This is a genomic window from Flavobacterium tistrianum, assembly GCF_003254545.1.
Taxonomy (GTDB): domain Bacteria; phylum Bacteroidota; class Bacteroidia; order Flavobacteriales; family Flavobacteriaceae; genus Flavobacterium; species Flavobacterium tistrianum.
Map to the genome: position 1 here is coordinate 230687 of NZ_QJRH01000073.1, position 57671 is coordinate 288357.

Annotated in this window: 49 protein-coding genes and 1 tRNA gene (2 of these 50 running past the window's edge); 43 read left to right on the forward strand and 7 right to left on the reverse strand. The window is 34.7% G+C overall.

Annotated elements, in window-relative coordinates; all coding sequences use genetic code 11:
- Positions 1–340 carry the final stretch of a phenylalanine--tRNA ligase subunit beta gene (gene pheT, locus DMB71_RS20070; RefSeq protein ID WP_111369277.1) on the forward strand. The gene continues 2081 nt to the left of window position 1, outside the view, so 340 of the gene's 2421 nt are visible here — the last part of the coding sequence; the start codon falls outside the window, past its left edge; the stop codon is at positions 338–340.
- Positions 341–550: 210 nt separating this feature from the next.
- On the opposite strand, the gene DMB71_RS20075 is transcribed toward pheT, so the two are convergent.
- Positions 551–1372 (reverse strand): N-acetylmuramidase domain-containing protein, encoded by an 822-nt coding sequence (locus DMB71_RS20075; RefSeq protein ID WP_111369279.1) that lies wholly within the window; start codon positions 1370–1372, stop codon positions 551–553.
- A 399-nt stretch (positions 1373–1771) separates the two neighbouring features.
- Here DMB71_RS20075 and DMB71_RS20080 point away from each other — a divergent pair, with 399 nt between their 5' ends.
- From DMB71_RS20080 to DMB71_RS20095, 4 genes are all read left to right on the forward strand, one after another.
- Positions 1772–2197 (forward strand): hypothetical protein, encoded by a 426-nt coding sequence (locus DMB71_RS20080; RefSeq protein ID WP_111369281.1) that lies wholly within the window; start codon positions 1772–1774, stop codon positions 2195–2197.
- 6 nt (positions 2198–2203) lie between these two features.
- Positions 2204–2851, forward strand: coding sequence for a hypothetical protein (locus tag DMB71_RS20085; RefSeq protein ID WP_111369283.1), 648 nt, complete (start codon positions 2204–2206; stop codon positions 2849–2851).
- 98 nt (positions 2852–2949) lie between these two features.
- The gene (locus DMB71_RS20090) at positions 2950–3606 is read left to right on the forward strand and encodes a sensor histidine kinase (protein WP_239453002.1); all 657 of its coding nucleotides are present in this window, start codon (positions 2950–2952) and stop codon (positions 3604–3606) included.
- Entirely contained in the window at positions 3596–4246 is a 651-nt protein-coding gene (locus DMB71_RS20095; RefSeq protein ID WP_111369287.1) for a response regulator transcription factor, read from the forward strand. The genes DMB71_RS20090 and DMB71_RS20095 overlap by 11 nt, the downstream gene beginning before the upstream one ends.
- On the opposite strand, the gene DMB71_RS20100 is transcribed toward DMB71_RS20095, so the two are convergent.
- On the reverse strand, positions 4243–4755 hold the full coding sequence (locus tag DMB71_RS20100; protein WP_111369745.1) for an adenine phosphoribosyltransferase: 513 nt from the start codon (positions 4753–4755) through the stop codon (positions 4243–4245). The two genes, DMB71_RS20095 and DMB71_RS20100, sit on opposite strands and share 4 nt — an antisense overlap.
- A gap of 114 nt (positions 4756–4869) precedes the next feature.
- On the opposite strand from DMB71_RS20100, the gene DMB71_RS20105 reads away from it, so the two are divergent.
- Positions 4870–4943: transfer RNA gene (locus DMB71_RS20105), tRNA-Arg, on the forward strand.
- A gap of 148 nt (positions 4944–5091) precedes the next feature.
- Here DMB71_RS20105 and DMB71_RS20110 read toward each other — a convergent pair.
- A complete protein-coding gene (locus tag DMB71_RS20110; protein ID WP_111369289.1) occupies positions 5092–5295 on the reverse strand; it encodes a PTS sugar transporter subunit IIBC in 204 nt (67 codons plus the stop codon).
- A gap of 111 nt (positions 5296–5406) precedes the next feature.
- Between DMB71_RS20110 and DMB71_RS20115 the strand changes: the two genes are divergently transcribed.
- The 8 genes from DMB71_RS20115 to DMB71_RS20150 all read left to right on the forward strand — a co-directional run bounded on the left by DMB71_RS20115 (position 5407) and on the right by DMB71_RS20150 (position 13663).
- Positions 5407–6273 (forward strand): helix-turn-helix domain-containing protein, encoded by an 867-nt coding sequence (locus tag DMB71_RS20115; protein ID WP_111369291.1) that lies wholly within the window; start codon positions 5407–5409, stop codon positions 6271–6273.
- 172 nt (positions 6274–6445) lie between these two features.
- Positions 6446–7369, forward strand: a complete 924-nt coding sequence (locus tag DMB71_RS20120; protein ID WP_111369293.1) for an alpha/beta hydrolase — start codon at positions 6446–6448, stop codon at positions 7367–7369.
- Between the two features lie 87 nt (positions 7370–7456).
- On the forward strand, positions 7457–8383 hold the full coding sequence (locus tag DMB71_RS20125) for an alpha/beta hydrolase (RefSeq protein WP_111369295.1): 927 nt from the start codon (positions 7457–7459) through the stop codon (positions 8381–8383).
- Positions 8384–8693: 310 nt separating this feature from the next.
- A complete protein-coding gene (locus tag DMB71_RS20130; RefSeq protein ID WP_111369297.1) occupies positions 8694–9572 on the forward strand; it encodes a helix-turn-helix domain-containing protein in 879 nt (292 codons plus the stop codon).
- A gap of 88 nt (positions 9573–9660) precedes the next feature.
- A complete protein-coding gene (locus DMB71_RS20135) occupies positions 9661–10713 on the forward strand; it encodes an alpha/beta hydrolase (RefSeq protein ID WP_111369299.1) in 1053 nt (350 codons plus the stop codon).
- A 36-nt stretch (positions 10714–10749) separates the two neighbouring features.
- Positions 10750–11328: a sugar O-acetyltransferase gene (locus tag DMB71_RS20140; RefSeq protein WP_111369301.1), complete on the forward strand. Its 579-nt coding sequence runs from the start codon at positions 10750–10752 to the stop codon at positions 11326–11328.
- A gap of 73 nt (positions 11329–11401) precedes the next feature.
- A complete protein-coding gene (locus DMB71_RS20145) occupies positions 11402–11800 on the forward strand; it encodes a (R)-mandelonitrile lyase (RefSeq protein ID WP_111369303.1) in 399 nt (132 codons plus the stop codon).
- Positions 11801–12871: 1071 nt separating this feature from the next.
- Positions 12872–13663: an alpha/beta hydrolase gene (locus tag DMB71_RS20150; RefSeq protein ID WP_239453003.1), complete on the forward strand. Its 792-nt coding sequence runs from the start codon at positions 12872–12874 to the stop codon at positions 13661–13663.
- Positions 13664–13757: 94 nt separating this feature from the next.
- On the opposite strand, the gene DMB71_RS20155 is transcribed toward DMB71_RS20150, so the two are convergent.
- From DMB71_RS20155 to DMB71_RS20170, 4 genes are all read right to left on the reverse strand, one after another.
- A complete protein-coding gene (locus DMB71_RS20155) occupies positions 13758–14258 on the reverse strand; it encodes a GNAT family N-acetyltransferase (protein WP_111369305.1) in 501 nt (166 codons plus the stop codon).
- Between the two features lie 110 nt (positions 14259–14368).
- Positions 14369–14950, reverse strand: a complete 582-nt coding sequence (locus DMB71_RS20160) for an ankyrin repeat domain-containing protein (protein WP_239453004.1) — start codon at positions 14948–14950, stop codon at positions 14369–14371.
- Positions 14951–15048: 98 nt separating this feature from the next.
- Complete coding sequence (locus DMB71_RS20165; RefSeq protein ID WP_111369309.1) at positions 15049–16380, reverse strand: amidohydrolase; 1332 nt, start codon at positions 16378–16380, stop codon at positions 15049–15051.
- A 113-nt stretch (positions 16381–16493) separates the two neighbouring features.
- Positions 16494–17354 carry a helix-turn-helix domain-containing protein gene (locus DMB71_RS20170; RefSeq protein ID WP_111369311.1) on the reverse strand — a complete coding sequence of 287 codons (861 nt, stop codon included), beginning with the start codon at positions 17352–17354 and terminating at the stop codon, positions 16494–16496.
- Between the two features lie 237 nt (positions 17355–17591).
- Here DMB71_RS20170 and DMB71_RS20175 point away from each other — a divergent pair, with 237 nt between their 5' ends.
- The 29 genes from DMB71_RS20175 to DMB71_RS20310 form a co-directional block, all read left to right on the forward strand.
- Entirely contained in the window at positions 17592–19211 is a 1620-nt protein-coding gene (locus DMB71_RS20175; protein WP_111369313.1) for a sensor histidine kinase, read from the forward strand.
- A 3-nt stretch (positions 19212–19214) separates the two neighbouring features.
- Entirely contained in the window at positions 19215–21164 is a 1950-nt protein-coding gene (locus DMB71_RS20180) for a sigma 54-interacting response regulator (protein ID WP_111369315.1), read from the forward strand.
- A gap of 276 nt (positions 21165–21440) precedes the next feature.
- A complete protein-coding gene (locus DMB71_RS20185; protein WP_111369317.1) occupies positions 21441–22229 on the forward strand; it encodes an alpha/beta hydrolase in 789 nt (262 codons plus the stop codon).
- A 47-nt stretch (positions 22230–22276) separates the two neighbouring features.
- A complete protein-coding gene (locus tag DMB71_RS20190; protein WP_111369319.1) occupies positions 22277–23296 on the forward strand; it encodes an alpha/beta fold hydrolase in 1020 nt (339 codons plus the stop codon).
- Positions 23297–23304: 8 nt separating this feature from the next.
- Positions 23305–25068, forward strand: coding sequence for an amidohydrolase (locus tag DMB71_RS20195; protein WP_111369321.1), 1764 nt, complete (start codon positions 23305–23307; stop codon positions 25066–25068).
- Between the two features lie 270 nt (positions 25069–25338).
- Positions 25339–26352, forward strand: coding sequence for an MBL fold metallo-hydrolase (locus tag DMB71_RS20200; protein ID WP_111369323.1), 1014 nt, complete (start codon positions 25339–25341; stop codon positions 26350–26352).
- A 140-nt stretch (positions 26353–26492) separates the two neighbouring features.
- The gene (locus DMB71_RS20205; protein ID WP_239453005.1) at positions 26493–27722 is read left to right on the forward strand and encodes an alginate export family protein; all 1230 of its coding nucleotides are present in this window, start codon (positions 26493–26495) and stop codon (positions 27720–27722) included.
- A 72-nt stretch (positions 27723–27794) separates the two neighbouring features.
- The gene (locus DMB71_RS20210; protein ID WP_111369327.1) at positions 27795–28745 is read left to right on the forward strand and encodes a polysaccharide deacetylase family protein; all 951 of its coding nucleotides are present in this window, start codon (positions 27795–27797) and stop codon (positions 28743–28745) included.
- Positions 28746–29071: 326 nt separating this feature from the next.
- Positions 29072–29674, forward strand: coding sequence for a DUF4255 domain-containing protein (locus DMB71_RS20215; protein ID WP_111369329.1), 603 nt, complete (start codon positions 29072–29074; stop codon positions 29672–29674).
- Positions 29671–30507 carry a hypothetical protein gene (locus DMB71_RS20220; RefSeq protein ID WP_111369331.1) on the forward strand — a complete coding sequence of 279 codons (837 nt, stop codon included), beginning with the start codon at positions 29671–29673 and terminating at the stop codon, positions 30505–30507. Before DMB71_RS20215 ends, DMB71_RS20220 begins: the two co-directional genes overlap by 4 nt.
- Before the next feature lie 21 nt (positions 30508–30528).
- Positions 30529–32703, forward strand: a complete 2175-nt coding sequence (locus tag DMB71_RS20225) for a phage tail sheath C-terminal domain-containing protein (RefSeq protein WP_111369333.1) — start codon at positions 30529–30531, stop codon at positions 32701–32703.
- 27 nt (positions 32704–32730) lie between these two features.
- The gene (locus DMB71_RS20230; RefSeq protein ID WP_008463601.1) at positions 32731–33159 is read left to right on the forward strand and encodes a phage tail protein; all 429 of its coding nucleotides are present in this window, start codon (positions 32731–32733) and stop codon (positions 33157–33159) included.
- Between the two features lie 2 nt (positions 33160–33161).
- Complete coding sequence (locus DMB71_RS20235; protein ID WP_066034800.1) at positions 33162–33608, forward strand: phage tail protein; 447 nt, start codon at positions 33162–33164, stop codon at positions 33606–33608.
- A gap of 7 nt (positions 33609–33615) precedes the next feature.
- Positions 33616–33780, forward strand: coding sequence for a DUF5908 family protein (locus DMB71_RS22105; protein ID WP_204251810.1), 165 nt, complete (start codon positions 33616–33618; stop codon positions 33778–33780).
- A 1-nt stretch (position 33781) separates the two neighbouring features.
- The gene (locus DMB71_RS20240; protein WP_066034801.1) at positions 33782–34471 is read left to right on the forward strand and encodes a CIS tube protein; all 690 of its coding nucleotides are present in this window, start codon (positions 33782–33784) and stop codon (positions 34469–34471) included.
- A complete protein-coding gene (gene vgrG / locus DMB71_RS20245; RefSeq protein WP_111369335.1) occupies positions 34472–36217 on the forward strand; it encodes a type VI secretion system tip protein VgrG in 1746 nt (581 codons plus the stop codon).
- Positions 36218–36280: 63 nt separating this feature from the next.
- Positions 36281–36571, forward strand: coding sequence for a PAAR domain-containing protein (locus tag DMB71_RS20250; protein ID WP_111369337.1), 291 nt, complete (start codon positions 36281–36283; stop codon positions 36569–36571).
- Positions 36572–36573: 2 nt separating this feature from the next.
- The gene (locus DMB71_RS20255) at positions 36574–36984 is read left to right on the forward strand and encodes a GPW/gp25 family protein (RefSeq protein WP_111369339.1); all 411 of its coding nucleotides are present in this window, start codon (positions 36574–36576) and stop codon (positions 36982–36984) included.
- Between the two features lie 13 nt (positions 36985–36997).
- Entirely contained in the window at positions 36998–40420 is a 3423-nt protein-coding gene (locus tag DMB71_RS20260; RefSeq protein ID WP_111369341.1) for a baseplate J/gp47 family protein, read from the forward strand.
- Positions 40408–43101, forward strand: coding sequence for a hypothetical protein (locus tag DMB71_RS20265; protein WP_111369343.1), 2694 nt, complete (start codon positions 40408–40410; stop codon positions 43099–43101). Before DMB71_RS20260 ends, DMB71_RS20265 begins: the two co-directional genes overlap by 13 nt.
- Positions 43102–43113: 12 nt before the next feature.
- Positions 43114–46539: a hypothetical protein gene (locus DMB71_RS20270; RefSeq protein WP_111369345.1), complete on the forward strand. Its 3426-nt coding sequence runs from the start codon at positions 43114–43116 to the stop codon at positions 46537–46539.
- Complete coding sequence (locus DMB71_RS20275; protein WP_111369347.1) at positions 46523–48376, forward strand: contractile injection system tape measure protein; 1854 nt, start codon at positions 46523–46525, stop codon at positions 48374–48376. The genes DMB71_RS20270 and DMB71_RS20275 overlap by 17 nt, the downstream gene beginning before the upstream one ends.
- Before the next feature lie 11 nt (positions 48377–48387).
- Entirely contained in the window at positions 48388–48966 is a 579-nt protein-coding gene (locus DMB71_RS20280) for a hypothetical protein (protein ID WP_111369349.1), read from the forward strand.
- Positions 48963–49790 carry a DUF6734 family protein gene (locus DMB71_RS20285; protein WP_111369351.1) on the forward strand — a complete coding sequence of 276 codons (828 nt, stop codon included), beginning with the start codon at positions 48963–48965 and terminating at the stop codon, positions 49788–49790. Before DMB71_RS20280 ends, DMB71_RS20285 begins: the two co-directional genes overlap by 4 nt.
- Before the next feature lie 11 nt (positions 49791–49801).
- Complete coding sequence (locus tag DMB71_RS20290) at positions 49802–50662, forward strand: DUF6734 family protein (RefSeq protein WP_111369353.1); 861 nt, start codon at positions 49802–49804, stop codon at positions 50660–50662.
- 39 nt (positions 50663–50701) lie between these two features.
- Complete coding sequence (locus DMB71_RS20295) at positions 50702–52261, forward strand: eCIS core domain-containing protein (RefSeq protein ID WP_111369355.1); 1560 nt, start codon at positions 50702–50704, stop codon at positions 52259–52261.
- A 2-nt stretch (positions 52262–52263) separates the two neighbouring features.
- The gene (locus DMB71_RS20300; protein WP_239453006.1) at positions 52264–56532 is read left to right on the forward strand and encodes an eCIS core domain-containing protein; all 4269 of its coding nucleotides are present in this window, start codon (positions 52264–52266) and stop codon (positions 56530–56532) included.
- 12 nt (positions 56533–56544) lie between these two features.
- A complete protein-coding gene (locus tag DMB71_RS20305; RefSeq protein WP_111369357.1) occupies positions 56545–57162 on the forward strand; it encodes a hypothetical protein in 618 nt (205 codons plus the stop codon).
- Positions 57163–57353: 191 nt separating this feature from the next.
- Positions 57354–57671 carry the start of a peptidoglycan-binding protein gene (locus DMB71_RS20310; RefSeq protein ID WP_111369359.1) on the forward strand. Its footprint extends 501 nt past the window's final position, so only the first 318 of its 819 coding nucleotides appear in the window; the start codon lies at positions 57354–57356; the stop codon falls past the right edge of the window.

The following is a 57671-nucleotide window of genomic DNA, read 5'->3' on the forward strand; positions in this document are numbered from 1 at the left end:
TAACTGGGATTTGGTTTTAAAAATCATTACAGGAAAAATTAAATATACTGAAATTCCTAAATATCCAGAAGTTCGTAGAGATTTGGCTTTATTAATTGACCAAAGCACAACTTACGAAAGCATCTTCAATTTGGCTAAACAAACAGAAAAAACGCTTTTAAAAGACGTTAATTTATTTGACGTTTACCAAGGAGACAAATTGCCAGAAGGAAAAAAATCGTATGCTTTGAGTTTCACTATTCAAGACAATACGAAAACATTAACTGACGCTCAAATCGACAAAATCATGTCTAAATTGCAGCAGACATTTGAAACTGAGCTTGGAGCGAGTTTAAGATAAAATCTCGTTATATTAATATACAAACCCGACTTGTTTTTAAAAGAACTAGTCGGGTTTTGTTTTTTGTTTCAAGTTTCAGGTTTCAAGTTTCAGGTTTCAGGTTTTCAAGTTGATATACTTTGAGTATAGTTTTACCGCAAAGAGCGCTAAGATTTACGCAAAGTTTCGCAAAGGCTAAATTTTTAATTTTTAATTCTCAATTTTTAATTCTCAAGCATATTTCTGATACGCTCTCATCAACTTTTCATCGTATTTATTGGTTTTATAAGCTGGTCCGTTGTATTTTAAAGCAAACGATGTCCAGTTTTTATTTCGCAGTAGTCCAATTAGATTATTTTTTTCTAGAAATAATCCGAAAGCTTTGAGGTGTTCACCTTCGTTCTGATTCATTTTATCTACAAATTCATCAATACTGCTATATCCGATAGAAACTGCATTAAAGCCCATAATTTGAAAAAGTCCCCACGAAGCTGAACAATTTGCCGCATCGGCTATTTTTTTGTCTGAGCCGAGCTTTTTTGCCTTTTCTAAGCGTGCATATTCAGCTGTTCCGCCAACGTAATATTTCTTCGTATAATTTTCAAACAAAATATCCTGTGTATTTGCATTTACAAAAGTCTTCGGATCGATATTTCTTTTCTTCAATTCATTCCAAAAAATATGTCCTTCAAACAAAATCTTCGGACGTCCATCAATCAAAAAGCCTTTTCCGTTGCTTTCGACTTCGTTTACCGCTTTTACAACCGCAAGTTCTAATTTGAAATGGTTAGAAAAGTCGATTAAATCCTGTTCAGATAATAATTTGTTATTTGTCGACACGCCATTTTTGCTTTTTTCTAAAAGTGTAGACCAAGTTTTAAGCCCCACTACTCCATCAACCACAAGATTATTTTTCAACTGAAAATCTTTGATTGCTTTATCTGTCTCTTTTCCGAAATAATCAGAAACAATTACATTGTATTTTAATTTAGCCAAAATTTCATTTAAGTAATAAACTTCGGGAGATTTTGTTCCTGCTTTAATAGTTCTCATTAGGTTTGTTTTTGGTGATAATTGATGCTTGAAGAATTAAATACATCGTTTTGTCAAATAATAGACTTCGTATGAAATAATAGTATTATTGTTCGGGGTATTTTGACAATAAAAATGAACAATATAAGGGTCGAGAATTCAGATATTGATTGCAAAACAATCTTAGTAAACTTAAAACGTATATCTGCTGTAATACAATCTCAAAACTGGCTACGTAAAATTATACTTTTATAAATTATTAAACAACAGCACTTTAACTCAATTTTTTAAATAATTTTACCTAAACAAAAAAGGGTATATTTCCCCTTGTCCGAATTTTCCGTTTCAGATAATTTTGCCCTGTAAACAAACTCAAAAATCTGTTAACTAAACATTTAAACCAATTAATAATAAAAAACTATGAAAAATCCACCTGCAAAGCCTAGCCAATTAATTACAAAAGAATTTGCTAGACAATTAAACGTAAATTACAACAACAAAAGAGCTTCTCTTGTTGCTGGTAAAGAAAAAAAAGAAGATGCCAATGCTATCTGGTATTCTTTAGAAGAATTGGAAAACTATATTCATTATATAAAAACTAATGGTGCAAAAAATGGCTACAATGTTGATGGAATACGTTTTTATTTTGGAGTATATCCAGATGATGAAAAACACGGAGAAAAAGCAGGATTGACGACTTTATTTCTGGTCCCTACGGGCAAAAAAGCAGAAAATAACAATCAAGTCCAAAGCTTTGCTTTAATGCAAGAAGCCTCTTCAGACCTACAAGACATTGAACCAATGAATTACGGAAACATCGGAAGACCGCCAAGCTTAATTTATTAAAAAAATATGTTCGAATTTTTAAGATCTTATATCATTTATATGGCTTTATTGTCAGGAATTATTGGTTTGTTTGCACTGCCAAAACTTCCTAGCAATAAAGCTAAATTTTTAGTACTTTTAATCTGGTTTTCTGTAGTAATTGAAATTATAGGCTATTATTTTACCCAATGGACGGGTTTGCTCAATTTTCATGTTTATAATTTCTACATGTTTGCCAGCCTCTCTGCCTATATTTTACTTCTAAGAGCCTTACTTACTAAAAAAGATCACAAAATTTCGGCTGTCCTTTTTTTAATTCTGTTTATCGTTTCCTTTTTCCTAAATCTTCTATATTTCAAAGAAGATATTAACCGTTCTTTTACCTATAGTTTTGCAATTGGTGTATTATTAGTTTTAATATTATCGTGCCTGTATTTGGTTGAAATTTTTAATTCGGAAAAAATACTGAATTTTAAGAAATCTGTATTTTTCTGGTATATACTCGGCATACTCGTTTTTCATGTTCCTTTTACACCTTTTATGCTGGCTATCAATTGGTTTTTAATAAAACAAGATGATTCCATTTTTAGTTTAGTCGTCTTTATTTTAAATTTTCTGGCGCATAGCTGTTTTATAATCGGATTTATATGGAGCGAAAAGAAATACAACTATTAGTTATTTCCCTGGGTATTGTTTTCTTTACCCTGATCGTTATTTTACTTGTTATTTTCTTCTATTTTTTAAAGAAGAAAAATAAATTTTTAGTAGAAAAAATGGAAGCTGATTTGTATTTCCAATCCGAATTGGTTAAAACAAGGATTGAAATAAAGGATCAGACTTTATGCGAAATCAGTAAAGAATTGCATGATAATATTGGACAGATTATTTCGGTTGCTATAATGCAGCTTAACATCTGTATAAGCAACAAAAATGTTGAAATAAGCGAACTTAAAGACCTGAAAGTTGTTCTGGCAAAATCTTTAGACGAATTGAGAATTCTTTCGAGAATTATAAACAAAGACAATCTGCTTCAAAATAACTTTCTCGAAGCTATCCAGCAGGATTTAGAAAGAATTAAAAAACTAAAAAAAATTAAATTCAATTTCAACCAAATCGGACCAGTTCCTGTAATAAATAAAGAACACGAACTTATTATTTACAGAATTTTCCAAGAAGCGCTCCACAACAGTTTAAAACATTCTAGAAGCGATCTATTTGACGTACATATTGAAACCACTGATTCTCTTTTTACATTGAAACTAAAAGATTTCGGAATTGGATATGACCTCGAAAAGTCAAATTCAGGAATTGGATTAAACAATATGAAATTAAGAGCCAAACTTATTGGCGCCGAATTAATTCTAAATTCAGACAACACAGGAACCAGTGTAACCATCGAATATCCTTTAACCCAAGACCATGAAGACTAACTCTAAAAGAAAACTAATAATTGTAGACGATCATTTGCTTTTTTCCCAATCTCTTGAACTGCTGATTAAAAGTTTTGGAGATTATGAGGTTACAGAACGTTTTGAAAACGGAAAAGTTTTTATAGACTTTCTTGAAGAAAATAATTCCAATGAAACTGATCTTGTTCTGCTGGATGTCAATATGCCTGTTCTTGATGGACTAAGCACTATGCAATGGCTCAAAGACAACAGACCCAATCTAAAAGTAATTGCTTTATCGGTCAATGACGACGAAGAAATTATCATTAAGATGATTACAAATGGAGCAAAAGGCTATCTGCTGAAAGATACTTCGCCTGAGATATTCAAAGAAGCAATTGAATGCGTCATCGAAAAGGGCTTTTATTTTACCGAACTTGTTTCTGGAATGCTGATTAATAAAGTCAACAGCGAAAACAAAAAAATCTGTCTAAAAGAAAAAGAGATTGTTTTTATCAAACATGCCTGTACAGAAATGACGTATAAGGAAATCGCATCAGAAATGTGCTTAAGCCCTAAAACCATTGACGGCTATAGAGAATCACTTTTTGATAAACTTGAAATAAAAACCCGAATCGGATTGGTGCTTTATGCCATTAAGCATAAAATTGTTTTTGTTTAATACGTTAAAGCTGCAAAAACGGGGTACTTATTAATTTTTTCTCTTCCGTTAAGAAAAGTCAATTCCATCAAGAAATTGCACTGTACGATTTCACCTCCTAGTTTCTCTACCAATTCACAGACTGCTTTTGCGGTTCCGCCAGTAGCCAATACATCGTCGTGTATTAAAACACGGTCTCCTTTTTTGATGGCATCTGTATGCATTTCCAAGCTATCTATTCCATATTCAAGTTCATAAGAAGCCGAAATCGTATCAAAAGGAAGCTTTCTCGGTTTTCTTACCGGGACAAATCCAGCATTTAACTCTTGAGCAAGCAGCATTCCGAAGAAAAAACCACGTGATTCTGCACCTACAACCTTATCTATTTTTTGATTTTTTAAAGAGTTCACCAAAATTCTTAAGCAATTTGTTCGGGCTTCAGGGTTAATTAGCAAAGGTGTGATATCTTTAAACAAAATTCCTTCTTTTGGAAATCCCTGAATATCACGTATATAATTTTCTATCTTCATTTTTTTTAAATTTTCTGTTATTTTTTGCTTGTATATGTCACTTTTATGTCTATCTTTGCACCCGCAATAAGCAATCAACAAAGCTACAAAAAAATAGCTAATTGATAACAAAAAGGCCTCGTGGCGCAACTGAATAGCGCATCTGATTACGGCTCAGAAGGTTACAGGTTTGAATCCTGTCGAGGTCACTTAAGGAGACAACTAGCAAATAGTTGTCTCTTTTTTTATGCCCTAATATGTAGATTTTTCAAGTCTTCACAGCCTAATATTTGTGGTTCGATTTTTTCACAAGAAATTCTTAGTCTGTTTGAAATAAACAGTCTTAAAGTGGTGCTATCAGAGATTTAATCGAAGCTGAACAATGGTTCGAAATCCCGTTAAGGATATAGTTTTTTTCTCTTTTGGTTTATTATATTTTTTTGACATTAAATACAATAATTCCAAAATAATTTCAGCTACCTTCTCATCTGCCTGAATGCCATTTTTGGAAAGAATAATAACGGCTTTTTCTACTGAAACATTGTTCTCGATGAAATTCATCTTAAAAGGTGAAAATTTAAATCAGTAAAATGTATCCATTTTACCTTGATCTGTATCATTCGCATGAATAATCAATTTTCTAATTTTGCATTATCTTAATCCAAGACTATTATGGAAAAAAAAATATTGGACATATCTGAATTCACAAAATATCTGAATTTAAAGAGCATCAAAAACGAAGATCTTCATATTGTAAATTTCCAAAATGAAGAAAACGTTCTCCTAAAATCAGAGGCCGTTACAATCGATTTTTACCTTTTAGCCATAAAGCCGCCATTTGATAAAAATCTGGTTCAGCAGGAACTGCTGGAAGATCAGTCGAATTCTTATATGTATGTGGACTGCCCGCACAACTCCATAGGATGGGATATTGCCCCCCCTTCTTCAGGATATGCCATAATGGTAAGCGGCAAATATTTGAGCAAGATGGCTAAAAATTATAATTTCACCCATTATGACAGCCATCATGAAGCGTTATTTCTCACCAAAGAGGAAGAAGCTTTATTGTGGGATCTTTATAAAAAAGCATACGATGAATTTTCAAAGCAGTATTATTCCAAAGATATTATCATCTCCTACATTACTCTTATACTCACTTATACTCAGGCCTTTTATGACCGCCAGTTTGATACGAGAAGCAAGATCTATCATAAGGTGATTTCGGATTTCAATAATCATTTGGAAGATTTTTTCAATCAAGAAGAAAGCATTGCGGGATTGCCGTCAGTAGCCTATTTTGCACAGAAATCAAACTTATCTCCCAACTATTTCGGTGACCTGATCAAGCACTTTACAGGAAGTTCGCCAAGTGAACACATTCAGGATTTTGTTGTCCGATTGGCAAAAGACAAACTAAGCAATACAAACCTTTCTGTAAGCGAAATTTCATATAGTCTGGGATTTGACTATCCAAATTATTTTGCCCGCTTTTTTCGCAAGAAAACGGGACTTTCACCTAAAGTATTCCGTAATCAATAATTAAAGGAATCATTTATACCCAAAAGCAGCTTAACGGCTGCTTTTTTTATTCCTGAAAATGAGAATCAGTAAAATGTATCTGTTTTTGAGTATTCTGTCTACGTTTTGAGCTTGTGTACCGATGTAACTTTGTATCAATGAAAAAGTTATATAAACTAAACAAATAGAAATCATGTCACAGAAAAAAGTAAACTTCAAAAACAGCAACAATGGAAATATCTCAATGTCAGCTGTAATTAATTTTCCGGAAGGATTTAATGAAACCAAAAAGCATACTGCTATTGTAGTTTCACATCCAGGAGGCGGCGTAAAAGAACAGACCGCAGGTTTGTATGCTAAAAAACTTTCAGAAATGGGATTCCTTACCATTGCCTACGATGCTTCCTATCAGGGAGAAAGTACTGGGGAACCACGCCAATTGGAAAATCCATACATCCGTACAGAAGATGTAAGCGCCATAATTGACTATTTAACTACATTGCCTTATGTAGATCAGCAGAATATTGGCGCTATGGGTATTTGCGCTGGTGCGGGATATACTGCCAACGCAGCAATCAATGACCATCGCATTAAAGCTGTTGGTATGGTAAGCGCGGTTAATATCGGATCTATGTTTCGCAATGGCTGGGAAAACAATGTAAAAGATGCTGATGCCCTTCCTTATCTTATTGCGGGTTCAAATGCCAGAACAAATGATGCAAGCGGTGCTGCCATTGCCACAATGCCTTTGGCTCCAATGAAAGAAGAAGATGCTCCAAATGCTGAATTAAGAGGCGCTTGGGAATACTACCACACTCCGCGATGCCAATATCCTACCGCTCCAGGTTTTGCCACTGCAAGAAGTCTTTCCCAAATCATTTCTTATGATGCTTACAACAAAGCCGAAGCTTTTTTCACACAGCCTCTGCTTGCTGTAGTTGGAAGCAACGCTGGGAGTGCATGGATGAGCGATGACTTGCTTCATCGCGCAGCATCTGCAGATAAAACCAAACATATTGTGAAAGGTGCAGATCATATGGATCTTTATGATAAACAGAGTTATGTAAACGAAGCTGCTCTTGAACTTTCGGCATTCTTCAAAAAGAACCTCATTTAATTGGATAGAATCGCATATTGGAAAAGGGTGATTTTTTTAAACGGAGAACACCCTTTTAATTCTTGAAATTATTTAAAAACAATTATCATGGGCACAAAAGCAATAACATTTAAAAATTTAGCATGGGAAAATGCGGGCATACTTCATTTTCCCAAAGACTTCAATGAAGACCAAAAATATCCTGTAATAATTACCATGCACCCTATCGGGAGCTGTAAAGAACAGACAAGCGGAAATATCTACGGAAAAGCTCTGGCAGAAGCTGGATTTGTTGCATTAGTATTCGATGCTTCTTTTCAAGGCGAAAGCGGTGGCACTCCCCGCTATATGGAAAATCCATACCAACGTACTGACGATGTGCGTTATGCGATCGATTATCTAGAGACACTTCCTTACATCAACACGGAAAAAATTGGAATTTTAGGAGTTTGTGGTGGCGGAGCCTATTCTCTAAATATTGCAATGACGGAACGTCGCATAAAAGCTGTAGTCTCTATTACTGGAGTTAATTTTGGTCGTCTGCTTCGTGATGGTTTTGCTGGCGGAAGCCCAATGGAAGTATTGAACAATACAGCCTTCCAGCGCTCTGCCGAAGCAAAAGGGGAAAATCTGCTTACCATTAACATGCTCCCAGAATCTGTGGAAGCCGGAAAACAGGCAGGTATCACAGACATTGATGTTCTGGAAGCCACAGATTATTATAAAACAGCAAGAGGCCAATTCCCTGGAGGGGCTACCAGTGCGGTATATTCACGTTTAAGCATTGGGATGGGATGGGACGCATTTTATCTCGCAGAAACATTATTAACACAACCCATTTTAGTCATTATAGGAGATAAACCTGGAGGTTTTGGCGCATACAGAGACGGGTATGAAATTATTCGCCGTGCTGCTTCTATTAAAAAGGAACTAGTCGTATTAAAAAATACTTCTCATTATGAGCTTTATGATCAGCCAGAACCTGTAAGACAAGCACTTGAAAAAGCAGTTCCATTTTTTAAAGAAAACCTGTAATTTATTGAATTTGCAAAAGCCGAAACTTTTTCGGCTTTTGCATTTTAAAAACTCTGAATGAAACAAAAAACAGTAATACTTATAAAAGAAATAAATCAATCTTTTAACTTCAGTAAGGGTCACAAAGCCAAAAGACGCCAATTGAAGACAATTGGCGTCTCTTTTTATACTTCATTACGTCTAACACAAATAAATTAATTTCACATTTAATACTTGCAAGGAGTTTTCCAAATATTAGGAACAGATATAATTCCTACTACATTGATACCATATTTCTATCAATTAGATTTGATTTTATTAACTTTGCATCATGAAAAAAAAAACAGTTCGCAGTGTTTCTGAGTTTAATAATGAGCTTAAGCTAAAAGGTTTCAAAGCTTTTCAAATAGAAGATGACAGTAATGCGACCCGTATTTACAGCAGAAAAGATTTCTTTAAAATATGCCTGACTACGGGGCACAGTAAAATTCATTATGCTGACAAAAGTTTTGATCAGCAAGGAACTATATTGTTTTTCGGCAATCCGCATATACCCTATTCGTGGGAAACAATTTCTACGACATACACCGGTTATACGATTTTGTTTTCTGAAGAATTCTTAAAACAGTCCGAACGTTCAGAAAGTCTTCATCAATCGCCTTTTTTTAAAATTGGAGGAACGCCTGTTCTTCAGATTTCGGAAGAACAGAGATTGTTCCTTAATACACTTTTTCAAAAAATGATTGAAGAACAAAAAAGCGATTATACCTATAAAGATGAACTCATACGCAGTTACATACATTTAATCATCCATGAATCTTTGAAATTGCAGCCTTCTGAAAATAATAATGAAGGCAGAAACGGTACATCAAGAATTGCTTCGGTATTTCTTGAGCTCTTAGAAAGACAATTTCCGATAGAAAGTGCTGATAGTCCGCTTCGTATGACAACAGCAAAAGATTACGCTCAGAGCTTAAACATTCATGTCAACTATTTAAACCGAGCGGTTAAAGAAATCACGGGCAAGTCAACCACATCACACATTACAGAAAGAATAACAGCAGAAGCAAAAGCACTACTGCAGCATACGGACTGGAATATTGCAGAAATTGCATATGCACTCGGATTTGAGTACCCAACCTATTTTAACAACTTTTTTAAAAAACATACAGGAACTAATCCAAAATCACATAGAAAAATCGAGGTTTGATATTCTTAATTTTTGGTTTGATATTCTTTAACGGCGCCTGATGGTGCCGTTTTAATTTTGTAGCTGTAATCTAAAACACTTTAAACAGATGAAAATAATAGCATTAGCAGCTATGTCTCTTTTAGTTATCGGACAAGCTTTTTCACAAAACAATGAATCAATTCAAAATAAAAAGAAAATGAATACGACAGAAGAACATTATACTTTTAAATTAAGCGATAAAGTAACCCGACAAAAAGTAACTTTTAAGAATCGTTACGGCATTACCCTTTCAGGAGATCTTTATCTTCCAAAAAACTCAGACCAAACATTGCTTGCTGCAATAGCAATCAGCGGTCCTTTTGGGGCAGTAAAAGAACAATCATCAGGTTTACATGCCAATCAAATGGCCGAGCGTGGATTTGCCGCATTGGCTTTTGATCCGTCTTACACAGGAGAAAGCAGTGGCGAACCTCGTAATGTGGCTTCTCCAGATATAAACACGGAAGATTTTAGCGCTGCAGTTGATTTTTTAGGTCTTCAAAAAAACATTAATAGAGAAAAAATCGGAATTATAGGCATCTGCGGATTTGGAGGTTTTGCTTTAAATGCTTCAGCAGCTGACAAACGCATTAAAACCGTTGCAACAACAAGTATGTACGATATGACTAGAGTAATGTCTAAAGGTTATAATGATATCGTAACTGATGAACAGCGTGCAAAAAACTTAGAACAATTAGGACAACAGCGTTGGAAAGATGCACAAAACGGGACTTATGCTCCATCTGCAAATAATCTTCCTCAAAAACTAACTGGCAGCGAACCTCAATTTGTAAAAGAATATTTTGATTATTATAAAACACCCAGAGGTTTTCATGTTCGCTCAATCAATTCAAATGCATCTTGGACAGCAACTATGCCTATTTCTTTTATGAATATGCCGATTCTGTCTTACATTAAAGAAATAAGCCCAAGACCTATATTGATTATCGCTGGAGAAAATGCACATTCGAGATATTTTAGCGAGGATGCTTTTAAAGCAGCAGCCGAACCTAAAGAGTTAATGATTATACCAAATGCAGTTCACGTTGATCTATACGACAGATTAGATAAAATTCCATTTGATAAACTAGATGCATTTTTTAAAAATAATCTAAAATAATTGGTCATACTATTTTTTAAAATTGAAAAAACTAAAATGGATACAAAAGCAACAAAAGAAGATGTTTTTGCACAGCTTTTGAATGGCGAAACTATCTCTTCATCAAACGCTCAGGCTCATAGGCTGCTTGAAGAATCTTTCATTACAAAAAAAATACTTCTTCGTTTAAATAATACAGCCAATCCTTCGGAAATCCGTTCTATTTTAAGCGAAATTATTACTAGTACAATTGATCCAAGTACTACTATATTTACACCCATTCATATTAATTATGGAAAGAATATCAAAATAGGAAAAAACGTCTTTATTAATTTTAACTGTACCTTTTTGGATTTAGGCGGCATTACTATAGAAGATAATGTATTGATTGCGCCAAGAGTAAATATTATTTCGGAAGGACATCCCATTTCCAGTCAAAATAGACAATCGCTCGTTCCCGGAGCTGTACATATTAAAAAAAATGCTTGGATCGGAACTGCGGCAACTATTTTGTCGGGTGTAACTGTTGGAGAAAATTCAATAGTTGCCGCTGGAGCGGTAGTTGCAAAAGATGTGCCTGATAATACAATAGTTGCCGGTATTCCAGCAAAAATTATTAAAGCTATTCCAGAATGAAAATAAAAAAATAATTCTTACATTTATAACAACTTCAATTTTAACTGCTTGCAGTTCTAAATCAGAAAATAAAATGAGTACAACAGAAATTTTCCCACAAGGAGAGCCCCTTCCAAACGAATGGTTTACAGGCAGTGCCTTTTTAAAACCATTAGTAGCACGTGACAAAAACAATGAATTTTCAGCTGGAAGCGTAACATTTGAACCAGGAGCAAGAACCAACTGGCATACTCATCCTAAGGGACAAGTTTTACTAGTTACAGAAGGAAGTGGAATCTATCAAGAAGAAGGAAAACCGGCACAGGTAATAAAAAAAGGCGATGTTGTAAATATCCCTGAAAACGTAAAGCACTGGCATGGCGCATCCGCGGATACAAAAATGGTTCATATTGCGATTACCAATTTTAGGGGAGATACTCAAGTAACTTGGCTTGAACCTGTCTCAGATGAGCAATATTCAGCGGTTAACTAGACAAAATAAATCAATTTTTAACCCCAATCGAACGACAATTAATGAGTTAAATTAAATATCTTTATTTGTACAGAAAACTAACAAATTAAGTATCCAACAAAATTAACTTCTAATTAGATTAAAACAATTTAAAAAACTCTAATATCCTCAACAAATTTTGATTTGAATAATCTCCAAATGTATTGTTTAATTTTACTAAAAACTAATTTGTTTTTATTTAGTCAATACTAAATTTGATTTTCAAGAATTTTATAAAAGTTTTTACATCCCAGTAAATTTAAATATCCTTCTGTTTTGACATTTTTTAACGTTTAACCCTTACAATACATACAAACCGCTTCTAAGCGAAAATTCAAAATAATTATCTTACAAATTTACTTGAAAGTAGGCCAATTTCTTTAAATCGTTCATAAAATGGTTTGTAAATTGTTCAGTAAGAGTCACTAAAAGAGACAACTAATTAATAGTTGTCTCTTTTTTTATGCACTAATATTTAGATCTTACAAGTCTTCACAGCCTAATATTTGTGATTCGATTTTTTTACAAGAAATTCTTATGTTATTTTAAATAAACAGTACAAAAGTGGACCATTGAGATTTATTCGGACCTGAACTATAGTTTGAAGTATCTTACAAGGTATCACAATGAGGTTCCTTTTTAACTAAAAAACCTGATTAAAATTGCCTGTCATTACCTACTAAAATACTAAATAGTATTTCAGATTGTTGTTCTTTTTTATAAAAGCCTTTGTTTTATTTTTTTTAACTTTAAACACTAATAATCAAACATTTGCAAAGTTTAAAGAATAAATCTCCCTTTTCTTTACAGTACTACACCTGCACTTCTATTTTTTTTAAAGTAATACTGCCGCTTCATTTTTGTATCAGCCTAGACTTTGCAGCATTTAATCTTATATTATAAATAAAAGTAATAATTATTAAAAATTATTAATTTGATTAATGACACATGTCGCCATACATTTGTCTCATCAAAATCAAACAACTGATTTAAAAACAAAAATTTCAATTTTTTTTAATAGACATTTTCAACAACAATTTAAAATCAACAAAAATGAAAACAACATCTTTAAGAGAACAAATGAATCGTTATTTCATGTTCGTAGCATTAATTTTCAGTTTCTTATTTGCAACAGCAAATTCAAACGCTCAAACAGCAAATTCAGCACAAATTAAAAACGTTGTATTAGTTCACGGTGCTTTTGCCGATGGTTCTGGATGGAAAGCACTTTATGAGGTTTTGACAAAAAAAGGTTATCATGTTACTATTGTACAAAATCCATTAACTTCTCTTGAAGATGATGTCGCTGCAACAAATGTAGTTTTAGACAGACAAGATGGACCAACAGTTTTGGTAGGCCATTCTTGGGGTGGTGCCGTAATTACACAAGCGGGAAATCACCCAAAAGTTGCAGCTTTGGTTTATGTAGCCGCTTTTCAGCCTGATAATGGCGAATCTGCTTTACAATGGTTGCAAACTGCACCTCCAGCTCCAGAAAATGGTGTATTGCCTCCAGATGATAAAGGAATTGTTTATTATGATCAAGCTAAATACCATGCTGGTTTTTGTGCCGATATTAGCAAAGAAGAAGCCGATTTTATGTATGCATCTCAAGGAGCATTTTATGCAAAAGGTTTTGTAACCCCAATTACAAAAGCAGCTTGGAGAGATAAACCAGCTTTTGCAGTTGTTGCAACAAACGATAAAAGTATTGACCCATCTATTCAGCGCGCTATGTACAAACGTTCTAACACTAAAGTTACAGAAGTTAAAGGTAGTCATGTAGTCTTTATGTCACAGCCTGAAGCAGTTGCTAAAGTTGTTATCGCTGCATCTAAAAAATAATAAATTTTAAATTAAAAACCATTAATAACAAAAAGCCTGACACTCTAGCGTCAGGCTTTTTGCTATAAAAAATTAAACCTTTTTATAGATGAAACTAGAATCTTTCTATCATAAAATAAGCTAGCTCCTCTTCGTTTCTTATCAAATTATTTAGTCGCTTAAAACCAACTTTCTGCAGTACATTTTGTGAGCCAAAGTTGTCAAGATCTGTTATAGCAACAACTTCTTTCGTATCTGTATTTGCAAAACTATAATGCGTTAAAGCCTTACAAACCTCTGTAGCAATACCTTTCCCCCAATATTCCCTGCCAAGCACATATCCAATCTCTACTTGATTTGTGTTGTGCGCAAAAATTCTAGCAACGCACATTCCTATAAAATCATTATCTATAGCATTAAATATAGCCCATCTACTAAGATTTTTCTTTTCATAATTTTCAAGTAGTTCATTGAACATTTCGACATATCTTTCTGGTGAAGTGTCAGGAAGATATTTTGTTACTTCACTATCTTTAAAAAGGTTTAAGAATGTTTGCTTTTCCTGAGGTAAAAATTCGCGAATAATTATTTTTGGGCTTTGATAAAGAATATGCATTATTTGTTAAGTTTAATAATTTAGGGTATTTTCTAAATTTCCATTAGGATTTTTCTTTTGTAAATACATTCAAATTTACAGAAAATAAGCAGAGAAAACTTGAAATATTCTCATGATTTTATAATTGCCACAATTTCTTTGAATCCTTTATTCTGAGCATGCTGTAGCGGAGTTATTCCGTCATGGTCAGGTATATCCATTCTTGAACCAGCATCTTTTAGAATCTGAACAATTTGCTGGTATTTTAAGCTTCCGTCTCCCAAAACAATAGCTTCCATTAAAGCAGTCCAGCCTAGGCGGTTAACATGATCAATCGGAAAGTTTTTAGTATTTGCAAGCAGTCTGACCGTTTCTATATGACCACGTTCGCATGCGGGAATAAGTGCCGATCCATTATAGCGATTGAAAATATCGAAGCGGGCACCATTACTCAAAAATAATTTTACCAATTCTGTCTGTCCGCTTGCACCAGCATACAGAAAAGCGCTGTCCTTGTTCTCTGCCTGCTGGTTAACATCTGCCTTATATTTTAGTAAAATCTTTGCCATTTCTGTTTGCTTTCCCATCGTGGCAATCAGCAGTAGTGAGCGCTTAGCATTGTCAACTGCATTTGCATTTGCTCCATTTTCTAAAGCTTTCTCAATACCAGAAATATCATTCTGTTGTACTAGTTGAAGAATATCCTTTTGCATGTTTATATTTTTTTGAAAAGCCCAAATTGGTTGATAGATACCAACAGGCATTATTAGTATTATTAAAAGAATGACAATATTTTTCATAAACATATAAATTAGAAAACAATATTGCCTCTGTAAATAAGAGATTTTATTGGTGATATACGAGAAACCGCTTCTGCAGAACAGCTAGCGTCTACAAGTACCAAATTGGCATCATCCCCAGCTTTTGGCCATTGCTGTATTCCTTTGTCATCTAACGGAATAGGTCCTGCTGTTGCTAGCTTTAGCATTCTAGATAATCCGAGTTCTGAAACCTGTCCGTATAATTGCGCTGCAAGGTTGGCTTTCTGCAATACACTTCCTGTTCCCATAGTGCTCCAATAATCCACAATACTGTCATTTCCTGTCATAACATTTACGCCATGTTTCAATAATGTGGGAATTGGCATAATAGTTCCGCCAAAAGGTATTGTAGAAATAATGCCTACTTGCGCAGCCGCCAGCTGTTCAGCTATTGTTTCCTGTTTGGCCTTGTCCATAGTAGCAAGAGCAAAGGCGTGGCTGACAAAAGTTTTTCCTTTTAAAACTGGATTCTCATTTACTTTAGCAATTAAATATTCTATAGTATCAATACCAGATTTTCCTGATTCATGCAAATGAATATCGATTCCTTTATTATTGTCTAAAGCAAGCTGAATCGTGGTATCCATCGTTTTCTGAATAGAACCATCAACATTTGTAGGATCTAAACCTCCTATAAAATCAATGTTCATTTTTGCTGCTTCTTTCATATAAGGAAGTGAATCTGTATAATATAAACCGTGTTGCGGAAAAGCTACCAATTCTGCGCCAAAACCATTCCTTTTGTTTTCCAATGCTTTTTCTAGATTTTTAAGAGAATCTAGTTTAGATGTAGCTTCAATATTAACATGGCTGCGAGCAAATCCTGTTCCGTGCGACTGCAATAGCTCAATGAGTTTTTCAGCCTTATATGTAGAGTTTTTCAGCATATCGGGCAATGTTTTCTGCTCCAACGCAATCATTCCTTTTATTCCTCCCGAACGGCGTACTGCGCGCCATTTTTCAGCATATAGAGTCTTATCCAAATGAATATGCATGTCTCTAAAAGATGGCAGCATTAGCATTCCTTTAGCATCTATTTCTTCTTTACCTGTTCCGTTCGAGCTGATTCTCTTTATTTTCCCATTCTCGATTTCCACAGAAAAAAGCCCAGTTTTAGTTGCCACGACTTCTTCTCCCTCAAATTCAAAACCAGTTTCCAGACGAACATTTTTCAACGCATAAGATTTTCCCAATGCTGTTATTTCGTCTTTCTGCAAATGGCTATTTTGCCCTTGCAATACTGATGGCATAAAGGCAATGCCCGCCAAACCTAATCCGGAATTCTTTAGAAAATCTTTACGTGAAATACCTCGCTTCTCCATATACTATTTTATTTAATTAAGAGCTTTCTTTGTTTAAGCGAAAGATAGCAATTTCAAAAGTACAGATTTACAAACCAGAAAACTTGGATGATTCCTACGGCAGCTTGAAGAATTTATTTCTTTTTCCGAAATTCAGTCGGTGATATTCCTGTCTGGCTTTTAAAAAAATTAGAAAAATACGCATGATCTACAAAACCCAACTCAAAAGCAATTTCTTTTATAGACAAATTGGCACTTTCCAACAACCTTTTAGCTTCTGTTTCCACACGCTGCTGTATGAGTTGTGTAGCAGAGATTTTAAGATGTTTTTTGCAGAGGACATTAAGGTAATTAGCAGAAATATTTAGTTTGGCAGCATAAAATGCCACAGATTTCTCCTGCTTGAAGAATTCATCTATAAGCATATTGAATGATGCTAATCTTGAATTGGACTGATATACTTTAAATTCAGTGAAAACATTTTCTGCTTCTCTACTGATAATAGATGCTATAACCGCTGCACGCGCATTAATAAGGTATGTGAGAAAATCCGATCGCTTCAACTCATTTCTGATTGCATCAAATTCATAATGTAGCAATTCAAAAGCAGTTTGGGATAATTGTATAACAGGGTGATTCTGGTAGTTGGTGAAAGAAAATCTAAAATAAGGAGCAAATCTTTCAAAGAAAGTCCGTTCAATCATAAGCTGATAACCAACTGTTTCAGCCTTAATATCCCATTTGTGCATCTGTCCAGGAAATAATACATGAACCTGATAATCGTCAATAGGATAATCTATAGAATCGATTGAATGAGTGCCTTTTGCCTTTTCGAATAGACTAATGGTAAAAAAATCATGCGAGTGAGGTTTTTCTATAATTCTTTCTCCATGGAGTTCATTAAACAAAATCTCTTCACTTCCTGCGAACTGGTCATCTCTAAATTCCTGTATACCGATTACCGAAACAGAATGTTTTCTTTCAGATTTGTGCATAATGAAACTACTTTTTTCGAAACTGTTTTATTTAAAGAAACTCAGTTTTAGAATATAAAACAAATCATGAAATGTATAAAAAATAATTAAAACTAGCTTCTATACTTCACATTAATATCGCAAATGAGCATAAAAACAATTGCCGACGAAATATCGTTGCCTATCAATTTTCTATTTTTTTAAACGTAGAGACATAATTATCAATACCTTCGTATAGCCAGTTTAATTCTACGAAAAATGTTCTCTACTCTATTCAAAACATTTTTGTTTGTTCTCATTATTTGCACAATTGAGAGCCAAGCTTTCTGCGCCAATCTAAAGAGAGAAAACCAATTTGAGACTTCGAGTAAGAACTTAACAGTACAACAATATTCCAGTCAGGAAAAAGCTTTTAGTGAATTTCAGGTAAAAAAAGCAGAAAAACTGCTTAGCATATTGCCTCAAAGCATAGATAAAATCAAAATTTTATTAAAAGTAAGCGATTGGTATGAAGCCTCTTATAACAATCCTAAAACATTAGAAAAGGCATTTCAGTACGCAGAGGAAGCGCTAAAGATAAGCCAAGCACTGCATTCTAAAATTTACTGTGGCAAATGCTATTTACAGCTTGCAATGATACACGAGCTGAGAAATAACAATTTAATGATTGAGATAACTGCAAAAAAAGCCATAAAGATGCTAACCGATACAGACCAGTTAAATGATCTGGCAGAATCTTGGGTTATGGTATGGTCTGCAAAAATGCGAACTAATGCACCAATCAGAGAGAGATTAAATCCAATTTTCAAAGCTGCGTCTACATTTGAAAAAACAGGCAATAATAAACGTATTGGCGACTGTTACAGAGAAATTAGTGAATTATATTTTTCGTCCTCAAAGTTTAATACTTCCCTGCACTATCTCAAGAAAGCTGTCTTTTTTTATAAAGCTGCGCATCTGAAGCAAGAAGCTATTTATCCAATCTATACAAGACTCAACATTATTTATGAGGCAGACAAGAGAAACAGGGACATTGTAAAGCTAAAGAACAAAACGCTTTTGCAGCAAAGCAGACTTGATAATGAAGTGTTTTTGCGTAATTCTATGATTACTTTTGTCATTCTTTTACTCATTATTCTAGGACTTCTATACAAAAGTTTTATGTTCAAAAAGAAAACGTATCAAGTGTTAGAAACCCAACAAAACGAGATTAATAAAAAGAATATTATACTGCAAAATCTTGTCATTGAAAAGGAATGGCTACTTAGAGAAATTCATCACCGAGTAAAAAATAACCTCCATATGGTTGTCGGACTTTTGGCAAGCCAGTCAGAGTTTTTAAAAAATGAAGAAGCATTACAAGCCATAAATAGCAGCCAAAACAGAATTCAGGCTATGTCGCTTATTCACCATAAATTATATCATTCTGACAATTTATCGGTAATAGATATGCCAGCTTACATATTTGAATTAACCGAATATTTGAAAGACTCTTTTCAGCTTCGAAGCAGTATTCGTTTTATTCTTGAAGTTGGCAGTTTCAGCCTGCCTTTATCACATTCTATTCCCATTGGCTTAATTCTGAATGAAGCGGTTACAAATGCTATAAAATATGCATTTCCTAATCGTGAAAATAAAATCATAAGCATTTCATTAAAAGCAGATGATGCTGATAATTACACATTAATTATTCAAGACAATGGCGTTGGCCTTCCAGACAATTTTGATCCTTATAACAATCCTTCATTAGGCATAAAACTTATGCAAGGACTGTCTGCTGATATCGAAGGAAAGTTTTTAATGACCGGTCTAAATGGCACTAAAATAACTTTGATATTTACTTACAACGAAAATAACCAGTATTTATTTAATTCTTAAAAAATGGCAAAACCGTTAAAATTTCTAATTGTTGAAGATCAGTTTGTAGAAGCAAATCATTTGAGACTAATGCTGAAAAGAGCTGGTCACACTGTAATTGGCATCGCACGTTCGGTACCTGATGCTAAATATTATATTTCACAAGAAAGACCAGAATTAGTCCTGTTGGATATTTTTCTTTCTGGCAAAGAAACAGGAATTGATCTGGCCGAAAAACTAACAGAAGACAATATTCCTTTTATTTACCTATCAGCAAATTCAAATGAAGAAGTTCTCAACAAAGCCAAATTGACACATCCGTACGGATTTTTGGTAAAACCTTTTCGTGAAAGAGATTTATTAGTCACCATTGAAATTGCCGAATATCATCAGCAGCACGGAATTGAATCTTCCATTAGAAAAGAACTTCTATTTCAGCAACAGCTCAAAACAATAGCGGGCAGAAAAGGCAGTTGGGACGATAGGGTTTTAAATATCATAACTTCATTACAAGCACTAATTTCATTTGATCTCGTAATGGCCGTTTTTTATATGGATAATAAACTATCCAACAAGGTCTTAGGATACAATAGAACTGGTTTGCATGAGTATCAAAAAATTGGAATGGAAGAATTGCAAAATATTACTTCTTTGAAAGAATTTGAGATTAATGAATTAAGAAGCAAAAGTAACGTCGAAACGGTTGCTACATTTTATAATGATTTAAACTTCATAAAAATATGCGAAAAAACGCCAATCAAAAAAATGATTGCCACTTCCATGAATATGAAATCAAATCTCATGCTGCCTATTCCTTTTAGACTTATTGAAAACGGAGGCCTTTATCTTTCTTTTTTCAGCAGACAGCCCAATAACTATAACAAAAGTGTTTTAACTATATGTGAAAGACTGCAGGATCCGCTAATATATGCGATTGAAAATTTAATAAGTGCCGATAAAAAATCAGATCAAAAAAATGCTTCTTCTAAAAATCATATTAGCGGAAAAGACGTAAAAATTTCTGGCTTCGAATCAATTGTAGGCAAAAGTCCAATGCTCCTGAAACTATTTGATCATATCATGCAAGTCGCACCAGCTGATACAACTGTATTAATTACAGGTGAAAGCGGTACAGGAAAAGAAAGCATTGCCAACAGCATACATCAGCTATCTGGCAGAAAAGATGAAGCTTTTGTAAAAATAAACTGCTCCGCTCTGCATCCAAGCCTTATCGAATCAGAATTATTTGGCCATGAGAAAGGATCTTTTACAGGCGCGACAGAAAAACGAATAGGTAAATTTGAACAAGCCAGCAACGGAACTTTATTTTTAGATGAAATTGGAGATATGCCTCTAGAAATGCAGGCAAAATTGCTTCGGGCCATACAGGAAAAAGAAATTGAACGTGTTGGCGGAAATACGCCCATAAAAGTAAATGTTAGAATAATCGCAGCCACAAATTGTAATCTGGAAAAAGAAGTAGCCGACGGGCGCTTCAGACTTGATTTGTATTATCGTTTAAATGTATTTCCTATTCAGTTGCCACCGTTAAGGGAACGAAGAGAAGACATCGGACTGCTTACACGCCATTTTATTGCATTATATAGTGCCAAAACGGGGAAAAATGTAACTGAAATATCAGAAACTGCTTTAAAGAGCCTTTTATCCTATCATTGGCCGGGTAATATTCGTGAGCTAGAAAATCTCATAGAGCGGAGCATTTTACTGGCTAAAACGGATACCATTGAGCACATCCCGCTGCCAGCTTTTGATGAAGCTAAAATAAACATCAAAACTAATGAATGGTTTTTTAAAACGATTCAGGAAAACGAGCGAGAACATATTATTAATGTTCTCGAAAAATGCAATGGAAGAATCAGAGGTGCAGGTGGCGCATCTGAAATATTAGGCCTTCCTCCTACTACATTAGCTTCTAGAATGCAAAAGTTAGGCATAAAAAGAAGCCATTTTTAATTATGAGTTATGAATTACTTATCTGTAATATAGAAATTGAATCGATTTTTTTTTATAAAATTCGTAAAATTAAAAATCCACATCTTACAACTCATAATTCATAATTCATAATTCATAACTAAAAAAGACGATATTTAGTCGTCTTTTTTTCGTTTTATGACGATATATAGTTTGGCACAATTAATCAAATCAGCACTAACAAACTGATTATTAACAAATTACAAAAACAGGTCTAATTTTAGCCTATAGTTTGGCATAACATTAAAATAATGTATTATGCTGACTGAAAACCCTACTACGATTCTTTTTATTACAGGCGCTTTTGTAAGCAATAAATGCTGGGACGACTGGAAAGTCTTTTTTGAAAATAAAGGTTTTAGAACTTTGGCACCAGCATGGCCTTATAAAGATGCACCAGCAAATGTGCTTCGCGACCGCCATCCTGACCCGCAGATTGCCGCGTTGCGTTTAACTGATCTTATAGAACACTTTGAAAAAATTGCTAAAGATTTGCCTAAAAAGCCAATCATTATCGGTCATTCTATTGGCGGACTAACAGCGCAAATATTATTACAGCGCAATCTCGCATCAGCGGCTATTGCCATACACTCTGTTCCGCCACAGGGAATTATGACTTTTAAATTTTCGTTTTTAAAAGCTGGCTGGGGGCCACTAGGCTTTTTTACTTCTACGAAGAAGACTTTTCTAATGAGTTTTCCGCAATGGCAATATGCTTTTACAAACGGAATGCCAGAAGAATGGCAAGATAAAGCGTATTGCGATTCGGTAATTCCCGAGTCTAAACTGATCGTGCGCGATACCATAACTTCTGCGGCAAAAGTAGATTTTAAAGCTCCGCACAAACCTTTACTGTTAATTGCAGGATCAACGGATCATACCATTCCTGAATCTCTGAATTATTCCAACTACAAAAAATACTCAGACAAAAACTCAATTACCGATTTTAAGGTTTTTCCCAATCGAAACCACTTCGTACTCAATCAGCCTGGATGGCAGGAAATCGCACATTATATGCACGACTGGATTGAAAAACTTCCAGTTTAAAATTCATAATAACCAATTATCCAATAACTAATTAAAATTTAAAAATCATGAAGACAAATTTGTTAAACAACCTTTTTTTCAACTTTAAAACCCAAGTATTTAACATTTTAGCTTTTGCTATTTTAATACTAGCTTTAAGTTCTTGCAATAAGAAAACAGAAGAAACTCCTGCAGCAGAATCTAAACCTGTAGAAACAACTGAAACAGCACAAATTGCACCGGCAAATCCTCCTTCAAATTTTAAACATGCTACTGCAACTGTAAACGGAATTAAAATTCATTATGTAATTGGCGGCAAAGGAGATCCGTTGGTTCTAGTTCACGGATTTGGACAGAACTGGTACATGTGGAATCGTTTATTGCCTGAACTTTCAAAACATTTTACCGTTATCGCTCCCGATTTAAGAGGTGTTGGCGAATCTGACAAACCAGAAAGCGGTTATGACAAAAAAACAATGGCATCTGATATTCATGAATTGGTAAATCAGCTTGGCTATAAAAACATCAATCTGGCTGGACACGACATCGGACTTATGGTCGCTTATGCTTACGCGGCGCAATATGGCGACAGTGTAAAAAAAGTTGCTTTAATGGACGCTCTTTTACCTGGAATTGAACCAGTTTGGTCTTCAGTAAAAGCTTCAGCATGGTGGTTTGGTTTCTTTGGGTGGCCTGCTTCTGGAGATATTGTAAAAGGAAAAGAAAAAGAATTCTTGACTAACTTTTGGCCAGTTGTTGGACACGTAAAAGATCCTTTTACTGCCGAAGAATCTGCAGAATTCATTAGAGCTTATGCTACCGAAGGCGGTACAACGGCCGCTTTTAAATGGTTTGGAGCATTTGATCAGGATGGAAAAGACAATCTTGTTTTTGCGAAGAAAAAGCTAAAAATGCCGTTATTGGCAATGGGCGGAGAATATTTTGCGGCAGCTTTTCTTAAAGATCATTCTAAACTGGTCGCAGAGAATGTAAGCGAGTCTAAAATCGCTGGTTCTGGGCACTGGCTTGTTCAAGAAAATACTGCTCAAGTACAAAAAGATTTACTAGCATTCTTTTTGGCTAAATAATAAATGTCATGAAAAAATTATTATTAATTCTATTGCTTTCTGCGGGCTTGTCATCTCAAGCCCAGCAAAAAGCTGATCTAATTATTTATAACGGAAAAATTGCAACCATGCAGAAACAAAACGAATTTGTTCAGGCAATTGCAATGAAAGACGGAATTATTCTGGACACTGGAACAGAGAAAAATATACTAGCTGTTTATAAATCTTCAGCAACAAAATTGATCGATGCTAAAGGAAAAACGGTAATTCCAGGATTGAACGACAGTCATATGCATGTTATTCGTGAAGGTTTAAATTACAATTCAGAATTGCGTTGGGATGGCGTTAAGACCTTAAAACGTGCCATGGAAATGCTAAAAGAACAGGCCGCAAGAACTCCAGACGGTGTTTGGATAAAAGTTATTGGTGGCTGGAACGAATTTCAGTTTGAAGAAAAAAGACAGCCCACAATTGAAGAAATCAACGCTGCCGTTCCTGATAAACCTGTTTTTATAACGTATTTATACGGGAAAGCTTTTCTGAATAAAAAAGGTATTGAAGTTTTAAAATATACGAAAGATACAAAATACGAAGGAAGTCTTTTAGAGCAAGATGCTAACGGAAACTTGACTGGTTTAATGTACGCTAAAAAAACGCCAAAAGCCATTTATATGACGATGGGATTAACAACAAAGTTAACTCCCGAAGAACGCATCAACAGCTCGATACAGTTTAATCACGAATTGAATCGTTTCGGACTTACGAGTGTAATTGATGCTGCAGGCGGAAGCCAAAATTTCCCTGCCGACTACGTTACGTCATTAGAACTAGCGAAGCAAAATAAACTAAGCCTCCGAATTTCTTATTATTTATTTGCCCAGCAAAAAGGCAAAGAACTAGAGGATTATGAAAAATGGGTTGCGACGACTCAAATCAATAAAAATGATAATCTGATTGTAGCGAATGGTTATGTCGAAGAAGGCGCTGGAGAAAATATTGTGGCTTCGGCAGCTGATTTTGAAAATTTCCTAGAACCGAGAATCGTTTTATCTGATAAAATGGAAACGGATTTAGAGCCTATTATTCGATTATTAGTCAAAAATAGATGGCCTTTTCGTTTGCATGCCACTTATGGCGAATCGATTGACAGAATGTTGAATGTTTTTGAAAAAGTAAATAAAGAAATTCCGTTCAACGGTTTGCGTTGGTTTTTTGATCATGCCGAAACCATTACGCCATCAGAATTACAACGTGTCAAAAAACTAGGCGGCGGAATTGCAGTACAGTTCAGAATGTATTATCAGGGAGAATTGTACAACAAATTGTATGGGGCGCCAAAAACACAATTGCCTCCAATCAAGAAAATGCTCGAATTAGGGATTCCTGTTGGAATGGGAACAGATGCAACTCGAATTTCGACTTTCAATCCTTGGATGGCTTTACATTGGCTTTTGACTGGGAAAACGATTGGCGGAATGCAGTTCTGGCCAAAAGATCAAGTTTTAGATAAATTTACCGCTTTGCAATTGTATACTTCTGGAAGTGCTTGGTTTTCTGGCGAAGAAAAGGACAAGGGAAAACTCGTAAAAGGCATGTATGCCGATATGGCTATTTTATCTGATGATTATTTCACAGCAAAACCAGACGATATCAGAAAAATAGAATCGGTTCTAACCGTCGTAAATGGCAAAATTGTTTACGCTTCCGCGGAATATAAAGCTCTGAATCCAGAGATTTCTGCTGTAATTCCGGATTGGTCTCCTGTGAAATATTTTGGAGGTTATCAGAAATAAGATTTCAATGGCAAAATTCAATTTCAATGACAATTGCCAAAATTCAATTTCAACGAAAATGTCAATAATATTCAAATTGATATAGATATTGATATTGAACAAATCGCAACAAAAAAGCGATTTCTCTCCCTTTAGCCCTGATCGGAGCGGTATCCTTTGCTTTTTTTCTTTAAAAAAGCAAAGATATAGCGGAGAGCAGGAACTATGTTTCCAAAAAATGCCTTTTGTTTTGGCTCAAAAAAAAATACTAACCACTTATAAAAAACAACCATGAAAAAGATAAACAATATTTTAATGTTGCTGGTTATGCTGTTTTTAGCACAGCAAACGTATGCGCAATTCCCGATGCCGCCAGAAGTTCCAATTTGGGATGCCAATAAGGTGACTTTACAACTGCACAAAATTTCGGATAATGTTTATGCCGTTTCGCCCTCAACGACCGAAACTGAAACTACAAAAGGAATTCCGCAAGCTACTTCTGCGGGATTTATTGTGGGCGATAAAGGCGTACTGTTAATCGAAACGATGTTGAGCAAAAGACTATACGATCAGCTATACAAACTGATTCATTCTGTTACTCCAAAACCAATCGTTTATGCAGTAAACACAAGCGACCACGGCGATCACTGTTTTGGAAATTATCTTCTGCCGAAAGAAACAATTCTCATACAAAATGAATTCTGTAAAGAAAACTTAGCTAAGAATTACGACGGAATTAAACAATTTATGGTCATGCTTTTTGGAAAAGACCGCGGGATAGAGCAAAGTGTATATCGTCCTGCTGATTTAACAATTGCATTGAATCAAAGCTTAAAAATTGATTTAGGCGGTGGTAAAATTGTTGAAATCATGAATGTTGGAACAGCGCAATCTCCAGCCGATTTGTTTGTATTTCTGAAAGATTCGGACAAAAATGTGCTTTGGGCTGGAAATCCGTTTATTGCTGAAAGTCCGACGATTCCGTGGTTGTTTGATGGTTATTTTCTGGAACCTGTTCGCAATCTCCAAAAAATTTATGATATGATTGGAGACAATGATGTTGTGGTTCCTGGTCATGGCCGAATCACCAATAAAAAAGGGATTAAATACACGATTGATTATGTAAATGCTCTAAAGAAAAATGTAGAAGATGCCGTAAAAAAAGGTGAAACTTTGGAAGAGGTTAAAGCCAATGTTGCCATGAAAGAATTTGATAAAGGATATGTTCTTTTTAACTGGCTGCATTACAATTTTAATATTCCAAACGCATACAACGATATTAAGAAAAATAGTTTAGGAAAGTAAACATGAAAAAAATCGCTCTAATATTTCTTTTTTGTTTGGAACTCCATGCGCAATCGTATCCCGATTTTAAATCGATGCGATTTGACGAAAACTATGAGGTCTTGCAAAAAGATACCGTTAAAAAGAATTGGTATAAAACCATGAAATACCTGCCTCTCTCCTCTTCGGGGAAAACATATCTGAGTTTTGGAGGAGAAATACGGTATCAATATTTTTATGCCAAAAATGAAAAATGGGGAGACGATCCTGTAGACCATGATGGCTATATTTTAAACCGTTTATTGCTTCATGCTGATTTTCATTCTAGCAAATACTTTAGAGCCTTTATTCAGCTTCAAAGCAGTAATGCAAATGGCAGAATAGATCCCAGTCCTGTTGATAGTAACCCGCTAGAAGTGCATCAGGGTTTTGTAGATATTAATCTTCTTTTAGAAAAGAACAAGCAATTGATTTTTAGGGCTGGAAGACAGGAATTGAGTTACGGTTCTCAGCGTTTGGTTGCTTTGCGTGACGGTCCAAATAATAGACAGTCATTTGATGCCGCAAAAGCCATTTTAGGAATCAATAATTATCATGCCGATTTATTTTACAGTCATTATGTAGTAGCTCAAGACGGTATTTTTGATGATTATTCAAATAAAAAAAGGCAATTCTGGGGAAGCTATTTTGTCATCAATAAAATACCAGCTATCAAAAATATTGATCTTTATTATTTGGGTTATGAAAGAGCCAATGCCAATTTTGATGATGCCAGCGGAAAAGAATTACGCCATTCTGTGGGAACTCGCATTTGGGGCAAATATGACGAATGGCGTTATGATGCTGAAGCGCTTTATCAGTTTGGAGACATTGACTCTAAAGGCATAAAAGCATGGACAGTTTCTCTAAATACTGGCTATCAGTTTACATCTGTTATTTTAAAGCCTGAATTGGGATTTAAAGTCGAATTGATTAGCGGTGATAAAACCAAGGGAGACAATCAATTAAACACTTTTAATCCGCTGTTTCCAAGAGGTGCTTATTTTGGACTTGCATCTGTTATTGGCCCTTCAAATTTAGTTGATTTTCATCCTTCAATAGGCTTAGAACTGGCAAAAAATATAGATTGGGTTATTGATTATGATATGTTTTGGAGATATAGCAGCCAAGACGGAATTTATGGCCCAAACACGATTATGATTTACCCAGGAGATTCGACTACTGCAAAAGAAATAGGAAAACAACTGGAAAGTGAAATTATCTATACTCCAAACCAATATCTATATTTCAGAATAGAAGCTACTTGGTTTAAAGCTGGCGATTTCCTAAAAGCTGCAGGAACTGGAAAAAATATGTTTTTTACAGGCGTTACAATGCAACTTAAATTTTAAGCTTTTTTTTCGCTGAGAATTGCTCGCAACGATAAGGTTTTTATGATTTTAGAACATTAAAAAGATATTACGATGACAACAAGAAGAAACTTTATAAAAATGGCTGGATTAACAAGTGCTGCAGTAATGGCAAATCCTGTTGATGCATTTTCAAGTCATGTAAAACAAGAAAAAATGGAATCAGAAATGCAAAATAAATGGTTAGACGGTTCAAGATTGGTAGTTTCTATTTCTATGCAGTTTGAAGCTGGCGGACAGCCTGAAAATGCAGAAAGTCCGTTTCCGCAAAATATGCAGAAAGGTTATATTGATCAGCCCGCATTAACTTGGTATCAATACGGCTATAAAGAGGGAATTCCTAGAATGCTGGATAATTGGGATAAACATGGGATAAAAGTTACTTCGCATATGGTAGGCTCTGCTGTTTTACAAAACCCACAGCTGGCAAAAGAAATTGTACAGCGAGGACATGAAGCTGCTGCACATGGTATGAATTGGAGTTCGCAATACGCCATGCCCTATGAAGAAGAGAAAAAATTCATAAAAGCAGGTGCTGATTCTATTAAAAGCGTTACAGGTTTTACTCCTGTTGGATATAATGCCAACTGGCTCCGACGAGGAGAAAACACGCTTAAAATTCTTCAAGAATTGGGTTTTATCTATCATATTGATGATTTAAGCAGAGATGAACCTTTTGTAATTCAAGTCAATAAAAAAGATTTTGCAGTTGTTACCTATACAATTCGCTGTAATGATATTGTTTTAATTGAAGGCAAAAATTTTTCAACCGATCAGTTCTTCAATCAAGTAAAAGCAGAATTTGACCAGCTGTACGCTGAAAGCGAATTTAAACGCAGGCAAATGTCTATTAGTTTTCATGACAGAATTGGAGGTACTCCGCAAATGGTTCAGACTGTTTCGGAATTATTAAACTATATGAAAAAACATAATGGTGTAGCTTTTAAAAGAAAAGACGAAATTGCCAGAATGACATTAGACGATAAAACATCTATTAGAGAGTAATTTCATTAAAATATACCTTTCATTTTCAAACAAATATCTGTCAATATTATGTCACAAAACAAAAGCTTTAGAGAAATCTAGGGCTTTGTTTGTTGATAGAACTTCCGATTTAAAAATTTAAAACAAGAACACAACAAACTTAAAACCAGTATATTAACTTAATAAAAAAGGGGAAAATTCCCCTTTTTTGGTACATATGCATTTATCTAATTTAGTCAAATCTTAAAAGCACGATTAGAAGCTTGGTTTCTAATACATTCTTCGCCCTAAATCTTATTTCTTCCAATACAATTTCATTTAGTATTTATAATAATTTTTATCAAAAGATGATTTTTGAAGTAATACAAATAATAACAGAACAAGTAAACAACTATCTCGAGGAAATTGGGTTAGACAAATCTGTTGTACCAGAAAATATTGCTTTTTTAGAATCTCAAAATGAAGATATTACCGACGCGTTAAAAAATGCAGTAGCACTAACGATAATCAATTTAGATGAAGAAGCGACTTTAAAGAACTTCCCAAATCATACTATTGAAAATACAAAAACTATATATAAAAACAGTGTTATTAATTTAAATCTGTATCTGCTTTTTAGCGCCAACAGAGATAAATATGTCAACTCGCTCAAGGACATCTCGAAAATTATTGAATTTTTTCAGGGTAAAAAACTTTTTACTCAAGCCAACACCATCTTTAATAGAAATAGCAGCGCCATGAGTAATGTAGACAACTTTAGATTTACGGTTGAACTCTACACTCCCACTTTTGAAGAACTAAATTATATTTGGGGAACACTTGGCGGAAAACAGCTTCCGTCGGCTTTATACAAAGTCAGTATGATCCAAATTGAACGCAACATTGCACAAGCAGAAGGCGAACTTATTGGTGAATTTACAGGAATAACTAAAAAGAAAGAACAGTCATGAGTTATTCTTCTACATACGGTTTGTTGTTTCAAGTAACGCTTCTTCATAACTATTTTTTGAATAACGGAGAAGAAACTTTTACTAGTATGGCAACTGATAAAAAAGAAAAAATGTTGCAGCAGTTTAGTACAGATGCATTTATATCAGTAACTCCAACTTTAGACACCAATATTGCTCTCAAAAACTATAAAATGGTATTCAAAAAGAACAAAACAGGTTTCGGAATATACATTAAACTAAAAGATGAATTGGACCCATTTATTAAAGTCCCCGCTGATTTGAACCTAATTTTTTTAATTAAAATTAATGACTATCAATTTGAAAATTATACTAATCTTGATTTTGCTCTTACTCAAGCATATCTTTTCAGTAATGTAAAACCATTGACTGAACCCGTTTCATTTAAATATCTTCCAAAAATAAGCGACAACAAACTTATTTCAAACGCTTATTTAGTATCTGAAAAAACCACTGCCGACTTACTTTCAACACTACAGCCCTCAGAGCAGCAAAATGTCTTTGGAATTATTTCGCTTACCGCTAAAGGTGACAACAACTCAGAGAATATTATAGACAATTTGGATAAAATGATTAGTCCAAACTTTAAAATTCATTTTGATAACCGAAAGACATTTTGGCGATACATAGACCGTAAAACAAAAACCGAAATTAGAACCAAGACTGTAAAACCATTAACAAGATCTGGTTTTGTAGAAATAGACCCTGTTAACGATTTGGATCCTTCACAGCTTGCAGAAAGTCAATATCCAAATCCATCTGTAAAATCAATAACAAAAATCGATAGTGATTACTATTCAGAAATATTTATTTAATAATTAAAAAACAATTCAATTATGGCAACAACTTACAAAACGCCTGGAGTATATGTTGAGGAAATCGTAAAGTTCCCTCCTTCTGTTGCCCAGGTAGAGACAGCGATTCCGTGTTTTATTGGCTATACTGAAAAAGCCACGAATAAGATTAATGGAGATTTGAAATTAAAACCAACAAGAATAACATCTCTTTTAGAATACGAGCGTTTTTTTGGCTTTGCAAAACCAGAAACTACAATTAGCGTCACCATTAATGATATAGTTGATAATGGCGCGACAACAAGATCTCTTGTTGTAAACCAACCGTCTAGCAGACAGCCTTTCTTGATGTATTACTCAATGCAATTGTTTTTTGCAAATGGCGGTGGCCCATGTTATATCATATCAGTTGGTCGTTATGGCGAAGATTTAGACGATGCAGATACAAAAGTAACGTCTATAAATGATAGTTCTCTGTTAAAAAAAGGTTTACTTGAATTAGAAAAAGTAGATGAACCTACACTTATCCTTTTTCCAGATGCTACTCAAGTAACTGGTATCAACGCAACTGATTTTTATGGTTTGTATAATGATGCCTTGGACCAATGTAGAAAACTGCAAGATAGATTTACAATTATTGATACGCTTAACTACGATGCTTCTAGCCCAACAGATACAAACGTTGATGATTTGAGAGGATCTATTAGTTCGGAGAAGGATACTTTAAAATATGGGGCTGCTTATTATCCGCATTTAGAAACTATTTTAGATTACAGATACAATCCAAGTGAAATTTTGATTAATCATTTTACTTCACCTGCACCAGACGCTATGTCAACTGTATTGAGCGATTTAACAAGTTCAAAAAATGCAATTGAACCACTAATCAGCAAATTAAAAACAGTTCCAGTATCAAATGATAATCTAACAGGAAGTATAGCCGAAGTTTTGAAGTTTATTGAATCAGCAGCAGGTTTTAACAATGCAGCGGCAACTGCAGCAGCAGAAGCAGTCATTACTGGAGGAGGAACACAAGCCGAGGCAGAAGCTGCAGCTGCAGCAACAGGAACTTTTACGACGGCAAAAAACAATGATTTTATACTTTTGTTAGAAACTTTGATAAAAGATCTCACCAATCTTATAGGAGAAAAAGAAAAAATTAAAAAAGCGGCGGCAGCAGCAATAGCTTCTGACGAAGAAGATCAAGCAACTAGAGACGATATTACAGCGGCTTTAAAAAATTTCACTGATCTTTTTGAATTATCCGATAAAATTGAAATCGTTAAAACCAATTTAGCTGATTTACTAGGAAAAGCAAAAGTAGCTAATACCAAAACAAAAATAACCGCTAATATTAAAGGAGCTGGAGGTGTTACGACTGTACTTTCTGAAATTCCAAAAATTTTGCATTTCACATCACCTACCTCAATTCTTGGCTTGCCGGCTGCTATCGTTTTTGATGTTGATCTTTTTGCGCCTATTCCAGCTCTTATTGATGCTATTAAGGCTGCTGTAACAGCTGCAAAACCGAAAGATTTAAATAACGGCGCAATGAATGGTCGCTTTTTGGCAGATATTACAGAACTTGATAACATCACTTACAATAAAATACTTTCCGAAATTTCTAATCTTTCAATTACGTTACCGCCAAGTTCTGCCATAGCAGGAATTTATGCAAGAGTAGATGGTGATCGTGGCGTATGGAAAGCACCTGCCAATGTTAGTTTGAACTATGTCATTGCTCCTACAGTAAAAATCACCAATAATATACAAGACGGATTGAATGTTGACACTGTCGCAGGTAAATCTATAAACGCTATCAGAACATTTACCGGTAAGGGAACCTTGGTTTGGGGGTCAAGAACCTTAGCCGGTAACGATAGTGAATGGCGTTATGTGCCCGTTCGCCGTTTCTTTAATATGGCCGAAGAATCTATTAAAAAAGCAACCGAACAGTTTGTTTTTGAACCTAACGACGCTAATACTTGGATCAGAGTAAGAGCTATGATTGAGAATTTCTTAATTCTTCAATGGAGAGCTGGAGCTTTGGCTGGGGCAAAACCCGAACAAGCATTTTACGTAAGAATCGGTCTGGGACAAACCATGTCTGCTATGGATATTTTAGACGGCAAAATGATTATCGAAATCGGTATGGCGGTAGTTCGTCCAGCTGAGTTTATCATTCTTCGTTTCTCTCACAAAATGCAGGAATCTTAATTAAAACATCATTAAAAAATATAAATCATGAGTTATCCGTTATCAAAGTTTCATTTCTCAGTTGACTGGGGTGGAACAAAAATAGGCTTTACAGAAGTTTCCGGATTAGATGTAGAAACTGAAGTTATTGAGTACCGTCAGGGCGCTAGTCCAGAGTACAGCAAAATCAAGATGCCTGGCATGCAAAAGTTCTCCAACATTACGATGAAAAGAGGCACTTTCAAAAGCGACAATGAATACTACGCTTGGTGGAATACGGTAAAACTAAACACCATCGAAAGAAGAGATATTACCATCAAATTACTTAACGAAGAACACGAACCAGTGATTACTTGGAAAGTAAAAAATGCGTGGCCTACAAAAGTGCAATCTACCGATTTAAAAGCTGATGGAAACGAAGTCGCGATCGAATCTATTGAATTGGTTCACGAAGGTTTATCTATTCAAAATGACTAATCATGGCTAATTATTATCCACCCGTAGGCTTTCATTTTCTAGTTGAATTTGATCAACTGGGTACAAAAGAAAAAGACCATCAATTTCAGTCGGTATCAGGGCTTTCTGTAGATCTTGAAACAGAAGAATTTGTTGAGGGTGGAGAAAACAGATTCAAACACAAGCTTCCTGTAAAAACCAAATATCCAAATTTGGTTTTAAAAAGAGGAATTCTTATTGATTCTGATGTAATTGAATGGTGCAGAAAAGCAATTGAAAACTTCGAATTTAAGCCCGTTGATTTAACGGTAAAACTCTTGAATCAAGATCACGAACCGTTAATGCACTGGAAAGTGGTACATGCTTATCCAGTAAAATGGGCTGTTGAAGATTTCAGTGCTTTAGAAAGCAAAATTGTTGTTGAAAGCTTTGAGCTTGCTTATAATCATTTCACCCTTCACAAAAAATAATATAGCGATGCCAATTGAAATCAAAGAGCTTCACATTAAAATAAATGTGAACGAAAGTCCAAGTTCGGGTACAAAACCAGCTTCGTCATCTTCTTCTGCTACAGAAAAAGATAATGTAGCTGAATGTGTCGAGCAAGTAATGAACATTATCGAACGAAAAAAAGAACGCTAATATGACAACTGGTGAATTAAAAAAACTGAAGATTATTGCCTATAGCGATCCACAGTTCAATAGTCCCATTTCGGATATTGAAGAGTTCGTTACTTTGATGAATCCCGAGAAATATACTTTTCATTACAAAATCGAGCAAGATACCACTCAAGCCGCTGGAACGAGCAGTCCTGCGCCAAGATTTACAGCAATTGCTCCAGAAGAACTAGAATTGGATTTTGTTTTTGACCGAACTGGTGTTATTGCTGGCAAAGAAAGTACCGAAAACGGTGTTATTGAAGACATTGAGCATTTTAGAAAAGTAATTTTAGAATATAATGGTACAGAACACAAGCCAAATTATTTGAAAATTGCTTGGGGAAGTCTGCTTTTTAAAGGATCTCTCACCGAAATGACCATTGAGTATAAACTTTTCAGGCCAGATGGAACACCTATCAGAGCTATTGCAAAAGGAAAATTCAAAGGAGTTGTTGAAGATGAATTAAGAGCCAAACAGCAAAACAATCAATCTCCTGATTTAACACACACTAGAACTGTAAAAGCGGGCGATACGCTTCCGTTAATGTCTTTTAAGATCTACGGCGATTCAAAATATTATCTCGAAGTAGCAAGAGCCAACAAGCTCATCAATTTCAGAAAATTAAAAATTGGTCAAAAAATATTTTTCCCTCCACTACAAAAACAACAGTAGATGAACAATAGCGACGTCATACAAACCAGTAAAAGTGCCGATTTAGTAACGCACAAATTGCTCATTGAGGGAACTGAGCTGTCTGGCGTTTACCAAGTAATGAACATTGTAGTTCATAATGAAGTGAACAGAATACCTATGGCGCAAATTGTTTTGACCGATGGAGATGCTGCTTCAAGAGATTTTAAGTTAAGCAATGAAGATTTGCTCATTCCAGGCAAAAAAATAGAAATCAAAGCGGGCTATCACAGTGACGAAGAAACTATTTACAAGGGAATCGTTGTAAAACATTCCATAAAAATAAAAGACAATGCGTCTCTGTTGATTGTAGAATGCAAAGATGAAGCCGTAAAAATGACTATCGGCAGAAAGAGCAAATATTTTTATGACGTAAAAGACAGTGATGCTTTTGAAGATATTATTGGCACTTACGGCTTGCAAAAAGATGTAGAAAGTACAAATTATAGCCACAAAGAGTTAGTGCAGTACAATACTTCTGACTGGGATTTTATTGTCTCACGTGCTCAGGCTAATGGAAAATTATGTTTTGTTGAAAATGGCAAAATCTCAGTAAAAAAACCAGATATAACTTCAGAATCAATTGAAACTATTGCTTTTGGTGCCACTATGCTAGACTTTGATGCTGAGATTGATGCTCGAAATCAGTTTGCCAAAGTTTCATCTTACAGCTGGAATGCATCCAATCAGGAATTATTAGAAATTGAAGCCAAAGATCCGAGTGTAAGCTTAAACGGAAATTTATCTGCTTCTGATTTATCAGACATTGTAAAATTGGAAAATTTAGAATTGCGACACGGCGGTCATGTTACTGATACCGAATTGCAAGATTGGGCCGATGCAAAACTATTATTTCAACAGCTGTCAAAAGTTCGCGGAAGAGTAAAATTTCAAGGTATTCCCGCAGTAAAACCCAACACCATTATCACCCTTGAAGGCGTTGGAGATCGCTTTAATGGCAAAGCTTACGTTACTGGAGTATTCCATGAAATAGCAAGCGGTAACTGGACTGTAAACGTGCAGTTTGGATTAAATCCTGAATGGTTTTCTGAAACGTATGATGTCAATACACCATCGGCTTCTGGAATTATTCCGTCCATAAAAGGACTTCATATTGGTATTGTAACCCAGCTTCAGGACGATCCTGATGGCGAAGACCGAATTTTGGTAAAAATTCCAATTATCAATAACGAAGAACAGGGAATTTGGTGCAGAGTCGCAGCTTTAGATGCAGGCGATAACAGAGGTACATTTTTTAGGCCCGAAATCGAAGATGAGGTGATTATTGGCTTCATCAATGAAGATCCTAATGATGCGATTGTTTTAGGAATGCTCCACAGCAGTGCAAAACCTGCTCCGCTAAAAGCATCTGACGATAACCATCAAAAAGGGATTTTTACAAGAAGCGAAATGAAAGTGCTCTTTGATGATGATAAAAAATCAATTGCCATTGAAACTCCAGCAGGAAAAAAAATAACGCTGGACGAAGACAAAGGATCTATAGTTGTTGAAGACGAAAATTCAAACGTGATTACCATTGACAGTGCAGGAATAAAAATGGAAAGCGCAGGTGATATTTCAATAAAAGCAACAGGCGATGTAAAAATTGAAGGCACCAATGTCAATCTAAAAGCTACCGCCCAATTTAAAGCCGAAGGAAGTGCTGGTGCAGAAATGTCATCGGCAGCAGTCGCGATTGTAAAAGGCAGCATTGTACAGATTAACTAACTCATCTTCTGTTTTCTATTACAAAACACTTAAATAAAAAGTTAATTATAAAAATAAGTAGTTATGGGAGCACCAGCAGCAAGAATTAACGACATGCATGTTTGCCCAATGGTAACGGGAACTGTGCCTCATGTCGGAGGACCAATATTACCTCCAGGTTCGCCTACAGTATTAATAGGCGGTCAACCTGCAGCTTGTTTAGGAGATATGATTGTTTGCACAGGACCACCAGATAGTATTATAGCTGGTTCAAGCACAGTGCTGATTGGAGGAAAACCAGCAGCAAGAATGGGAGATTCAACTGCGCATGGCGGAACGATCATATTAGGATGTCCAACCGTTATAATAGGCTAATTATGGAAAATAAAGAGGCTTTTTTAGGTACTGGATGGAGTTTTCCGCCAGAGTTCAAAAAAAACAATAAAGCGGTTGTAATGACATCTGACGAAGCTGACATCAAAAGCAGTCTGGAGATATTGCTTTCGACCAAAATTGGCGAACGCATTATGCTTCCTAGATACGGTTGCAATATGGATGAATTGCTTTTTGAAACATTAGACAGAACACTCAAAACTTATGTTTCAGAACTCATAAAAACGGCGATTTTATATTACGAACCGCGAATTGATGTTGAAAAAATCGACATCACACAAAGTGATGATTTAGAAGGAGAATTATTAGTCATAATCGATTACAGAATAAGAAGTACAAATTCAAGAAGCAATCTTGTTTATCCTTTTTACAAAGAAGAAGGCACTAATGTTTAAAAGTTTATAAGCGATGAGCACTAACAGCAGCCAAATAGACAATGTTATTTTTAAAAGAAATGGAGTTAACCAGGAAGAACGCTTTAGTGATGCATTAGAGCCTAGCAACCTAAAACTTCATGACTTTACTATTGAAGACTGGCTGTTATTTGCTTATAATTTTGCAAAAGAAGTCAACTTTTTTGACACGAATAACGATAAAAAACCAGAAGGAAATTGGCAGGAGTTTTTCAACTATTTTGGCTTTACAAAAGATACTATTCCAAAAAGAACGGAGAAAGAATATGCCACTTTAAAAGAAGACATCACTAAAACATTATCGACTGCCAAGATAAATCAAGACCTTACTCCTCACCTAACCTTGTTTTTGTGTTTCTTGAAGTTATTGGAATTATCTCAAAACAAACTTAATCTCATCACAAAAAAGCATTTAGATTTTTTCTATAAAGACATTCTTCAAATTGAAAAACTGCCAGCAAAAGCAGATAAAGTCAATATCATTTTTGAGCTGGCAAAAAAAGTCGCAGAAGAAAAAATCGCTGCAAACACAGAACTTGACGGAGGAAAAGATCCTGATGGCAAAAAATTAATATACAAAACCACAGAAGAATTTATTTCCAACAAAGCCAATATAGCGTATTTAAAAAGTGTATATAATGATATTGAACTTGGCGAAATAAAATACAGCGAAATCGCCAATTCTCTAGATGGAAAGGGCGAACCTTTAAAAGATGATGCTCCTTACTGGTTTCCTTTTGGATACACTTCCAAAGAAGAGAAATATCCAAAACTAGGCGATGCTAAACTAGGTTTCGCAATAGCTTCAGAATTATTTAATCTTAAAGAAGGTGAAAGAAACATTGCGGTCACGATTACTTTTGGTCAAAATTTAACTTTTAAGAGTCCATTTAGTGTAGAGGATCTTCTAGCCAATATTAGTATTTTATATAGCGGAAAAAAGGGATGGGTTGGCGGTTTTAAACCTAGCAGCGGTCTTCCTTTTAAAGCTGTAAATGTATCTTCAACCATTAGCGGCAACCAATTAAAATTGGTTTTCCAGATACCAAAAGATAATCCAGCAATTGTTAACTACGATCAGAAAGTTTTGGGCGAATTTTTCTCTACAGAACTTCCTGTAATTCGATTTTTAATCAATACGAAAGATAAAAAAGGACATACTCTTTTTAGAGCTTTAGTTATAAATACAGTAACTGCTATTGCCGTAAAAGTTGAGGTTAAGGATGTAAAATCTCTATTGTTAGAAAGTGATACAGGCTTGCTAAACGTAGCAAAACCTTTTTTCCCTTTTACAACTCAACCTGAAAAAAACAGTTCGTTTATCATAAACTATCCTGAAATCTTTTCTAAAAATTGGACTGACGCCTATATTAACATAAAGTGGAAAAACACTCCTATATCATTTGTAACTCATTATGCAGCTTATAAAGAAAGTTTCCTTGAAACCATAAGCAAACAGAGTTTTATTGATGCCATTTTCGTTAAGGACAGCGTTAAAAAAATAATGAATGCAAACCAGCCTGAAGATGGAATTGCTAAAAAAAATAATTCGGAAATAAAAGTTCCTCTGAAAATTAACGATGCAATAGAAGCTGTTGAAGAAACACCTGAACCACCTAAAATAGACCCTGATCATGGAATTGTTATAGAAAATTATTTTAAGGCAACCTTATCTGTCTTAGATAAAGAAGTTTGGGACGAACAAGATAAAACAGTCAATTTATTTGACGCTGATGATGAAGAAGATAATGCATTCGAATCAAATATCAATGTAAAAGGAGGCTATGAACTCGGCAAAAGCGGTCCTATTCGATTGACCTTAAATCAATCATTTTTACATTCATTATTTCCAAAAGTATATACTTTGGCCATAATGAATATAGAGAAAGAGTCTACAACTCCTATTCCAAATGAGCCTTACACGCCAGTTGTAGAAAGCATCAGTCTGGATTATTCTGCTGAGGAAAGTATTAATTTTCCTGAGGAAAACATTGATTTTACTCTTTCTGCCTACGAATCTAACCGAATAAAATTATTTCATGAAGCTCCTTTTGGCCAGCAGGAAGAACATCCTTACTTGAAACAGCAAGCCATCCATAAAGAAATTTTAGATCCTTCTACTCCAATTACCAATTGTCTGGTTCCTGATTATTGTAATGGAGGTGAATTTTATATCGGTCTTCGAGATGCCGAAATATCGCAGCAGATTTCATTATTGTTCCAAATATTAGAAGGAAGCGAAAACACCAGCGTTGACACTTTTACAGGAATACAAAAAGTAGAATGGTACATATTATGTGATAATTACTGGAAAAATCTTGACAAAGATATTTTAGCAAATGGCATCGACAACTTTTTAAAATCAGGTATCGTAAAATTTGGTATTCCAAAACAAGCGACCAATAACAATACGCTGTTTCCTGCCAATACCATTTGGGTAAAAGCAAAAATGCACAAAGCTTATGATGCTGTTTGTAAAGTGATTGATGTGAAAACTCAAGTTGTTACCGCGCAGTTTTTTGATAACAACAACAATTTAGCCCATTTAGACAGCACATTGCCTGCGAAAACAATATCTAAATTAATTACCAGAGTTCCGCAGATTAAAAGCATTGAACAGCCTTTTAATTCGTTTGACGGAAAACCATTAGAGTCAGATCCCTCATATTATCTGCGTGTTAGCGAACGCTTGCGCCACAAAAACAGAGCTATAACACTTTGGGATTATGAACATCTTATTTTACAGGAATTTCCAAATGTTTTTAGAGTAAAATGCCTTAACCATACTTTTATTTCAGGTACAGATACTTCGTTTTTAGCGCCGGGAAAAGTAACGTTGGTCGTAATTCCAGATATCGTAGACAAAAATGTATTCGATATTTATGAGCCAAGAGTAAGCACGGCCACATTAAACAGCATTGAGAGTTTTATTAATTCTAAAAACTCCATGTTAGTATCTGCAAAAGTCATTAATCCTGATTATGAAAAAGTTATAATAAAACTGAAGGTAAAGTTTTATCCAGAATACGATGAGAATTTCTATAAAAAACAGCTCAACGAAGATCTTATAAAATTTTTATCGCCTTGGGCATTTGACACTTCAAAACAAATCATTTTCGGAGTTGAACTGCAGCGCAGTGTTGTTATAGAATATATCGAAAATTTATATTACGTTGATTTTTTATCTATGCTGGAAATGGCAATATACATTGATAAAAAAACAAATAAGGAACAGCCTCAGCCATTAAAAGATACAGAAAACAATGAAGCCAATGTGCCTCTTTTAGATTTTCAAACCACGTTATCACCATCAAGCCCAAAGAATATCTTAGTCTCTGTTAAAAACCACATTATCAGCACCCAAATAGACACTTGCAAAAAAATAACCCCACAAGAACCTGAAAAATGTCAATACTAAACCAACATATCACCATTCCTAAAAAATCAGCATCAGAGGACGATTTGGATTTCTTTTACTTGAGAAAAAAAGGAATCGAATATATCGAGTCTTTCGGCAGTAAATTTTGGACTGATTTTAATGAGCATGACCCGGGTATTACGATGCTAGAAATGCTTTCTTATGCCATTTCAGATCTTGGCATGAGACTAAATCTTCCTATAGAAAATATATTAGCTTCTGATGACATTAATAAAGGCATTCCAAAACAGTTTTTTAAGGCTTCAGAAGTACTATCATCAAGTCCAGTAACACAAAATGATTATCGAAAACTATTTATAGACATAAAAGGAGTTCGAAACTGTTGGCTCGCCAAACATGAGAAAAAGGTTTATGTTGACTGCAAAAAAAATCAACTTTCTTATGACATTAAGGATTATGAAAATCTACCAGATAACTTAAGAAAATCTTTTGAGCTAAATGGTTTATATGATTTGTATGTAGATTTTGATAGTTCAAAACCATCAGAAATAGAAGCTGTTAAAGAAAAAATAAGAAAACAGTATCATGCAAATAGAAACCTTTGCGAAGATCTTGTAGACATCAAAAAAGTGGTTGATTACCCAATAAAAATATGCGCAGATATTGAAGTAAATACAGAAGCCGACGAAGAATTGGTTCATGCCAATGTTATACATGCTCTTGAAAGTTACTTATCTACAACGGTCAATTTTTATTCGCTAAAGCAAATGATTGACAAGGGGTATTCGACTCTGGAAATTTTTGATGGTCCTTCTTTAGAGAACGGTTTTATTGATACCAAAGAATTGCTTAAAGCCGATTTGAGAAACGAAGTGCGCCTTTCAGATATCATGAGAATAATCATGTCGGTGCCAGATGTGGTTCTGATTAAAGATATTTCTTTAGGAAATTGCGGTGGCGAAGACTTGGAAAACAAATGGCTTATCTGTCTTGCACCGTATCAAAAACCAGTTATTTGCGTAAAAAGCGTTTTCAATTACAACAAAGGATTATTGCCTTTGAATATCAATCAGGCTCAGGTAAAAATTTATTTAGATGCTATAAAAGCCGAAAAAGACAAAGCCACAACCAACGCCAGCCAGAATAAAGAATTAGAAATACCAAATGGCGAATATCTTAATACCGATTTTTATACCACGATACAAAATGATTTTCCTGAAACCTATGGTATTGGCGAAGTGGGTCTTCCAACGAGAGCATCTGTTGAACGAAAAGCTAAAGCAAAACAATTGAAAGGATATCTTTTGTTTTTTGATCAGATATTAGGAAGTTATTTTAAACAATTAGGTCAGGTAAGCGAATTGCTTTCGGTAAGCGGGAATTTGACTCGAACTCTCTTTACTCAAGTCGTAAAAGATATCGAAGGAGCAAATGAAATTGTAGACGGATATGATAATTACACTGACGACAGCATTACAGAACTGCTTTTTGACCAGCAGGACAATAATATCGAACGAAGAAATAAAATTTTAGACCATCTCTTGTCTCGTTTTGCAGAGAATTTCTCAGAATACGTTTTTGTCAATAAAACCATTTACGGCAACACTACAGATCAAGTCGTATTGCGAGACAAAGAAAACTTTTTGAAAGATTATAAAGTGGTAAGCAAAGAACGCGGGAATGCTTTTGATTATTACAAACAGCCCATCGCGAATTTATGGAATACGAATAATGTTTCAGGAGCAGAAAAAAGAATTTCGAGACTTATTGGCATTAAAGATTATAGTCGCAGAAATCTTTCCAATTCGTTTGTCCAGATGTACAATTTTATTGATTCAGACAATCAATCGGTTTATAGATGGCGTATTGTGGATACAAATAATGAAATTGTGCTTTCTTCTACCGCTGAATACTTTGACACTTCTGCTGCAAATAAAGAGCTTTATTTTGCTGTATTACAGATTATTCAGACTCGGGAATATAAAATTAAAGAGGCTTTTAAAAATGGCACAGTAACAGATTTATCTATCATCGATAATATTTTAATTCAGCAGTCAGATGCTGGGAAATATTCTTATGACATTATAAATCCTGACAAGAAAAATCCAGACCGCATTATTGCCCGCAGATTTGAATATTATACGAACCTTCAGGATTTAGAAAAATCGATTTTGGATTTGATTCACTTCATGAAAGAAGATTTTACCGAAGAAGGAATGTTTTTGGTAGAACACATGATGTTGCGTCCAGATGTAAATCAGATTACAGTAAATCCAGCTACTTTCATGCCTATCTGCGCCGAAGAGTGCGGTGACTGCGAACCCATAGATCCCTACTCTTACCGTGTGAGTGTTGTTCTGCCGGGATATACATTGCGATTTGCCAATACCGATTTTAGAAATTATATAGAAAAAATAATTAAAGAAGAATTGCCAGCTCATGTTTTAGCAAAAGTATGCTGGATTGGATATAGGGAAAAAGATGTGAAAGACCCCGCAGAAAACCAGTTGGTTCAGTTTGAAAAAACATACAAAGACTATTTAATCGCTAAAACAGATTTGAATCAAGAGCAGCCAGAACCACAATTAATCAGTTTTATTAAATCACTAACCAGTCTGGACAATGTTTACCCAACAGGACGACTGTTTGACTGCAGTGATGAAAACGAGCGATTGTCTGATAAAATTATACTAGGAAAAACAAATTTAGGATCACTATAAAAAACTATTGCCATGTCAGCAAAACTTTCAACAATAACAACACAATACCGACGATTCACAAAGAATCAGGTACTTACAGAAGGAAACCTTAATGAGGTTGTCGATTTTTTTGACGATCAGGATCGCCTATCGCGCGTTTACCTGAGTGGCGTTGGTATAGTTTGCGGACTTTATCCAACTTATAATGACGCTCAAAAAACGATTTCAATAACTCAAGGAAGTGGCATAACTACAGATGGTGATCTTTTTAAGTTATATCAGGCAGATGTATTGGGAAACAAAAAAATCGATTTTGATTCTAAAACATACACACACTGCAAAGTTTATGATAATAAAAAAGCGAATTACAAACCTTTTTTCTACGGTGGAGCAAACCAGCAATTGCCTCTTTTTGAACTCTTGACAGAAGACCAGCAAAAAAAAGAAAAAGATCTAAATTTTGCTTTAGCTCAATTTAAAGCAAACACAAGTTTTGAGCTTAAAGATGCTGTAATTCTTTTGTATTTAGAATCTTATGAAAAAGAGTCTGACCTTTGCGTAAGCCTTTCGTGCGACAATCAGGGATTGGAAATTGTTGGCAATTATAAAGTTTTAATTGTCAGCAAAGACGTCGCTAAAAAAATAATGAATTATGACAGTATGATTGGCAAAATCAATTATGTCAATTTATACCACACACTGCCAGACCTAAAATCGAACAGAATTGTACTAAAAAAAGAAGATTTTATTCATCTTGAAGCTTTAAAACAGACTTTTACAAAAGGAATTTTCAAGAACAATATTGTTAAAAAACTACAGGAAGGCTACAATAAACTGCTGACTGGCTTAAATATGCCGATAGTTTCAGATGTTATTCAAAAAAACATAACCGAACTATTTAATTTTGATGGAGATCCAATACTCCCTTCAGATTTTCAATATCGATACGATCTGCTTAACGATCTTGTGGACACTTACAACGAAACTAGAGCGCTTTTACTCAATTTAGAGGATAGTTACTGTTATCCTGATATTAATGCTTTTCCGAAACACTTAATGCTGGGCGAACTATTCAAATCAGAACCTTGCTTTCTATTTCGCCATGCTTTTTACAAATCGCCTTTGCTTACAAGTGAAAGTCTTACTCCTTGCAATGACTGCCTTGAAGACATTCCTAAAGATTCTGAAGAAGAAATAAAAATATGCTACGGCGAAAACACAGCCAGACAAAGAATGTACAGTCTTATTCTGAGAACTGCAGAATTATTAGAAAATTACAATACGTCGTATGATTTTATAAAAATTACACCTTCTCTGCAATTGGGTAAATTGGGCAAAAAAGCCATTCCTTTTTACAACAACGTAAACGATTCGCTTATTAAGGATTGGGATTTTGATAAAACCATTTTAGGGTTAGAAAAAAACAATGTCAGTTACCATGACGATTTATTGAATACTAAAAAACCGCTCGAAATACATCTTGACAGTGATTTTTATAGAATTGAAGGTCATCAGGGACGTAATTACAAAGAAGCACTAAAAGTAATCCAGCAAATTAGACTTGATAATGGTCTTGGATTCAACATAATGATATTATCAGTAAATGCAAATGAACTGGATAAAACTATCCAGAAATTCACCGAATATTACCTTAACAAAAATCATGGTTACGAGCATAAAGCAGGTGTAATTCCCGGAGGCACATTTATAATGATTTATCTGGAAGAAAAAGTGCCGTATTACTACTATTACAATACCCGCAAACCATCTTTAACAGGTGATTTTGAAAAATTCACAGAAGGAATTCCGATTTTAAATCCAATTGTTGCCGATTTTTCATTGCCTTATTTGTGTTGTGATGAAAACAATATAGGCCTTACTTTACCGGTAGATAAAATTTGCTTTGACAGCAAAACACTTCCTCTGCCTTTTAAAGTGTCTCCTTCTGGAGGTTTTGTAAAAGCCAATGTTAGACCTGATCAAAACGGAGGAATAACTGTAAATGAATATGGCGCACTTGTTTTTGACCCAAATTTAGTCAGCAAAGAGTTGATTGGCCAGCCGATAACCTTTACAGTCAACAATTTTGATACGGATTGTAAGATCACCATTTTCGAAAAACCAAAATTCGATTTTGCTGCTGTTCCTTCAAAATCTCCAGGAGCTGACGAAACCGAAATTACTTTTACCATAACTGGAGAAAATATTGAAGGAAATAAATTTACTTGGGATTTTGGAGACAAAACCGATTGGGTTACAGATGACAAAACCGAAATAACACATATCTACAAGTATAATAGCGAATCGCAAAAGAAATTCACATTTGATGTTACACTTTATGCAGACAATGGCAATTGCGATTTTAAAGTAACACATCCGGTGAGCTTTGAAATTCCAGATCCGAAAGTGCTGGTTGATGGCAAATTAGTAAACAAAATATCTTTTTGCCGAAACGATAAACCTGTAGAGCTTACACTAGAACCAAATGTAAAAGGAGCACAAATTTTAGGAGAAGGAGTTCAAGTCACATTCGGAGAAAAATTTATGTTTGTTCCAGACGCGGTATCTAAGGATGTCCAAACCTTAACCATTTTTATAGACGACAAACCATCCAATCTTACCATTACACTTTTAGATCTGCCTACTGCTAGTTTTAGTTACAATGTAGATGCTACAACAGGAATTCTAACATTAAACAACAATTCTATAAACGCCGTAACGTATACCTGGGAAATTAATAAGGAAGTAGTAAAAACAGATAAAAAAGAATCCATAACAAGACCAATTTCTTTATACAACGAATCTTCTATTTCTGTTTCATTAATTGCTGAAGGCAAATGTGGTTCGGTAACCGATGGACCAAGGTCAATTGAAATTAGAAAACCAGTTGAAGTAAATCCATGTCTTGACAATGCTGGTTTATTTATAAATAATTCACTTGTAACAATTTATAGTTTAAAAGAAACTTCTGTTATAAACAAATTCAACAAAGACACTATCAACTTTATTGCAGAAACTGAAAACAGACTGGTCGAAGTTCAAAAAAATCTAGAAAGCTACATTGCTGGCAAGTCAAATGCTATGCTGAATGAATTATTTAAACAAGAATATTTCAATTTTATATCGACAGTTGTGGCCTCTGCGATCAGACAGCAAAATCCAAATCAGATTGCTGCGGTCCAAACCCTTATATCGATAAACACTTCTTTGTTTTATACGATTTTGAGATGCCAAGATCCGGAAACACTGAAAGCATCAGAAAAACAGATTATCCCAACAGAACTACTTTTCAATAATTTATTTAAAAGTTTCGTCGAAATAAAATTCAACACCGATCAAGATGGATCATTGAAAGAGTTTTTGACAAGCATGCAAAAGATATTTCTAAAAATCGATTTTATAATATCCGCATTAAACATACAACTAGAAGCCCTTACAGCTAGTGCAAAACTTAAATAAACATATCATCAGTAAAGTTTTCCTTGAGATAAATACCAATTCTAAAGAGAAAGGATATTATCTCAAGGACAATATTGATGCGTTTTTGCAAAAAGAAGTATTCACGCTTTTAGAAAATTATTTTAACGAAGTCGATTCAAAAAATCCTTCATGCAGCATACAATTAGACAAACTCAACCTTGACATTACTATAAATCAAAATTTAGATTTCGAAAATTTCAAAGAGCAAATCCTAAAAAGAATCACTCAAGAAGTTGAAGAAGTTTTTGAAAGAGAAGAAAAAAACATTGAAGGGTATAAACTCATTAAACCGCAAGAAAAAGAAATAGAAAGCTTTTTTCATTTTCTAGAAACTGGCACAAATGTTTGGTGGGCAACTTTAGATAATGACTTTAAAGCATTTGAAGACAAAACGTTTAGCGAAATCTTAAACAATGAAAGCTTTTCTTTTAAATGGAAAAATGCATTCCAAAAACCAATTGTGAGAACACGATTTATAAAGCAATTTAGCGACACCCAAATCATAAACGTCATTAAAAAAGGGATATTCCTCAAAAAAAACAGCGCCGATAGCAGAGCAAAAATAACCTGCATTGAATCAATACAAAAACATATTGAAACCAATTTTGTCAAAAATCAACTGATTCCAAATCAAAGATTCTTGATGTGGGAAATAGTTCTTTTAAGCCTTTTGGAGATAAACAGCACGAATAATTCAATTGTCAAACAAAAGCTTTTCAGATTGATTTTAAGCGTATTTGAATTCCATAAAAAAAACATCTTTCTAAAACACAAAGAGCTTTTTATAAAAGAAATTGAAAATCAGATCAAAAACCAAAACGAACTGGAATTACTGGCAAATTTTGATGCTATTGTTTCGATTATCGAAAAAAAACTAAACCAAGTTATTTTAAAAGGAAAAGAAACAAATTTAAATACTGCCTCAAATGATCAAGTTACTATAAAAACTGAGACAGAGTTAAAAAATGCAAGAGAAGCAGAAATTCAAGCAAAAATTGAAAATGAGGCGAAAGTTGAAAGTGAGACAGAAACGAAAAATGCAAAGAAAACAGAAAATCTGACAGAAGCAGAAAACGACGCAAAAACAGAATCAGAGAAAAATCAGGAAAACAATGAAAATCTAGCGCAAGATCAGAGTTCTATTTTGTTTAAAAGCAAAGATACTACTATTATCGATGGTAATAAAAGTAGCGAGAGCCTGTCAAATAAATCAAAAGAAGAAACTCCTGACACTCACGAAAGAGCAATTGATAAAAAGGATCCTTCTTTGGAGAAAGAAAAAGTCAAAAACGAAGACCGATTTGATGAGAATGACATTATTAGCGAATCATATGTTGACAATGCAGGTCTAGTATTAATTCATCCCTTTCTAAAATCTCTTTTTGAAAATTGCAAACTGCTCAATAAAGACAATACTATAAATGATCCTGAAGTTGCCGCACATCTCTTGCATTATGCAGCAACAGGAAAAGAACAGGATTATGAAAATGCTATGGTCTTCGAAAAGTTTTTATGCAATATTCCGATAGCCGAACCTATTGAAAGAAACATTGTTCTCTCTGAAGAAATGAAAAAAGAAGCCTTCACAATGCTGCAAGCTGTTTTAAGCAATTGGGATATCATGAAAAAATCATCGGCAGAATTGCTTCAAAACGAATTCTTGCAACGCCCGGGGAAATTAGATATTAATGGTGACGAAAGTCCTGTAATCACCATGGAGCGAAAAACACAAGATATTTTGCTAGACAAATTAAACTGGAATTTGAGCATCATCAAATTAGCTTGGAAAAAACGAATCATATATGTTAACTGGTAAATATTAGAAATATGAATATTGATAACACCTCTTTTTTAGAATACGACAAAAAAAATATTCGCAGCCTTCAGCAAATGGCTTTAGAGTTTTTATTCAATAATGTAAATCTTTCTAAAGTAGTCTTTTGCGGAGGTGTTGCAGACTATCTCAATCTTCGCGAGTATTATGATATTGCCATTAATGACATAGATCTGATTTTTGAAAACGAACTGGATTTACAGCCCATGATCAGCAAATTAGAAACCAAAAGATATCTCTCTAAATATTATAAAACAAAAAATGGAGAAGCGCTGGTTCATATTTTCAGAGTTGGAGAAAATTCAATTAATATAGACAGCTTTCAAAGAGATTTTTCTAATTCAACCTATATACAATCGCCTTTGTTAGGAAAAATGGTCTGGCATACTTCATTTGATGAAAGCAAAAAAAATCATAACACAGAAATACATCTCAATACATCAGAAGTTAAAGGTGTCGATTATCAGTGGAAACGATTGTATAAGCACAGCCGAAAAGCTTCTTTGTACAACAATGTAACTTTTCTGGAAGAGAAAAACTTAATTCATACGATCAAAAAAAATATTTTATGAAGGAAGAGCCTAGAATAATTTACAGCTTAGATGCATTTCCTATCAGTAATAATCGATGGAATGAAGGCAATAAATTTAAAGAAACGATTTATTCTACTGCTCTAAGCATACTATACAGCCATTTGTGGTATAAGGACATTGAACTTTATGCTGACGAAACGGCGTATAAGTTTCTGTATATGCTTCCTTGCAGAGTGACTAAAATTAGCAGCAATAAAGATGCTGTTATTTGGATGAAATCGAAGATTGATGTTATGGAAAAACAAACTAAACCTTTTATTCATCTTGATAATGATGCCTTTATAAAGAAAAAAATAAATTTTGATTTTGATAAAGTGATTGTTGAACAGAATGATTACGAACTGTACGGTATGTATCAATATCGCTTGGATTTCTTTAATAAATATACTCAGGATTTAGATTATTGGAAACCAGATTTAGGATATGCATTCAATTGTGGTGTATTAGGTTTTAGAGACTTAGAACTTCGGGATCAGTTTTTAAAAGCCTATTATGCTTTAGAAGAAATTTTTATAAAAAATAATAATCCAGGAATAACAAGAATAGAACCTTGCATTGTTTTGGAGCAATATAATCTGGCTGCATTATTACATCATAAAAATATCAAACCGACATTATTGCTCTGGAAAAAAAACTTGTTCGAAAACAGCCAACTGGCAGATAGAATTGGTTATACGCACATTGCTGGTCAAAAAAAATACAGGATTGACATTGTTCAGGAAATAGAAAATAGGCTTTCTAAACTCTTTCCGCATTGGTACAAAGAAGTAAAGAATGCTTTAGAGAAAGAAGGCATAGCATAAAATAAAACGATATGAAACAACGACACAAGATGATTTACAGCCTTGATGTGCTTCCTATAATACATAACAGATGGAATATGGGAGATAAACTTAGAGAAACTGTCTACATGACTGCTCTAAGTGTATTATATAGCCATCTGTGGTATGACGAGATTGAGCTTTATGTAGATGAAATAGGCTATAAATTCCTGTATATGCTTCCTTGTGCCGTTACCAAAGTGCAAAACGAAAACAGAATTGAGCTTTGGATGAAATCGAAAATTAAGGCTATGGAACTGCAAACCACACCGTTTGTTCACATAGACACCGACATATTTATTAAGAAAAAAATTGAATTTAGTTTCGATGATGTTATTGTAGAGCGCAAAGAAGATACTTATGAAATCCATTATAAGAAACAGGTAGAGTTTTTTAATAGATACACTAAAAATCTTCCTTATTTGCATAACAATCTGGGCTATTCTTATAACTGCGGCATATTTGGTTTTAACGATCTCAAGCTCCGCGATGAATTTATAAAAAGCTACTATGACTTGGAGAAAATATATATAGAAAACCACGAAAGCTTTACTGAATTAAAACAAGAAGGTTATGAAACCTGCATTTTAATTGAACAATATACCCTTGCATCTCTATTGAATTATAAAAACAATAATCCGACAATGCTTTTGAAAGGTGACAATCTAACCGAACAAGGAAAACATGCCGATACTATTGGGTATTCTCATTTTTTTGGAATGAAAAAATATGACAAATATGTTGTTGATGAAATTGAACTTCGTCTCTCTAAAATATTTCCGTACTGGTATAAGCAAATAAAAAATGCATTAGAGAAAGAAGGTGTTATTGCGAATAATCTGCAGTTTGTTTAGTGAAACAAATTAGTATTTCAAAACGGAAAAATAACAATCATGAGAGAATTTGAACAAAAGAAAATAGCCAATCACTCCTCTTCTACTTTTTTTGGGCCAAAAGTTCAAAAGAAACTAACTACGGGCGCTGTAGGAGACAAATATGAAGTAGAAGCCGACAATGTAGCTGATAAAGTAGTGAACAAACGTAAAACTGGAGGTTTACTGCAATCGAGAAGTGAAGAAGCTGTACAGCAAAAACCTATTGCGGAAAGCATATCGACAGTTCAAAAAAAGGACTTAGCACAGGAACAGCCTCTGCAAAAAAAGGGAGAAAAAGAAGAAGATAAAAAAGTCCAAAAGAAATCGGATAAGGAAGAAGACAAAAAAGTACAGAAAAAAGGCGAAAAAGAGGAAGACAAAAAAGTCCAAAAGAAATCGGATAAGGAAGAAGATAAAAAAGTTCAGAAAAAGGGAGAAAAAGAAGAAGACAAAAAGGTTCAAAAGAAATCGGATAAGGAAGAAGACAAGAAAGTACAGAAAAAATGTGCGGAATGTGAAAACGAAGAAAAAAAGGCTCAGAAAAAAGAAGAAAAATCGGTTCAAGCAAAACTAAAAGAATCGAACTCAGTTGACGAAAACGTCGAAAGTAATCTCAACAGCTCAAAAGGTGGCGGCAATACCATGGACAAAAACACAAAGCGTGAAATGGAATCGGGTTTTGGAGCCGATTTTAGCGGTGTAAACATTCACACCGACAGCAGAGCTGTTCAAATGAGCGAAGAATTGGGCGCACAAGCTTTCACACATGGCAATGATGTTTATTTCAACAAAGGAAAATACAATCCAGAATCCAAAGAAGGTAAGCATCTGCTGGCACATGAACTCACGCATACGATTCAGCAGACTGGATCCAAACAAAAATCAGGAACAATACAAAAATCATCAATAGAAAACCATTCTGAAGATCTACACGCAGAGAGACCTGAAAATCCACAGTTTAAAGGCAATCCTCCGTTGGAAAAAGCTAATGATAATCAGATGCTTATTTCTACTGGTCAAAAAGGACAATATGTTTCAGAATTACAGCAAGGTCTAATGAAAGCAGGTCAAAGTTTACCAAAATTTGGAGCAGACGGCGATTTTGGAAGCGAAACACGAAATGCAGTAATCGGCTTTCAAGCAGAAAATGGTTTAAATAAAATTGACGGTATTGTGGGACCGGAAACTATAGGAGCTTTAGACAATAAACTTGTGGGACAAAAAGGTGGTGGTGATAATTGTTGCGGTGAAGCATTTCAATTACCTCAAAATAATAACGAATTTAATATTAATGATTCCGTTATGTCTTCCTCAACTTTCTGTTCAAAAGGCAATTTTAAAATAACATCTACTGCAAATTGGGTTACTCCACATAATGCAAAACATTACAATATACTCTTGACTGCCATACAAGGAGGAACAATTCATAAAACTGGCAGAAGATATGATGTTGGCAAAACAGAGACACAATCATTTGCTGTAAAAACCAAAGATTGCATCTTCTTTAAAGTAGAAGTTCAAGTAATTAATCCTGGAGGTAGTCCAAATTTAAAAGGAAGTTTTAATGTAACCAATTAGAGATGCCGGCATTCAAGCAAATATCAAAATCAAATCCTTCACATTCCTCGTCAAATCATGACAAAGGGAAGGATTCTTTCTTTGGTATTCAGGCAAAATTGAATATAGGAAAATCTAACGATAAATTTGAAGTAGAAGCCGACAGAGTCGCAGACCATGTGGTGGCAAATAAACAAACGCCAAAAGCAGACTCTTTCTTTTCTCCGTCGCCAGTAGTGCAAAAGAAATTGGCGCGAAATGCTCAAAAACAAGAAGAGAAAAATAAAGAAGTACAGCAAAAAACTGCTGCGCAAACCATAACACCTGTTGTACAGCTCAAAACAGATTTAATCCAAAACAAACTTGATTCTAGAGTAACGGAAAAACGAGAAGCTAATCCTGCTTTTTCTGGATCAAAATCATTAATTCAGCGTAAGCAAGAAGATAAAGTCCAGAAAAAAGAAGAAACAGTTCAAAATAAAAAAGAAGTCAAAAAACCAGAAACGGTTTCAAAAAGCACTCCATCAATCAAACCTTTAATTCAAAATAAAGGTGAAGAAGAAAATGTACAGCAGAAAAAAGAAGAAGAGAAACAAAATTCAGACGAAGAAAAACAACTGCAAAAAAGTGCCGCTGGCGATGCCAATCCTACCGATAATTCAAATATCGAGTCCAAACTAAACAGCAGTAAAGGTGGAGGTTCTCCTCTATCAGGAAAAGTAAAAACCGAAATGGAATCTGGCATTGGAGCCGATTTCAGCAATGTCCGCATACACAATGATTCTAATGCTGTTCAAATGAATAAGCATTTAGGTGCTCAGGCTTTTGCAACTGGAAACAATATTTATTTTAACGAAGGAAAATACAATCCAAATTCGAAGGAAGGCAAACATTTGCTTGCGCACGAATTAACGCATACCGTACAGCAAGGAGCGGCAATTAGAAAAAAACCCGAACCTATCTCCCCTGCTCCCGAAATGGTTCAAGGTTCGTTCCTCGATTTGGTTCCCGACTGGATCATTGATGGTGCACGACACGTTCCAGGTTACACCCTATTTACTGTTATTATCGGTTACGATCCTTTACGACAAGTTGATGTAGAGCGAACTCCAATTAATCTCGTTGAAGGCTTAATGGGGCTTATTCCGTTTGGAACTGCCATATTTGACAAGCTTCAGGAATATGGAATTTTACAGCAGGTTTTTGACTGGGTAGAAGGAAAATTAGGAGAACTGGGACTAACAATTGACAGTATTCTTGATTTGGTTGAAGAAGTTTGGGATGAGGTATCATTTCCTTTTACAGGCATAATTGATTTAGTTACAGAAAAATTCAATGAAGTTGTTAATCGAATAACTTCTTTTGTAAGCGCAACAGTTGATCAGGTAATTACTTGGATTAAAGAAGCTTTGATTAATGTTGCTGAACCTTTATTGGCAGAAAACAAAGCTTGGTCATTAATCAAAAAAATAATCAAGTATGATCCGTTACGCGACGAGGCAGTAAATGCAACAACGGTAGAAATATTAGAAGATTTCTTAATCCTGATAGACAAACAAACTGAGCTTGAGCAAATGCGCGAAAAAGGCACGCTTCAAAAAACTGCTGATTGGCTTGATACTCAGGTAGGAACTTTTAATTCTTTATTAGGTGAACTTCGCGGACTTATCACCGCAGCTTGGGATGCAATTCAGCCATCCAATTTGGTCAATATTGCAGATAATCTATCTGCGCTTGCCACTCAAGCTGGAGACTTCCTGCAAAGAGTTTGGGATTTTGCTTCGGGCGTGGCGCTAAAAGTATTAGAACTTGTTAAGGAGTCACTATTAGGATGGCTTTCCGCTCAGGCCGCTACCGTAAGAGGATATTCGCTTGTAAAAGTAATTATCGGAAAAGATCCTTTTACACAAGAAGTTGTACCTCGCACAGTTCCAAATATGATAAGAGGTTTCATGAGCCTTATGGATGGCGGAGAAGAACAATATGCACAAATGGTGGAATCTGGCGCAATAGCCAGAATTGCAGGCGAAATTGAAGCGGCAGTAGAGACGCTCAACATGACGCCACAATCTATTATACAGCTCTTTACCGATATTTGGGATTCTATGTCTATTGATGACCTTATTCATCCAATAGATGCCTTCATGAGAATCATCGAGAAATTTGGAGAACCTATTGGCCGATTAATTGCTTTTGTGGCAGAAATTGTTAGAATCGTTATTATGGCCATTCTCGAAATAATGAATTTCCCATTCGATCTCATCGGAAATATCATTACAAGAGCTTTAGAAGCTATTGATGACATTAAAAAAGATCCAATTGGTTTCTTAAAAAATATACTGCGAGCGCTTAAACAAGGATTCGTACAATTCTTTGACAATATCGTTACCCATTTAATCAATGGTGTAACAGGCTGGCTAATGAGCGAGCTAAAAGATGCTAATATTCCAGTTCTAACTGATTTCTCTCTACGCGGTGTTATTACCTGGATTATGGAAGTGCTGAATATCTCCATGGAAAGAATTTGGGAAAAACTAGCCGCACATCCGCGTATTGGTCCTGCAAGAGTAGCTAGAATTCGTAGCATGATTAATACGCTCGAAGGTATCTGGACATTCATCAAAGATGTTCAAGAACGCGGTATGGCAGCCATTTGGGACAAAATACAAGAACAGCTAAGCAATTTATGGAATACCGTTCTAGATGCCGTGAAAAACTTTGTCATGGAACGTATTGTCAATAGAATTACCGCTAGACTTTTAAGCATGTTAGACCCAACGGGAATCATGGCTGTTATAAACGGTGCTATGGCATTCTTTAATGCGATTCAAAGTTTTATAAAATACTTGCGTGAAATGCTCGAAGTGGTCAATTCGTTTGTCAATGGTGTAGCTGATTTAGCTCGAGGAAATGTTGCCACAGCTGCGGATTATCTAGAAAGAACCATGGGACAAGCTATGCCTGTTGTAATAGGCTTCTTGGCCAATCAAGTTGGTTTAACTGGTATTGGAGCAAGAGTTGGCGAAATGCTTATTGCTGTCCGCCAGATGGTTGATGAGGCATTGACATGGCTGGTAAACAGAGCTGTAGATACAGGAATGGCATTGTTAGACAGAGCTATGGCAATGGGTGCAAGTGTAAGAGATGCTATTTTGGGATGGCTCGGAATACGAAAAGAATTTGTTGCTGATAATGGAGAAAATCATACTTTATATTTTACGGGAGATGAAAATGCGCCTGTTTTAACTATAGCTAGTAATCCAACAGCATTTACAACATTTATAACTTCAGTTGATGTTGGTAATGATCCTGTGAAAACAAATTCTAAAGCTCAAGCCTTAATTATTGCTGGGCAAATTGATGCTAAAAAGAGAGAATCTGTTGCTGCACCAACTCCTGCGGAAGAAAATGCAAATAGCGAAAGAAAAAAACGAGAACTTGAGGCCTTATTAAACCAACTAAGTAATCATGCAAAATCTCTTTTTGGTGTATCGGATGCTGAATTACCCGAATCTGTAATTGATCAACAACAAGAAAGCAAAGGCGGAGATATCGTCGCTAAAAAAATGACCGCATCCATACTTACAAAAAAAGGTCCCGAAGGCTCAGAACCTACACAAAGAAGTCATGCTTTATTTGACAAACTTGCCAAACGCAAAAATGGAGGAAGTAGCTATTACATTAGAGGTCATTTATTAAATCATAACACACATGGCCCTGGAACATGGGAAAACATGACTCCATTGTCAAGAGAAGGAAACAGTGCACATGAAGGATCTGTAGAGTCACTTGTTAAAGCAGCTGTTCAATCAGGAGCAATAGTTTTTTACTCTGTCGAACCAAAAAATTATATTGGAAACTTAAATACGCCAAATGATGCAGATCCTACAATTAAAGAAATTAGAGAAGCAGAACAGTTTGTACCGAGAACTTTAGATTGTAAAGCTGTATTACTTGAAAAAAATGGAAATAATTATACTGAAAAAGCCGGAGGTAATATTGCTACACTTTCTGTAAATAATCCGGTTGACACAAATATTAATTCATACGAAATAAGCACTACAAGCAGAGCAAGAGTTAGCATAATAAATAGTTCAATAGATGATCTAGTAAACAATACCATTGGAATTAGAAGCGGAACTATGACTGCTATCCAAAATAAAGCAAAAACCATTGCAAACCTTAGATTATATAATCAAATAAAAGACGAATTTCCTGACACACCTGAAAATGCGGTTATTAGAGCTGCCATTAACTCGCTTCAAGAATTATCAAATGTTGTTATTAATTAAAAGAATAGACACATGGAAAATATTTTTGACAAAATAGATTTAACCTTTTTAAAAATTAGCCAAAACGAAAAAATAAATAAACAAAAACAGGATTTTAATTCTTCCGCAAATAATGACCTCCTTTTAGAAGGACAAAAAGCAGGATTAGACCCTAACACATTATCTTTTTTTAAAGAATCAAATGGGTATGAGATGAGTTGGGGAAAAGATTCTCAAAGCAATATTTCGGGAAAAATTAATATTTTAAAATTAGAATACATTTTAAAAGGTATAAAAAGTACTTATCCCAGCCTGTCAGATAACGATCCTCTTTATAATTTCCATCCTATTGATCAATTTACGGATGAAGCTCATTGCGGTATTTTTATAAACAGCATCGCTAATAATCGAATGTTCTTTCACAGAGATGGAGAATCTGAAACTATCGATTTAATGATTGATTTTAATTCTTACATGGAGTTAGCATTAGAAGCAAGAGGATTTTTTTATTGGCAAAAGTATATCATTGAAAAATTATATGATATCTCAAGTCCAGAAAGTGAAAGTTTTAAAAAACAAATGCCTGAAATATTTAGTGATTTTAAACTTGAAAGTTTTGATAATAAATATGAAAGCTTGAAACTTAAATAAAATATGAGCACTCTTAAAAAAAGTCTTCAGATAATACGAAAAGAATATGCTAAAGAAGAAAAAATGATATGATCTCTATTAGTAAAACATAAAGAAAACTTTTTATTATGGCTATTTTGACCACCAAAATAAAATAAAGACTGGAGAGGTTGTAGAGACAATAATTTTAAAACATTTAAAACACTAAAGTCATGCAAAAAACATTCTACCAAAAAGAGCTACTTATTAAAGCAACACAACAAAGAAACGGCGCAAATAACAACAAGAAAGACGTCGAAAAAATTCAATCTTGGCTTAATTTATTTGCTATGCAAAATCCTGGTTCGGGAACGGGAACGGGTATCGATGGCGATTTTGGTCCTGCGACAGAAAAGGCTGTATTGAATTATCAAAAATTCAATGGTTTGCCTCAAAATGGAAATGTAGATCAAAGCTTGTTTGATAAATTGGCGTCACCACTCAAAAAAGCTTTTGAAAGTCCAATATCTGGAAATAATCTGAGAGAATTA

Bases quoted from the DNA above. Each gene is read 5' to 3' on its own strand.
- DMB71_RS20075 (WP_111369279.1), bottom strand. From the start codon at position 1,372: ATGAGAACTATTAAAGCAGGAACAAAATCTCCCGAAGTTTATTACTTA.
- DMB71_RS20080 (WP_111369281.1), top strand. From the start codon at position 1,772: ATGAAAAATCCACCTGCAAAGCCTAGCCAATTAATTACAAAAGAATTT.
- DMB71_RS20085 (WP_111369283.1), top strand. From the start codon at position 2,204: ATGTTCGAATTTTTAAGATCTTATATCATTTATATGGCTTTATTGTCA.
- DMB71_RS20090 (WP_239453002.1), top strand. From the start codon at position 2,950: ATGGAAGCTGATTTGTATTTCCAATCCGAATTGGTTAAAACAAGGATT.
- DMB71_RS20095 (WP_111369287.1), top strand. From the start codon at position 3,596: ATGAAGACTAACTCTAAAAGAAAACTAATAATTGTAGACGATCATTTG.
- DMB71_RS20100 (WP_111369745.1), bottom strand. From the start codon at position 4,755: ATGAAGATAGAAAATTATATACGTGATATTCAGGGATTTCCAAAAGAA.
- DMB71_RS20110 (WP_111369289.1), bottom strand. From the start codon at position 5,295: ATGAATTTCATCGAGAACAATGTTTCAGTAGAAAAAGCCGTTATTATT.
- DMB71_RS20115 (WP_111369291.1), top strand. From the start codon at position 5,407: ATGGAAAAAAAAATATTGGACATATCTGAATTCACAAAATATCTGAAT.
- DMB71_RS20120 (WP_111369293.1), top strand. From the start codon at position 6,446: ATGTCACAGAAAAAAGTAAACTTCAAAAACAGCAACAATGGAAATATC.
- DMB71_RS20125 (WP_111369295.1), top strand. From the start codon at position 7,457: ATGGGCACAAAAGCAATAACATTTAAAAATTTAGCATGGGAAAATGCG.
- DMB71_RS20130 (WP_111369297.1), top strand. From the start codon at position 8,694: ATGAAAAAAAAAACAGTTCGCAGTGTTTCTGAGTTTAATAATGAGCTT.
- DMB71_RS20135 (WP_111369299.1), top strand. From the start codon at position 9,661: ATGAAAATAATAGCATTAGCAGCTATGTCTCTTTTAGTTATCGGACAA.
- DMB71_RS20140 (WP_111369301.1), top strand. From the start codon at position 10,750: ATGGATACAAAAGCAACAAAAGAAGATGTTTTTGCACAGCTTTTGAAT.
- DMB71_RS20145 (WP_111369303.1), top strand. From the start codon at position 11,402: ATGAGTACAACAGAAATTTTCCCACAAGGAGAGCCCCTTCCAAACGAA.
- DMB71_RS20150 (WP_239453003.1), top strand. From the start codon at position 12,872: ATGAAAACAACATCTTTAAGAGAACAAATGAATCGTTATTTCATGTTC.
- DMB71_RS20155 (WP_111369305.1), bottom strand. From the start codon at position 14,258: ATGCATATTCTTTATCAAAGCCCAAAAATAATTATTCGCGAATTTTTA.
- DMB71_RS20160 (WP_239453004.1), bottom strand. From the start codon at position 14,950: ATGCAAAAGGATATTCTTCAACTAGTACAACAGAATGATATTTCTGGT.
- DMB71_RS20165 (WP_111369309.1), bottom strand. From the start codon at position 16,380: ATGGAGAAGCGAGGTATTTCACGTAAAGATTTTCTAAAGAATTCCGGA.
- DMB71_RS20170 (WP_111369311.1), bottom strand. From the start codon at position 17,354: ATGCACAAATCTGAAAGAAAACATTCTGTTTCGGTAATCGGTATACAG.
- DMB71_RS20175 (WP_111369313.1), top strand. From the start codon at position 17,592: ATGTTCTCTACTCTATTCAAAACATTTTTGTTTGTTCTCATTATTTGC.
- DMB71_RS20180 (WP_111369315.1), top strand. From the start codon at position 19,215: ATGGCAAAACCGTTAAAATTTCTAATTGTTGAAGATCAGTTTGTAGAA.
- DMB71_RS20185 (WP_111369317.1), top strand. From the start codon at position 21,441: ATGCTGACTGAAAACCCTACTACGATTCTTTTTATTACAGGCGCTTTT.
- DMB71_RS20190 (WP_111369319.1), top strand. From the start codon at position 22,277: ATGAAGACAAATTTGTTAAACAACCTTTTTTTCAACTTTAAAACCCAA.
- DMB71_RS20195 (WP_111369321.1), top strand. From the start codon at position 23,305: ATGAAAAAATTATTATTAATTCTATTGCTTTCTGCGGGCTTGTCATCT.
- DMB71_RS20200 (WP_111369323.1), top strand. From the start codon at position 25,339: ATGAAAAAGATAAACAATATTTTAATGTTGCTGGTTATGCTGTTTTTA.
- DMB71_RS20205 (WP_239453005.1), top strand. From the start codon at position 26,493: ATGAAATACCTGCCTCTCTCCTCTTCGGGGAAAACATATCTGAGTTTT.
- DMB71_RS20210 (WP_111369327.1), top strand. From the start codon at position 27,795: ATGACAACAAGAAGAAACTTTATAAAAATGGCTGGATTAACAAGTGCT.
- DMB71_RS20215 (WP_111369329.1), top strand. From the start codon at position 29,072: ATGATTTTTGAAGTAATACAAATAATAACAGAACAAGTAAACAACTAT.
- DMB71_RS20220 (WP_111369331.1), top strand. From the start codon at position 29,671: ATGAGTTATTCTTCTACATACGGTTTGTTGTTTCAAGTAACGCTTCTT.
- DMB71_RS20225 (WP_111369333.1), top strand. From the start codon at position 30,529: ATGGCAACAACTTACAAAACGCCTGGAGTATATGTTGAGGAAATCGTA.
- DMB71_RS20230 (WP_008463601.1), top strand. From the start codon at position 32,731: ATGAGTTATCCGTTATCAAAGTTTCATTTCTCAGTTGACTGGGGTGGA.
- DMB71_RS20235 (WP_066034800.1), top strand. From the start codon at position 33,162: ATGGCTAATTATTATCCACCCGTAGGCTTTCATTTTCTAGTTGAATTT.
- DMB71_RS22105 (WP_204251810.1), top strand. From the start codon at position 33,616: ATGCCAATTGAAATCAAAGAGCTTCACATTAAAATAAATGTGAACGAA.
- DMB71_RS20240 (WP_066034801.1), top strand. From the start codon at position 33,782: ATGACAACTGGTGAATTAAAAAAACTGAAGATTATTGCCTATAGCGAT.
- vgrG (WP_111369335.1), top strand. From the start codon at position 34,472: ATGAACAATAGCGACGTCATACAAACCAGTAAAAGTGCCGATTTAGTA.
- DMB71_RS20250 (WP_111369337.1), top strand. From the start codon at position 36,281: ATGGGAGCACCAGCAGCAAGAATTAACGACATGCATGTTTGCCCAATG.
- DMB71_RS20255 (WP_111369339.1), top strand. From the start codon at position 36,574: ATGGAAAATAAAGAGGCTTTTTTAGGTACTGGATGGAGTTTTCCGCCA.
- DMB71_RS20260 (WP_111369341.1), top strand. From the start codon at position 36,998: ATGAGCACTAACAGCAGCCAAATAGACAATGTTATTTTTAAAAGAAAT.
- DMB71_RS20265 (WP_111369343.1), top strand. From the start codon at position 40,408: ATGTCAATACTAAACCAACATATCACCATTCCTAAAAAATCAGCATCA.
- DMB71_RS20270 (WP_111369345.1), top strand. From the start codon at position 43,114: ATGTCAGCAAAACTTTCAACAATAACAACACAATACCGACGATTCACA.
- DMB71_RS20280 (WP_111369349.1), top strand. From the start codon at position 48,388: ATGAATATTGATAACACCTCTTTTTTAGAATACGACAAAAAAAATATT.
- DMB71_RS20285 (WP_111369351.1), top strand. From the start codon at position 48,963: ATGAAGGAAGAGCCTAGAATAATTTACAGCTTAGATGCATTTCCTATC.
- DMB71_RS20290 (WP_111369353.1), top strand. From the start codon at position 49,802: ATGAAACAACGACACAAGATGATTTACAGCCTTGATGTGCTTCCTATA.
- DMB71_RS20295 (WP_111369355.1), top strand. From the start codon at position 50,702: ATGAGAGAATTTGAACAAAAGAAAATAGCCAATCACTCCTCTTCTACT.
- DMB71_RS20300 (WP_239453006.1), top strand. From the start codon at position 52,264: ATGCCGGCATTCAAGCAAATATCAAAATCAAATCCTTCACATTCCTCG.
- DMB71_RS20305 (WP_111369357.1), top strand. From the start codon at position 56,545: ATGGAAAATATTTTTGACAAAATAGATTTAACCTTTTTAAAAATTAGC.